Annotated in this window: 45 protein-coding genes (1 of these 45 running past the window's edge); 27 read left to right on the top strand and 18 right to left on the bottom strand. The window is 58.6% G+C overall.

The window, feature by feature from the left end:
- A protein-coding gene (locus VK574_RS06755) for a rhodanese-like domain-containing protein (RefSeq protein ID WP_472799066.1) crosses the window boundary here: on the top strand, nt 1–357 show its 3' portion. The gene continues 111 nt to the left of window position 1, outside the view; only the last 357 of its 468 coding nucleotides appear in the window; its start codon lies beyond the left edge, outside the window; it ends in the stop codon at nt 355–357.
- Between the two features lie 285 nt (nt 358–642).
- Nucleotides 643–2,121 carry an MFS transporter gene (locus VK574_RS06750; protein ID WP_472799065.1) on the top strand — a complete coding sequence of 493 codons (1,479 nt, stop codon included), beginning with the start codon at nt 643–645 and terminating at the stop codon, nt 2,119–2,121.
- A gap of 300 nt (nt 2,122–2,421) precedes the next feature.
- Here VK574_RS06750 and VK574_RS06745 read toward each other — a convergent pair whose 3' ends face one another.
- Nucleotides 2,422–4,620: an alpha-galactosidase D gene (locus VK574_RS06745; RefSeq protein WP_472799064.1), complete on the bottom strand. Its 2,199-nt coding sequence runs from the start codon at nt 4,618–4,620 to the stop codon at nt 2,422–2,424.
- A gap of 283 nt (nt 4,621–4,903) precedes the next feature.
- Between VK574_RS06745 and VK574_RS06740 the strand changes: the two genes are divergently transcribed.
- The 3 genes from VK574_RS06740 to VK574_RS06730 all read left to right on the top strand — a co-directional run bounded on the left by VK574_RS06740 (nt 4,904) and on the right by VK574_RS06730 (nt 10,975).
- A complete protein-coding gene (locus tag VK574_RS06740) occupies nt 4,904–8,272 on the top strand; it encodes a DUF5107 domain-containing protein (RefSeq protein WP_472799063.1) in 3,369 nt (1,122 codons plus the stop codon).
- Nucleotides 8,269–9,720, top strand: a complete 1,452-nt coding sequence (locus tag VK574_RS06735; RefSeq protein WP_472799062.1) for a sugar porter family MFS transporter — start codon at nt 8,269–8,271, stop codon at nt 9,718–9,720. Before VK574_RS06740 ends, VK574_RS06735 begins: the two co-directional genes overlap by 4 nt.
- Nucleotides 9,721–9,883: 163 nt before the next feature.
- Nucleotides 9,884–10,975: a LacI family DNA-binding transcriptional regulator gene (locus tag VK574_RS06730; RefSeq protein WP_472799061.1), complete on the top strand. Its 1,092-nt coding sequence runs from the start codon at nt 9,884–9,886 to the stop codon at nt 10,973–10,975.
- Here VK574_RS06730 and VK574_RS06725 read toward each other — a convergent pair.
- Both VK574_RS06725 and VK574_RS06720 read right to left on the bottom strand, forming a co-directional pair.
- Nucleotides 10,972–12,975, bottom strand: a complete 2,004-nt coding sequence (locus VK574_RS06725) for a glycoside hydrolase family 97 protein (RefSeq protein ID WP_472799060.1) — start codon at nt 12,973–12,975, stop codon at nt 10,972–10,974. The genes VK574_RS06730 and VK574_RS06725 overlap by 4 nt on opposite strands.
- Nucleotides 12,976–13,081: 106 nt before the next feature.
- Complete coding sequence (locus tag VK574_RS06720; RefSeq protein WP_472799059.1) at nt 13,082–16,681, bottom strand: TonB-dependent receptor; 3,600 nt, start codon at nt 16,679–16,681, stop codon at nt 13,082–13,084.
- Between the two features lie 785 nt (nt 16,682–17,466).
- On the opposite strand from VK574_RS06720, the gene VK574_RS06715 reads away from it, so the two are divergent.
- The 4 genes from VK574_RS06715 (at nt 17,467) to VK574_RS06700 (ending at nt 23,948) form a co-directional block, all read left to right on the top strand.
- Nucleotides 17,467–19,893 carry a glycoside hydrolase family 95 protein gene (locus VK574_RS06715; RefSeq protein WP_472799058.1) on the top strand — a complete coding sequence of 809 codons (2,427 nt, stop codon included), beginning with the start codon at nt 17,467–17,469 and terminating at the stop codon, nt 19,891–19,893.
- A gap of 16 nt (nt 19,894–19,909) precedes the next feature.
- The gene (locus tag VK574_RS06710) at nt 19,910–20,569 is read left to right on the top strand and encodes an SGNH/GDSL hydrolase family protein (protein ID WP_472799057.1); all 660 of its coding nucleotides are present in this window, start codon (nt 19,910–19,912) and stop codon (nt 20,567–20,569) included.
- 269 nt (nt 20,570–20,838) lie between these two features.
- A complete protein-coding gene (locus VK574_RS06705; RefSeq protein ID WP_472799056.1) occupies nt 20,839–22,503 on the top strand; it encodes a lipase maturation factor family protein in 1,665 nt (554 codons plus the stop codon).
- Between the two features lie 17 nt (nt 22,504–22,520).
- A complete protein-coding gene (locus VK574_RS06700; RefSeq protein WP_472799055.1) occupies nt 22,521–23,948 on the top strand; it encodes a phytoene desaturase family protein in 1,428 nt (475 codons plus the stop codon).
- Nucleotides 23,949–24,017: 69 nt separating this feature from the next.
- On the opposite strand, the gene VK574_RS06695 is transcribed toward VK574_RS06700, so the two are convergent.
- Nucleotides 24,018–26,930 carry a CIA30 family protein gene (locus tag VK574_RS06695; RefSeq protein ID WP_472799054.1) on the bottom strand — a complete coding sequence of 971 codons (2,913 nt, stop codon included), beginning with the start codon at nt 26,928–26,930 and terminating at the stop codon, nt 24,018–24,020.
- 244 nt (nt 26,931–27,174) lie between these two features.
- Between VK574_RS06695 and VK574_RS06690 the strand changes: the two genes are divergently transcribed.
- From VK574_RS06690 to VK574_RS06665, 6 genes are all read left to right on the top strand, one after another.
- Complete coding sequence (locus VK574_RS06690; protein ID WP_472799053.1) at nt 27,175–28,125, top strand: diacylglycerol/lipid kinase family protein; 951 nt, start codon at nt 27,175–27,177, stop codon at nt 28,123–28,125.
- 67 nt (nt 28,126–28,192) lie between these two features.
- Nucleotides 28,193–29,146 (top strand): alpha/beta hydrolase, encoded by a 954-nt coding sequence (locus VK574_RS06685; RefSeq protein ID WP_472799052.1) that lies wholly within the window; start codon nt 28,193–28,195, stop codon nt 29,144–29,146.
- 10 nt (nt 29,147–29,156) lie between these two features.
- Nucleotides 29,157–29,636: a MogA/MoaB family molybdenum cofactor biosynthesis protein gene (locus tag VK574_RS06680; RefSeq protein ID WP_472799051.1), complete on the top strand. Its 480-nt coding sequence runs from the start codon at nt 29,157–29,159 to the stop codon at nt 29,634–29,636.
- Between the two features lie 256 nt (nt 29,637–29,892).
- Nucleotides 29,893–30,939, top strand: a complete 1,047-nt coding sequence (locus tag VK574_RS06675; RefSeq protein ID WP_472799050.1) for a LacI family DNA-binding transcriptional regulator — start codon at nt 29,893–29,895, stop codon at nt 30,937–30,939.
- A 150-nt stretch (nt 30,940–31,089) separates the two neighbouring features.
- Nucleotides 31,090–32,085 (top strand): protein-methionine-sulfoxide reductase catalytic subunit MsrP, encoded by a 996-nt coding sequence (gene msrP, locus VK574_RS06670; RefSeq protein ID WP_472799049.1) that lies wholly within the window; start codon nt 31,090–31,092, stop codon nt 32,083–32,085.
- Nucleotides 32,086–32,248: 163 nt separating this feature from the next.
- The gene (locus tag VK574_RS06665; protein WP_472799048.1) at nt 32,249–32,869 is read left to right on the top strand and encodes a protein-methionine-sulfoxide reductase heme-binding subunit MsrQ; all 621 of its coding nucleotides are present in this window, start codon (nt 32,249–32,251) and stop codon (nt 32,867–32,869) included.
- Between the two features lie 21 nt (nt 32,870–32,890).
- On the opposite strand, the gene VK574_RS06660 is transcribed toward VK574_RS06665, so the two are convergent.
- The gene (locus tag VK574_RS06660) at nt 32,891–33,532 is read right to left on the bottom strand and encodes a ribonuclease HII (RefSeq protein WP_472799047.1); all 642 of its coding nucleotides are present in this window, start codon (nt 33,530–33,532) and stop codon (nt 32,891–32,893) included.
- Nucleotides 33,533–33,655: 123 nt separating this feature from the next.
- Here VK574_RS06660 and VK574_RS06655 point away from each other — a divergent pair, with 123 nt between their 5' ends.
- Nucleotides 33,656–33,841, top strand: a complete 186-nt coding sequence (locus VK574_RS06655) for a hypothetical protein (protein ID WP_472799046.1) — start codon at nt 33,656–33,658, stop codon at nt 33,839–33,841.
- 104 nt (nt 33,842–33,945) lie between these two features.
- Here VK574_RS06655 and rplS read toward each other — a convergent pair whose 3' ends face one another.
- Nucleotides 33,946–34,311: a 50S ribosomal protein L19 gene (gene rplS / locus VK574_RS06650; protein WP_472799045.1), complete on the bottom strand. Its 366-nt coding sequence runs from the start codon at nt 34,309–34,311 to the stop codon at nt 33,946–33,948.
- 87 nt (nt 34,312–34,398) lie between these two features.
- Here rplS and VK574_RS06645 point away from each other — a divergent pair, with 87 nt between their 5' ends.
- Nucleotides 34,399–34,869 (top strand): hypothetical protein, encoded by a 471-nt coding sequence (locus VK574_RS06645; RefSeq protein WP_472799044.1) that lies wholly within the window; start codon nt 34,399–34,401, stop codon nt 34,867–34,869.
- A gap of 29 nt (nt 34,870–34,898) precedes the next feature.
- On the opposite strand, the gene VK574_RS06640 is transcribed toward VK574_RS06645, so the two are convergent.
- The 3 genes from VK574_RS06640 to VK574_RS06630 all read right to left on the bottom strand — a co-directional run bounded on the left by VK574_RS06640 (nt 34,899) and on the right by VK574_RS06630 (nt 37,329).
- Entirely contained in the window at nt 34,899–35,465 is a 567-nt protein-coding gene (locus VK574_RS06640) for a methyltransferase family protein (protein WP_472799043.1), read from the bottom strand.
- Between the two features lie 5 nt (nt 35,466–35,470).
- The gene (gene trmD, locus VK574_RS06635; protein WP_472799042.1) at nt 35,471–36,355 is read right to left on the bottom strand and encodes a tRNA (guanosine(37)-N1)-methyltransferase TrmD; all 885 of its coding nucleotides are present in this window, start codon (nt 36,353–36,355) and stop codon (nt 35,471–35,473) included.
- 77 nt (nt 36,356–36,432) lie between these two features.
- The gene (locus tag VK574_RS06630) at nt 36,433–37,329 is read right to left on the bottom strand and encodes a GntR family transcriptional regulator (RefSeq protein WP_472799041.1); all 897 of its coding nucleotides are present in this window, start codon (nt 37,327–37,329) and stop codon (nt 36,433–36,435) included.
- Nucleotides 37,330–37,669: 340 nt separating this feature from the next.
- Between VK574_RS06630 and VK574_RS06625 the strand changes: the two genes are divergently transcribed.
- From VK574_RS06625 to VK574_RS06615, 3 genes are read left to right on the top strand one after another with little or no spacing between them, the layout of a single operon-like run.
- The gene (locus VK574_RS06625) at nt 37,670–38,899 is read left to right on the top strand and encodes a DUF2157 domain-containing protein (protein ID WP_472799040.1); all 1,230 of its coding nucleotides are present in this window, start codon (nt 37,670–37,672) and stop codon (nt 38,897–38,899) included.
- A complete protein-coding gene (locus tag VK574_RS06620; RefSeq protein ID WP_472799039.1) occupies nt 38,896–39,477 on the top strand; it encodes a hypothetical protein in 582 nt (193 codons plus the stop codon). Before VK574_RS06625 ends, VK574_RS06620 begins: the two co-directional genes overlap by 4 nt.
- A gap of 33 nt (nt 39,478–39,510) precedes the next feature.
- The gene (locus VK574_RS06615; RefSeq protein ID WP_472799038.1) at nt 39,511–39,915 is read left to right on the top strand and encodes a hypothetical protein; all 405 of its coding nucleotides are present in this window, start codon (nt 39,511–39,513) and stop codon (nt 39,913–39,915) included.
- Between the two features lie 37 nt (nt 39,916–39,952).
- Here VK574_RS06615 and rimM read toward each other — a convergent pair whose 3' ends face one another.
- The 3 genes from rimM to rpsP form a co-directional block, all read right to left on the bottom strand.
- Nucleotides 39,953–40,534 carry a ribosome maturation factor RimM gene (gene rimM / locus VK574_RS06610; RefSeq protein WP_472799037.1) on the bottom strand — a complete coding sequence of 194 codons (582 nt, stop codon included), beginning with the start codon at nt 40,532–40,534 and terminating at the stop codon, nt 39,953–39,955.
- 44 nt (nt 40,535–40,578) lie between these two features.
- The gene (locus tag VK574_RS06605; RefSeq protein WP_472799036.1) at nt 40,579–40,848 is read right to left on the bottom strand and encodes a KH domain-containing protein; all 270 of its coding nucleotides are present in this window, start codon (nt 40,846–40,848) and stop codon (nt 40,579–40,581) included.
- Nucleotides 40,849–41,013: 165 nt separating this feature from the next.
- Complete coding sequence (gene rpsP / locus VK574_RS06600; RefSeq protein ID WP_472799035.1) at nt 41,014–41,268, bottom strand: 30S ribosomal protein S16; 255 nt, start codon at nt 41,266–41,268, stop codon at nt 41,014–41,016.
- A 372-nt stretch (nt 41,269–41,640) separates the two neighbouring features.
- Between rpsP and VK574_RS06595 the strand changes: the two genes are divergently transcribed.
- A complete protein-coding gene (locus tag VK574_RS06595) occupies nt 41,641–42,102 on the top strand; it encodes a DUF695 domain-containing protein (protein ID WP_472799034.1) in 462 nt (153 codons plus the stop codon).
- A gap of 37 nt (nt 42,103–42,139) precedes the next feature.
- Complete coding sequence (locus VK574_RS06590) at nt 42,140–42,763, top strand: phosphatase PAP2 family protein (RefSeq protein ID WP_472799033.1); 624 nt, start codon at nt 42,140–42,142, stop codon at nt 42,761–42,763.
- Between the two features lie 129 nt (nt 42,764–42,892).
- Here VK574_RS06590 and VK574_RS06585 read toward each other — a convergent pair whose 3' ends face one another.
- The 3 genes from VK574_RS06585 to VK574_RS06575 all read right to left on the bottom strand — a co-directional run bounded on the left by VK574_RS06585 (nt 42,893) and on the right by VK574_RS06575 (nt 44,921).
- The gene (locus tag VK574_RS06585) at nt 42,893–43,630 is read right to left on the bottom strand and encodes a c-type cytochrome (RefSeq protein ID WP_472799032.1); all 738 of its coding nucleotides are present in this window, start codon (nt 43,628–43,630) and stop codon (nt 42,893–42,895) included.
- A gap of 136 nt (nt 43,631–43,766) precedes the next feature.
- The gene (locus tag VK574_RS06580; RefSeq protein WP_472799031.1) at nt 43,767–44,003 is read right to left on the bottom strand and encodes a response regulator; all 237 of its coding nucleotides are present in this window, start codon (nt 44,001–44,003) and stop codon (nt 43,767–43,769) included.
- Nucleotides 44,004–44,075: 72 nt separating this feature from the next.
- Nucleotides 44,076–44,921, bottom strand: a complete 846-nt coding sequence (locus VK574_RS06575; protein WP_472799030.1) for an alpha/beta hydrolase — start codon at nt 44,919–44,921, stop codon at nt 44,076–44,078.
- A 154-nt stretch (nt 44,922–45,075) separates the two neighbouring features.
- On the opposite strand from VK574_RS06575, the gene VK574_RS06570 reads away from it, so the two are divergent.
- The 3 genes from VK574_RS06570 (at nt 45,076) to VK574_RS06560 (ending at nt 49,095) form a co-directional block, all read left to right on the top strand.
- Nucleotides 45,076–45,786 (top strand): esterase family protein, encoded by a 711-nt coding sequence (locus VK574_RS06570; RefSeq protein WP_472799029.1) that lies wholly within the window; start codon nt 45,076–45,078, stop codon nt 45,784–45,786.
- Nucleotides 45,787–45,988: 202 nt separating this feature from the next.
- Complete coding sequence (locus VK574_RS06565) at nt 45,989–46,471, top strand: DinB family protein (RefSeq protein ID WP_472799028.1); 483 nt, start codon at nt 45,989–45,991, stop codon at nt 46,469–46,471.
- Between the two features lie 359 nt (nt 46,472–46,830).
- Nucleotides 46,831–49,095: a hypothetical protein gene (locus tag VK574_RS06560; protein WP_472799027.1), complete on the top strand. Its 2,265-nt coding sequence runs from the start codon at nt 46,831–46,833 to the stop codon at nt 49,093–49,095.
- A 439-nt stretch (nt 49,096–49,534) separates the two neighbouring features.
- On the opposite strand, the gene VK574_RS06555 is transcribed toward VK574_RS06560, so the two are convergent.
- Both VK574_RS06555 and VK574_RS06550 read right to left on the bottom strand, forming a co-directional pair.
- Nucleotides 49,535–50,155, bottom strand: a complete 621-nt coding sequence (locus VK574_RS06555) for a cytidylate kinase-like family protein (protein ID WP_472799026.1) — start codon at nt 50,153–50,155, stop codon at nt 49,535–49,537.
- 291 nt (nt 50,156–50,446) lie between these two features.
- On the bottom strand, nt 50,447–54,010 hold the full coding sequence (locus VK574_RS06550; protein WP_472799025.1) for a TonB-dependent receptor: 3,564 nt from the start codon (nt 54,008–54,010) through the stop codon (nt 50,447–50,449).
- A 202-nt stretch (nt 54,011–54,212) separates the two neighbouring features.
- Between VK574_RS06550 and VK574_RS06545 the strand changes: the two genes are divergently transcribed.
- Nucleotides 54,213–55,262: an ATP-grasp domain-containing protein gene (locus VK574_RS06545; protein WP_472799024.1), complete on the top strand. Its 1,050-nt coding sequence runs from the start codon at nt 54,213–54,215 to the stop codon at nt 55,260–55,262.
- 162 nt (nt 55,263–55,424) lie between these two features.
- On the opposite strand, the gene VK574_RS06540 is transcribed toward VK574_RS06545, so the two are convergent.
- Complete coding sequence (locus VK574_RS06540) at nt 55,425–55,793, bottom strand: VOC family protein (RefSeq protein WP_472799023.1); 369 nt, start codon at nt 55,791–55,793, stop codon at nt 55,425–55,427.
- Between the two features lie 304 nt (nt 55,794–56,097).
- Here VK574_RS06540 and VK574_RS06535 point away from each other — a divergent pair, with 304 nt between their 5' ends.
- Nucleotides 56,098–57,549 carry an SHOCT domain-containing protein gene (locus VK574_RS06535; protein ID WP_472799022.1) on the top strand — a complete coding sequence of 484 codons (1,452 nt, stop codon included), beginning with the start codon at nt 56,098–56,100 and terminating at the stop codon, nt 57,547–57,549.
- Nucleotides 57,550–57,671: the final 122 nt, after the last annotated feature.

Raw genomic sequence — 57,671 nt, 5'->3', positions numbered from 1 at the left:
CTGCATGCGCTAATGGCTTCCAAACAAGAAGTGCTGGTTATTGATGTTCGTCAGCCTCTCGATTTGCTGGGCGATTCTGTCATCATCCCGGGCGCACAGTGGCTTGCGCCTGAGGATGTGCGCGCAAATCCATCGCTGCTCCCGAAAGAAAGCGACCTCGTCGTCTATTGCACTTGCCCGAGTGACAGGACCAGCCGCATCATCTTGCGTCGAGCTCTCGCCATGGGATTTTTGCGAATCAAATTTCTGAAGGGCGGTCTCGACGGCTGGAGAACGAAGGGTTTTCCTGTCGAACCGTACACGAAGCCCTTTCACCTCGACTCGGGTAGCAGCAATCACTTGGCAGCCGCGCGTTAGTGGATTCTCTAAGACATGGATAATAGGCTTTCAGCGGAGTTTGCGACCAACGATTGACGGCTTGCCGCAGCGAAGAGTGTCGATCGCATAGCCTTTTCATGCAACCCCCGTCGCAAGTGACGCACCTATCTCACTGGAATTGCAATATTCGTTCTGCGAGGCCGCGCATAAGCATGGAAGATCAGGATTGAACAGCGATTGATGATGCCAATCAAATCTCCGTGTGAGGAACTGGCAGCGGGCGTCGCTCCGGGCGCAGCACAGCCATGCAGAGGGCCCTGGGTCTTGATTGCGACTATTCTTGCCTCCAGCATGGCATTCATTGACGGGACAGTCGTCAACGTTGCACTCCCCGCTTTGCAGAATGCTCTTCATGCATCGGTGACGAACATCCAATGGGTGGTCGAGTCCTACGCCCTTCTGCTCGCATCACTCCTGCTCTTGGGCGGTTCTCTTGGCGATCTCTATGGTCGCCGCAGAGTCTTCCTCTCCGGCGTCCTCCTGTTCGCAATTGGATCGTCCTGGTGCGGCCTCGCCACCTCAATCACTTCCCTCATCGTCGCTCGCGGACTTCAGGGAATTGGAGCGGCGTTCCTCATTCCGGGTAGCTTGGCCATTATCAGCGCTTCTTATACAGAGGGCGAGCGCGGGCGGGCCATTGGCACCTGGTCTGCCTTTACAGCGATCACTGCCGCGATCGGGCCGGTCCTGGGCGGATGGTTGGTGGAGAACGCGTCGTGGCGTTGGGTCTTCTTCATCAATCTTCCTCTCGCGATCATCGTAATCCTGCTCTCGCTGTGGCGGGTCCCGGACAGCCGTGACGAGGCAGCAAGCAAGAGTCTCGATTGGCAGGGCGCCACGCTCGCTACTTTTGGCCTGGGGGCGATCACCTATGCTCTTATCGATGGTTCGGCCACGGCGTCAGGACGCGAAGCAGTTGTCTGGGGCTTAGGCCTGGCCGGCGTGGGCACGCTGCTTGCCTTCCTTATCGTGGAATCACATTCGCCAGCCCCGATGGTCTCTTTGCATCTCTTCCGGTCCAGAGACTTTTCGGGGGCCAACCTGCTCACGTTCCTGCTCTACGCGCCTCTCAGCGGCATCTTATTCTTCTTTCCCCTTGATCTCATTCAAGTCCAGCATTACTCGGCAACGCAGGCTGGAGCCGCGTTGCTTCCGTTGATCCTTTTGATCTTCGTACTCTCCCGCTGGTCGGGAAGCCTGGTGGCTCGGTATGGCGCGAGACTGCCGCTCACCGTTGGATCACTCGTCGCGGCGTCAGGCTTTGCGCTCTTTTTGAGGCCCGGGATCGGGGGCCCGTACTGGAACACCTTCTTCCCGGCGGTGGCTGTTCTGGGAATCGGCATGGCGATCTGCGTGGCGCCGCTTACGACGGCAGTGATGGAATCGGTACCTTCCAGGGAGGCCGGTGTTGCCTCTGGAGTCAATAACGCTGTGTCGCGAATCGCCGGACTGTTGGCCATCGCAGTCTTTGGTCTCGTCCTTTCAGCCGGCTTCAACCGTACGCTGAGCCGCAGCCTCGGACAGATGCAGCTCTCTCCCTCTGTACGCCAAACTGTCGAAATGCAGCGATCGAAACTAGCGGGCGCCCAAATCAACGACTTGCTCGTAACGCACGCCGTCGACGAGGCCTTCGTATCGGGATACCGCGACGTGATTTGGATCTCCATCGGACTGGCTCTTTTGAGCGCATTAAGTGCTCAGATAATCCAATCGAAGAAACACACCGCGAGCGTCAACAATTGAGCGTGCAACCGAGCAGTTGCTCTTAAGGTCGGTTGATGCGAATAGCCAAAGCGCGTTTTGAGACGATGAATTCTGGAAGCGCGCATTGAATTGAAGGCGCCAACCGAAAGGTGCAGTCGGCCGCAGCTGAATCGCGGGCTTACAACTCATCGCGGATCAACAGTAACAGAGCCCCGGACTATCAATAACGCTTTCCCTTCTAGTCCTCCCACGAACCCGTTCCGTCTCAGGTCATAGCTGTCGGATCCTGGGCGGCGTAATGAAAGCGGAACGACGCGCTTAGCGATCCTCGCGCGGTCCTCAGAATGCTGGGGCTACCACTATCCGATCGAGATCGGGAGAAAACCCGGACGGATTTCCGAAACTGATGGTGTTTGTACCGGCGTGAAGTTGAACCTTCAGTACAGTGGGAACAGGATCGCTGAAGGTGCTCCCATTGAGGTCGAGTTCCGTTTCTGGAGCGCCATTGATGCTCATGAAGTAAGATCGCGGACCGCTGGTCTGGTAGTCGATCTCGAGCTGGTAGGTGCCGTTCGCCGGTACGGTGACGTTGGAAAAGGTCACGGAATTGCCTGCGCCTCCGCCAATATTGCCCGCCTTGCCCAAGCCCGACGAGTAGTTGCTGAACTCGCCGACTACTGTGCCGCTGAGCGTGGCGACCTCCGCTTCATAGGTCATCGAATTCGGGGTAGGGAAGTCTCCATTGCCGCGAATGACAATGCGGTCGAGATCGGGCGGATAGCTCACCGGGCTACCGAACTCGATGGAGTTGATTCCTTTTTCAAGATGGACAGGCACGGTTGTGGAGGCGGGCAGGAAGAAGCTTCCGCCGCCGCAGTTGAGCGTCTGATAGGCGCCTCCATTTACGCGATAAATGTAGGATCGCAGCCCCTGTGTCATGGAGTCGACCTGCATAAGGTATTCGCCAGCCCTGGACACGGAGACGTTGTTGAATGTGACGTTGTTGCCGGCGCCGATCCCCAGACCGCCAACCTTCTCTCCACCCGAACATGCGGCACAGTTGGCAATCACCGCGGAGCCGCCGAGGATGGCAGACTCGCCCTCGTAGCTTGTTGACGGCGAGGTAGCCGGACGGCCGACTCCGCGGACCTGAATGAGCTCAGAGGCGTGCGCACCGAGCGCAGTGGAGAAGCTCCCGGAAGATGGCCCGAGATCGCGGTGAGTCCATAAATCGCGCACGCTAACGGCATTGGCGAATCCCAGCAGACTCCAGGGAATGCGCGCCCGGGTGGTGGTTGCGTTCATGTTGAAGATACCGACAACGTAACTGCCGTTGCCGAGATTGCTGACCCAGACTTCAAGGTCGCCATCCAGGACCTGCCGTGCAGGATTCCCTGAGCGTGCCACCGCAAGCACTTCATCGTTGGTGACTAGCTGTTTGCCAAAGGCGTCGATCTTCTGCAGATCGCCGCCGAGAGTGAGAGGTGCGTTGGCAAGGGCCCATAGCGACAGCGCCGATTGCTTTTCTTCGTTACTGAGACCGTCGAGGGCACCGTCGGCGATGTCGAGTGAGTCCAGATCGTTCCATCCCACAGCAGGGCCGGAGGCTGCTTCCCAGCCGGGCAGATCGCGGAAACGCTCGTAGATACGTGGCCAGTCCGTGAGCGTGCCGCAGCCGCCTTCGCACTCCACATCCTGATCGATGCGGCGCGCGTTTGCGTATTGCTGCCAGACACCGAGGTAGTCCTGGTCGAGCGCCCAGGAGACGGTGAGCCAGATGGGGCGACCGCTCACAGCGATCGCTTTCGACCATGCGGCCACATCCAGGCGGTTGTCGATGGAAAGGTCGTAACTGTCTGAGCCGGGAGTGACGCCGTCAAGCTTGATCTGGTCAATGCCCCATGAAGCGAAGAGCGCCACCACGGAATTCATGTATTCCTGGGCTCCTGGTTTGGTGAAGTCGATTTTGTAATGGTATGGAGAAGTGCCGGGGGCGCCAAATGCGTTTCCGGCGGTGTAAGGAACTGTCAGGATGTCCTGGATGTGATACGGAGTACCGAGGATAGGCGAGTTGGCCACCACGGCCGGATATTCAACACCGGGAATCCAGTAGATGCCGGCCTTCTGCCCATTTTGGTGAATGTGATCGACCAATGCCTTGATATCGGGGAAGGTGGAGGTGTTCGGAATGGGCCGGCCACTGGTGTCGAAGGTGCCCTGCCAGCCGGAGTCAATGTTGATGTACTCAAATCCGTGAGCCTGGAGGCCGGAGGCGGCGAGGGCATCGGATTCTGCCGCAACGTTGGCCTGGCTGAGGAAGCCCGAATTGACGGTCTGTTCGCTGAAGGTGCTCCAGCCAGAGTAGGGACGTTCGCCGACTCCGTTGACCTGAGCTGGTGCTGTGGCAACTGCGAGCAGAAGGGCGAGGGCGCCGGCTGCGGAGACCACGCTTCGGAGCGCAAAGATGCGGAGAGCGAGTATTCTTGCACGAACAGCGTGCAACCAGAGACTGCAGTACGAGAGTGCAGGGTGGGTCATCGGTTTCTCCAGGCAGGGGATTGGGTCGAGCTGGATCAGAAAGCGGTAACGTTCACGCAATCCGACGAAATAACGGCACTTTACGGCTGCTCAAGAAGAGTTGTCAAGCATTGCCTGGAACTGCTTTCAGAATCAACCGCGCTGCGGCGGCTACTATGCCTGCCGATTTGGAGGAAGCGCCGCTGGATTCGGTGGCCGCCGGTGGTTAGGGAGAAAATCCTGTTGCCAAGTTTCAAGGATTAGCGTTAACGTTAACGAGATACACGATTGCTCGATACTTGCCATGCCCAGTGAAACCGTGAATCTGCGCGCCACAGAGACCTCCCGGCTGGTCCTTCCTGATCCGCCTGCCGGTGAGACTGCCGCCGTGAAGGCATGGGAGCAGTCGGTGGTGATGAGGTCTTATCTTCCGGATGAACCCGATCCCAATCCGTTGTTTCTAGAAAAGCGCGTCTACCAGGGGAGCAACGGCAAGGTTTACCCGCTGCCGGTCATCGATCGCATTGCCACCGTGCCGCGCGAGCACGCCTGGCAGGCCGTCCATTTGGAGAACGAGTTTCTGCGCCTGATGATCCTTCCCGAGATCGGCGGACGGATTCATGTCGGCTTCGACAAGAGGAACGGATATGACTTCTTTTATCGCCAGAACGTGATCAAGCCGGCGTTGGTGGGACTCGCCGGTCCATGGATCTCAGGCGGGGTCGAGTTCAACTGGCCGCAGCATCACCGACCAGCGACGTTTCTTCCGGTCGATATCGCCATCGAGCGCGAGGAAGACGGTTCTGTCACGGTGTGGTGCAGCGATCATGATCCGATCTCCCGAATGAAGGGAATGCACGGCGTCTGTCTGCGGCCGGGCTGCGCATACCTTGAACTAAAGGTCCGCCTCTACAACCGTACCTGGGACACGCAGACATTTCTCTGGTGGGCGAACGCGGCAACGCGCGTGCATGAGCACTATCAATCGTTCTTTCCCCGCGACGTGCGCTACGTTGCCGATCATGCGAAGCGGGCGGTGACGGAATTTCCCTGCAGCCTCGGCACGTATTACGGAATTGCTTACGGAGAGCGCGCGAGGGACGGAGTTCCCTTGGGGGAGATGCCGAGGAAATTCGTGCCGGATGGCTCCTATCCTGCGAACGACTTGAGCTGGTACGCGAATATTCCTGTGCCGACCAGTTACATGATCGTGAATTCGCGCGGCGACTTTTTCGGTGGCTACGACCATGCCGCACGCGCAGGCGTAGTGCATGTCGCGGACCATCACATCGCACCGGGCAAGAAACAATGGACATGGGGCAACCACGAATTCGGATATGCGTGGGATCGCAGCCTGACCGACCACGATGGGCCCTATATCGAGTTGATGGCGGGCGTGTATACAGACAACCAGCCGGACTTTTCCTTTCTCGCGCCGGGAGAGACAAAGAGCTTTAGCCAGTTCTGGTATCCGATCGGTGGAATGGGAGTACCCGACATTGCGAACGTGCACACGGCGATGCGCGTTGCATGGGAAAGCGGCGAGGCGCGAGTCCACATCCAGGTAACGCACGCTATCGCCGGAGCCATGCTGCGGCTCAGCTCGCCGGGAGATGATCCGGCCGTGTGGCACGGGAACCTGCTGCCGGACCACGCCGAGGTGATTGCCTTGCCGCTGGCAGGCTCTGGGCAGGAGTGGATCCTGGAACTCGAAGCGGAGGGCGAGGTTCTACTGAGATATGCGCCGGACGAGATCCGGTCAGCTCCCGCTCCGGTCGAGGCCACCGAGCCTCCGGACCCGGAGGAGATCGATTCGACAGACGAACTCTACCTGACCGGACTCCACCTCGAGCAATATCGTCACGCCACCCGTTCGCCTGAGCCCTACTGGCGCGAAGCGATGCGGCGCGATCCAATGGACAGCCGCGTCAACAATGCGCTGGGCAGGATGCATCTCCGCCGCGGCGAGCTGGGGTTGGCGGAGAACTGTTTTCGCGTGGCGATTGCACGACTGACTGCGCGTAATCCGAACCCGTACGACAGCGAAGCGTATTACAACCTCGGCATGACGCTGTTGTTCCAGGACCGTGCTGATGAGGCCTACGATGCGTTCTACAAGGCAACCTGGTCTGCCGCATGGCGCGGACCCGGCTATCACCGCCTTGCCGAAATCGATCTGCGTCATGGCCGCCTTGCGGCAGCGCTCGAACACGTCTTGCGTTCGCTGCGAGCCGATTCAGAGAACTCGAATGCGCGGAATCTCAAGGTTGTAATTCTGCGGCGGCTGGGCCGCATGGACGAGGCGAACGCGGAGCTCGACGCAATGCTGTGTCTGGATCCGCTGGATGCCTGGAGCCGATTTCTCAGCAGCGGCGATGCTCCCGCAGATGCCGGCCGGCGCCTCGACCTTGCCTATGACTGCATCCGCGCCGGGCTCCTCGACGACGCGGAGACGATTCTAGCGGCCGGCGCAACGGCGATGGAGCTTTATACGCGCGCATTTCCCACGAGTCACCACGAAAAGGAAGGCCAGCCGAGCGCAGCTGCAGCGGCTGCGAAGGCGAGTGCAACCTACGTATTTCCGAGCCGCCTTGAAGAGATGGTGGCGCTCGAGCGAGCGATCGCGGCGTACCCGAACGACCCACGTGCGCCGTACTATCTCGGCAATCTTCTATATGATCGGCAGCGTCACCGCGACGCGATTGCGCAGTGGGAGCGCGCTGTCAGCCTGGACCCAAAGTTCCCGACCGCGTGGCGGAATCTCGGCATTGCTTACTTCAACGTGGAACACGATAGGCAGAAGGCGCGGCAGGCTTTTCATCATGCGCGGATATGTTCTCCGGACGATGCGCGCATCTTGTATGAGGAAGACCAACTTCGTAAGCGGCTGGGCGACGATCCGCTGGACCGGCTCGCCGGCCTGGAGGCGCATCGTGCATTGGTTGCCCGCCGCGATGATCTCAGAGTGGAGCTTACTGCGCTTTATAACCAGGTGGGCAGGCCGACTGAGGCAATTGCGCTGTTGCTCTCGCGGCAGTTTCAGCCGTGGGAAGGTGGAGAGGGGCTGGTCCTCGGGGAATATGTGCGGGCGCAGCTGCAACTGGGACGGGAGTTGCTGAAGGCCGGCGATTTCCGTGGTGCGATTCGCTGCATCGAAGCCGCGGATCATCCGCCGCAGAGCCTGAACGAGGCCCGTCATCTGTTGACGAACAGCAGCAATATCCAGTTCTGGCTGGGCGAAGCCTGGGCAGCGGCCGAGGATGCTGCTCGCGCAAGGACGCACTGGGAGAGAGCAGTCCGCCAGCGCGGCGACTTCCAGCAGATGCAGGTGAGAGGCGTTTCCGAAATGACCTACTGGAGCGCGATGGCGATGCGCCGACTGGGGCGCGAAGCCGAAGCAGAGTCGCTGTTCGGTGAGATCCTCAACTACGCGGAGGAACTCGAGAAGCGGCCGCCGAAGATCGACTACTTTGCAACCTCGCTGCCGACGATGTTGCTGTTTGACGAGGATCTCGCAAAGCGCCAGCACATCACGGCCACATTTCTACGCGCGCAGGCGCTGCTCGGCCTGGGACGCGGTGCGGAAGCGCGAGCGGCGCTCGAAGAGGTCCGTAGGCTCGATCGATCTCATATGGGCGCGCAGGATCTTCTGGAAGACGACGCTGCTTTGTGAGTGGACAAACACCCGTGCTTGTTTCCATCGCTTCGAGCGAAGATAAAAACCCGCTGCATTCCTCGCGCGCTTCCGGTTATGTCTGGGGCATCGCCGTTGTTGCGGCACTAGGCGGCCTGCTGTTCGGCTACGACTGGGTCGTGATTGGCGGCGCGCGCCAGTTCTTTGAAGTTTATTTCCATTTGCAGAGTGCTTCGGCGATCGGCTGGGCCAACAGCTGCGCCCTGGTGGGATGCTTCGTGGGATCCCTTGCCGCCGGAGCCCTGGGAAGCCGCTATGGACGCAAGCCGGTGCTGCTTGTATCCGCGGTGCTGTTCGCAGTTTCATCGATTTTTACCGGATGGGCGTTTTCGTTCACAGCGTTCATCCTCTGGCGCATCGTCGGTGGCATTGCAATCGGCCTCAGCTCGAATATCTCTCCGCTATATATCGCCGAGGTGAGCCCAGCTGCGCAACGCGGACGACTTGTGAGTCTGAATCAGTTCGCCGTCGTGGTTGGCATTCTACTGGCACAGATCGTGAACTGGCGGATCGCCGCGCCGGTGCCGGAGCACATTTCGCCTGAGGCTCTGGTTGCATCTTGGAATGTTCAGACGGGATGGCGATGGATGTTCACGGCGGTGGCCCTGCCTGCACTGATCTTTCTCGTTGCCTCATTCGCAATTCCGGAAAGCCCGCGATGGCTCTTCGTACGCGGACGCATCGACGAGGCGACAAAGGTGCTGAAGCGGATCGGCGGCAGCGGGGCTTATGCAGCGGCTGAAATTGAGGCGATCGCAGGCAGTCTGCGCGCCGAGCAGGCACAGCCAGCCGAACGGCGCGGAACCCTGAGTCGAGGCGCGCGCAAGGTTCTGCTCATTGGCATTGTGCTCGCGGTGTTGCAGCAATGGAGCGGCATCAACATCCTGTTCAACTATGCGGAAGAGGTGTACCGCTCTGCCGGGCTGGGTGCGAACCAGATCATGCTGGATATCGTGATTACTGGCACGATCAACCTTCTTTTTACGCTCGTCGCCATGGCCATCGTGGACCGGTGGGGCAGGCGTCCGCTCATGTTGGCGGGCTGCGCCGGGATCGGTATTTCGCATCTGCTGGCCGGTTTTTTCTATCGCGCCGGAACACATGACATACCGGTACTGGTGCTGACGCTGTGCGCGATAGCATGCTACGCAATGACCCTGGCGCCGCTGACCTGGGTGCTGATCTCGGAGATCTTTCCGAATCGGATACGTTCGTTTGGCGTTTCGGTTACGGTTTCCGCGCTCTGGATCTCCTCGTTTGCTCTGACGTACTCTTACCCGTTCATCGTTCGCTCCCTGAGCAGCGCCGGGAGTTTCTTCCTTTATGGAACGATCTGCCTTGCGGGCGGAGTGTTTGTCTTTCTGTTTGTGCCGGAAACCAAGGGGCGCACCCTCGAAGAGATCGAAGAACAGACCACGCGGGAGTGATCGTCTGCACGAGGCCAGCGCGACATTCTCAATCGGGAGTACACGGTTAATGCGCGGGTACGTTAACGACGATACTTACACATTCGTTCCGTCGGCGGTCAAAATCTGCTCATTTTCTCGTGTGCGCCGATGCGATATGCGAAACTGTTGAGCGAAGCCCACGATGAAATCGACGAAGAAAAGCGGTAAGGCAGCTGGCATCCGCGAGATCGCTAATGCCCTTGGAACATCGATCGGCACGGTGGATCGCGCACTTCATGGACGCAGCGGCGTGAGCGCGCGTACCAAGGCACGCGTGCTGCGCATGGCAGAGCAATTAGGATACAAGCCGAATATCGCTGCCAGATCTCTCAAGCTGAATCGCAGCCTCCGCATTGCGGCAGTGCTTCCGCGCGAGATTGCCGCCTTCTTCGATCCGCTGCGCCAAGGGATCCAGGCGGCCGCCGACGAGGTGGCGGGGCTGCAATTCACGCTCGATTTCATCGAATATCCGCGCCTGGGCTCAGGCGATCTTGCCGCCCTGGAGAGCGCGGCGACGAAGAAATATGACGGGATCCTCTTTACACCCGGCCGTCCGCGCGAGCTGGCCGCGGTATTCCGGCGGATCGTCGCGCAGGGTACTCCCATGCTCTGCGTCGCCAGCGATGCACCGGATAGCGGGCGCATTGCCGCCGTGACGGTCGATGCGTATACCAGCGGAGCGCTTGCGGCCGAGCTGCTTTCCCACAAGCTGCAGACTCCGTCGCGTGTCGCCACCATCACCGGCGAACTCGCGACCTTCGATCACGCGGAGAAGCTTCGGGGGTTCGCGGCGGGCCTGGCGATGCTGGCTCCGCATCTGACTCTTCTGCCGGTTGTCGAATCGCATGAGAGCCCGGAAGACGCCTATCGCCAGAGCATGGCGCTGCTGAAGGCAAAGACGCGACCGGACGCAGTCTACATCAGCACTGCCAACAGCCTTCCCGTGTTGCGCGCGCTTGAAGAGCTAAAGCTGCTCGGTCGGGTCCAGGTGATTACCACCGATCTCTATCCCGAGCTGATTCCGCTGCTGGAGTCCGGCAAGGTGCTGGCTACCCTTTATCAGCGGCCGGAGGCGCAAGGCAAGACAGCTTTCGAAACGCTCATCGGCCACTTGATGGACAAAGACAAGCCAGTGAAGACGCACCGTTTTGCACCGCATATTATTCTGCGCAGCAATCTGCCGCTCTTTGCCAGCCGGCTCGCCAACCCGGCCGCCGGCTTAGATATACGCTAGCGAGCGGGCAGAAAGCGAATGGCACATCCGCCGCCACTGGCAAGCGTTAGCGTGAGCACTTCGCTGCTCCGCACGGTCCGCCGGCGAATGGTGACGTGCTTTGGATTCTGCGTTGCATCGGGGGCATCCTCGTAGATCTCGGCCGTGTACGTGCCCGTGCCAAGAAATCCGAGCGGGACGTGCAGCTCACGTGCGCTCCAATTCGTAAGGCTGCCGAGATACCATTCAGCTCCATGGCGGCGCGCGATAGTGACGAATTCGCCCGGCTCGCCGTTGAGCACACGGGTCGCATCCCATGCCGTCGGAACATCCCGAATGAACTGGAAGCTAGGCTGGTTGGCATAGGCCGACGGCACGTCCGAGACCATGGCCAGCGGCTCTTCAAATACGACATAGAGCGCAAGTTGCTGAGCGCGGGTGCCCATCACCATGGGATTCTTGTCGCGCGCGACGAAGTCTTCCGGGGTCACATTATCGAAACCTCCGGGGGTGTAGTCCATGGGTCCGCTGAGCATGCGGGTGAATGGGAAAGTGGTGCGGTTGATTGGGCCGTCGCGGCGCCCGGCCTTGTTGTTTTCGAGCCCGAGTACTGCTTCGTAATCGAGAACGTTGGGGTAAGTGCGCTGGATTCCCCAAGGCTGTGTGGCGCCATGGAAGTCGACCAGGAGATGGTGTTCGGCCGCGAGCCGAGCCACGTCGTAGTACCACTGGATCCCCTGCTGATCGTTGCGAAGAACGAAGTCGATCTTCACGCCCGCAACGCCCCACATCTCATAGAGAGAGAAGGCCTCGTGCATCTGCTTCGCGACCGCCTTCGAGTAGAGCCAGATCCAGATCTTGACATTTTTTTTGGCCGCGTATTGCACCAACTCCGGAACGTCGACATTTCCGCGCATTTTCGTGATGTCGTTGCCCGACCATCCCGCGTCGAGCATCATGTAGGGAAAGCCGGACTCGGCAGCAAAGTCGACGTAGTATTCCATGTTTTTGGTGGTGTATGCGGACTGGCCGTCAGGGCCGAGGTCGCCGTCCCACCAGTTCCAGGAAGCCTTGCCCGGATGAATCCAGCTCGTGTCGGTGAGGCGATTTGGAGGATTGAGGTCGGTGATGAGATTAGACTCGATGAGTTCACCGGGATTGTCACCCAGCAGGATCACGCGCCATGCGCTGTCGTGCGGAAGGCTTGCATCCACCGCGGGTCCGTTGCCCTCGACCGGCGGAGAAATCCTGCTGACGATGTAGTGCCCGGTCCAGTTGCCGGTGGGATTCTCGAGATACATGGCGGCATTGCCTTCGAGATTCGCTTCACCCACGGCAGCCCAGGCCAGCCCCGGCATGTGCATCAGCATGGGCGCGCCATTGAGGATGTGGCTGGCTACGCCGCCCTGGTTGCTGAGTGCGCTCAACACCTGGGGCACGTATTCGCTCTCATACCCGCTCTGGTAGTTGGGCAGGCGCAATGCCCAGGCCGAGGCGTCCATCACGGGACGAAATTGAGTGTCTTCCTGCGAAAGCTGATAGCGCGAGAGCGCAGCTTGCTGAGGGACGCGATAACGGAACGCCACGCCGCTGTTGTAGGCCCTCGCCTCGATGTCGAACCTGCGGCCGGGGGCGGCGCCTTCAGTCGCCTGGATGGTGAGGCTGTTGTAGGCGTCATACACGGTGGAAGCTTTGCCGGCGAGGAGCTTGTAATCATCGATACCGGAGGCGGCGACGCTGCCGGCGATGTGAACTGCCGCGCCGAGCGGAGGTTGATTGAGGAGCTCCAGCCGCAGAGCGGAGTCTTCGAATACCTGTTTGCCATGGAATGAAATCGAATAAACGAGTTGGCCGTCTTGGCCGGCAGGCTGTCCGGAGGTAAGGTGCACTGAAAAATGTAGTGTGATCCGTTGATCGGGAGAACTCAACTCAAGCGGACCCGGCTGGGCGTCGGCGACCAGGCAGCAGCAGAATCCAAGCGCGGAAACAAGGCTCAATACGGAAGACTTCCAAGGCAACATGCTGTTCTCCGGATATCCATGATAGGCGCCGCTTTGTGCATCGGCGAAGACAGACGGAAACGGCTTCTCCCACTGAGAAGCCGTTTCGCGCGGTGTTGTTTCACGGTTAGAAGACGTATTTCAATGCGAGTTGGAAGAAACGCGCATCGGGTGTGTTGTTCTGGAAGAACTTGGTCCCGGAGATGAGACCGCCAGTTGCATTCATTGAGCCGTTCGGCGTGCCCAGGGTTGGGTGGTTGAAGACGTTGAAACCATCGGCGCGGAACTGCAGATTCTGTTCGTGCCAGATAGGAAAGCTTTTGAACAGCGACATGTTGACCTGGTAGTAGCCGGGACCGTAGACATTGTTCTGTGGGCTGCCGAGTAGCGCAATCGCCGTTGCCTTATCGGTCACTGGCGCCTGGAACGTGACCGGAACTCCGTCTGGATTCACCGATCCGACGGGATGGGTTGCATCCGAGATCATCTCGCCGGGCAGAGGATTGCGGAACGCGCAGGGATTGATGTAATTCAACTTGGTCTTGACCTGCGTGGGGCAGGTCGAGAGGCTTGGATTGCTCGGATCAGGCGTGCCGCCCGAACCATACGGGTCATGCACTGGGAAGGCGCGGGCACCTCCTCCCGAGGCAGTGCTGATGTTGGGACTGACGGTGAACGGGGTGCCGGTTTGCGCCGCGTAGGTCAGACTCGACGACCAGCCGCCGGCAATCTCATCGAGCCAGCGAGGCGAACTGCTGAGAAAGGCGCGTCCCCGACCGAAAGGCAGCTCATAGTTTCCATTGATCGTGAACCGATTGCGAACGTCGAAGACCGAGTTGGTCAGTTCATCGATGTAAGGAATCAGCGCGGGCTGACGATTGCCGATGGCAGTGAACAGACCGCCTGCATCGCTGGCATCATCCAGAGCATGCGACCAGGTGTAAGTGGTGAGAAAACTGAGGCCATGCGAATAGCGCTTCTCCAGCTTGGTCTGGAGCGAATTGTAAGTGCTCACGCCGGCGAAATGAATCTCTCCAATTCCGCCCAAGTCGGGGAACGGATTAAACGGATTCGTGTTCGTTCCCGGTCTCCACAGACCAGGCGCCGTGTTCGGAGCTCCGTAGAGTTCGAGGTGACGCGACAGATTTCCCACATAGGTCATGGTGAAGGCCAGGTTGGGCGTGATCTGCTGCTGCAGCCCGAGGCTGAACGTCATGGTATACGGCGGCTTGATGTTGGGATCGATGGAGTGAAAACCAGGCTGAGAGACAAAGGTCTGCAACTGTCCGTTGTCGGTGGCAGGCAGCAGACCGGCCTGCAATGTAACGCCTTGCGCGGCAACTGAGGGGCAATTGCCCTGTACGCATGTGGGTGCAAAGAAACTCGCCTGGTTCGAATACGGGAAGTTCGCGCCCAGGTTGCCATTGCCTTCCGACTGCAAGCCACCATAGAAGATTCCGAAACCGGCACGAACAACCGTATCTTTGTAGGGAGAATAGGCGAAGCCAATGCGGGGAGCGAAATCGGCTTTCTGTGAGGTCACCAGGCGATCGTTGTCGACAAACTCTACGGTGACGTTGTCCTTCGCGAGCAAGTTCAAGAAGGGTGCGCCGAGACTGATGTTGCGCTGGCTCTTGGGAAACTGAAGAACGCCCGAGCCCGCGCCGATCGTCAGCGGGCCATTGACAACGAAGTTCGACTGCTGTCCGCTGTTTTCCTTGTAGGGCTGGAAGTAGTCGTAGCGCACGCCCAGGTTCAGGGTCAGCTTCCGGTTCAGCCGCCAGTCATCCTGCACGTACCCCGCGTCGTACCACTGCGCGTCGTTGACATTCGGTGAGACGGAGATGGCCGCGTAGTTTTCCTGATCCACCAGCATGTCGGCAACGGCGGAGCCGGTGTTGGAGACGCCGACCAGGCCTGTGAACTGCCCGTCCCAGTGATACTGCCCGAGGTCCGCAGGCGCGTAGATGTAATAGAAGCGGATGGCCTGGAAGGATGCGCCAAACTTGAACGAATGGTTTCCCCAGATCTTCGTCAAGTTGTCGAGGATCTGATAGACGTTCTGCGATTCACGGCTGATGCCGGTGGAGCCCCACTGCTGGATGGTGCCGTTGACATAGCCCGAAGGGAGACCGAACTGCCCCGGCTTCAGGTTGGACGGTTGCGGCCCAAGCCCCAGGGAAGAATTGAGCGCGGGATTGAAGGCATTGGGCTGCTGGAAGTTGAAGACGCCCCAGTTGTAGCCGAATCGAAGCTCGTTGGTGAGCGTCGGAGTGAAGACGTGAGTCTCGCTTCCCATGAAGTTCATGGCTAGGTTGGTGTCATACTGACCGCCATAACCGCTGCCGTCGAGGGTCGGGCCGAGGGGCAGGCCATTCGTCTTGATCTCATGCAGGTAACTGTAGCGCGCGTAGCTCTGGTCCTTCTGGCTTATGTTCCAGTCGAGGCGCTGATCCCACTGGACGGTGTTATCGGTACTGCCGAGGTTGACCAGGTAGTTGTTGTAGAGTTTGCCTCCGTTCGCGTTTGGAGCGGGATACAAGTTGAGGATGTTCTGCGCGACGGCGTTGATCTGGTTGGGGCAGAAGACATTCTGCTGCCCGTTGCAGACCAGGGGCTGTGTGGGGTCGGCTGTGTTCGGCTGGTAGAGCTGAGTAGGCGCTCCCACGCCAGTGAGGTTGCCGTTCAGAAGCTCAGAGAAATCGCCCTGCCGTTCCAATGCCGATGGAACGTTGATCAATGTGGGGTTGCTGATTGAGATGCGATTGACTTCCATGTCGCCGAAGTAGAAGAGTTTGTTCTTCCAGATGGGGAAGCCGAGCGTGGCGCCGAACTGGTTCTGATGGTAGGGAGGTACCTGTGCATCCGGGCCGGCATTCCAGTTGATTGCATCAAGATTGGTATTGCGCACGTATTCCCAGGCATCGCCGTGGATCTGGTTGGTCCCTGACTTGATGTTGGCCTGCAGGACGGCTCCAGCCGAGTGTCCGAACTCGGCGCTGAAGTTGCTCGTCTGGAGGCTGAACTCGGAGAGAGCATCGGGCGGGGGCCGCATGATGTAGCTGGAGCCGTTGAGAAAATCCACAAGATTGGTGTTGTTGTCGACGCCGTCGAGGATGAAATTATTCTGCTCGGCGCGCTGGCCGTTGGCCACAAAGTCGCCCGTCCCCGAGCCGCGCGTGTTCCCGAACGGTGGCGCGACGCCGTTAGTCAACTGGGCAATGTAGACCCAGTTGCGTCCATTGAGAGGCGTATCGTTGATCTCTTTCGTGCTGATCACCTGGCCAACGGCGGCATCCTGGGTTTGGAGGACAGGCGCCTCGGAGGTGACTCTTACCGTCTGGCTGACGGAGCCGGCGGGCAGCATGAAACCCACGTTGAGGCGCTGCTGAATGTCGAGATGCAGGTTTTCGCGGGTCACTGTCTGGAATCCCGTCGAGGAAGCGGAAACGGTATAGTTTCCGATCTTCAATGGGGAAAAGACAAACACGCCGCTGCCGTTTGAGGTCGTCTTGAGAGTGAGGCCGGTGTCGTTGTTGGTGACGGTGACCTGTGCGTTGGGAATCAAAGCGCCGGAGGAGTCCTGCACGATACCCGTGATGGATCCCTGGTCGGTTTGCGCAGAGCAGGATGCGGCGAGCAGCAGCATCAGCAGTGCCAAGCCAGTCGCCAGGAAGGTTGAAATTGTTCGCGTCGAAGTAGCCGGCCTCAAATGTATTCTCGCCATTGTTTTGTGTCTCCAGGCATTGGACGCGGGGACGCGCCGAGCCGTCTCAATTAAGCTTCATATCGCTTGCGTTCACGTAGGTCGAAACAGGGGAACGTGTACGTTACCGGAAAAACGGTAATCTCATCGATTGAGAGTTGTCAAGAAACAAATATCGCACCATTCCCTAACGTCGTGCGGTCTCTGTTGTGCGATTGATTGAAAGGGGATGGGAATACCGGCCCGCCGCGGAGATGCAATCCGGGCCGCCGACTCACTGTAGCTGAGATGGAAGGGCGCCGCATTGCGATATCAACCGGGTTCAAGGAAATGACCACGCGGGGGCCGGATCCTGCCCCGCAAAACTGCCCGCGGGAGCGATAAAGGCCAGTGAAAACTATCCAGAGGCCCCTCCTTCACGAGAAGAGACCGAATCGTCATCGTTCGCACATTTTTAGATTCCAAGTAAAATCTGCAAATTTGGATTTGCAGTTCTACTCCTCCATGCAATATTTAATGTGTACGTTACCGATTCCGAAGACGATCCACTGCCGACGAAGGGAATTATTCGATTGTCCATTTTTAGTACGGGCTCTCTTGAACCACCCGACGCTTAACAATCCCAAACAACAACGGAAAAGTTCCGACAGCTCAAATGGCGGCCAAATCTATGGGCCGAAGTTTTTCCAGAACAATGGCCAAAGTGGCCGAATCAACACAGGTCTGCACGCTGGAGCAGATTCTTCGTTGGGTTTCCTGAAAACCGGACAGAGATCAAAACGTTGTTACTTGAAGTAGGAGATCCCGTGCGTGCAAGCAGACGTAATTTCATCCGAGGCGCGGTGGCTACTGGAGCCCTTTCGCGACTTGGGTTCTCACAACGACACTCTCGCACCCTGCGCGAGGAACTGTGGTACAGCAAGCCCGCCGAACGATGGCTCGAGGCACTTCCCGTCGGGAATGGTCGTCTCGGTGGAATGATATTTGGGGGCATCCAAACAGAGCGGATCGCGCTTTCCGAGTCTACAGCCTGGTCTGGAGCCCCCGCGACGGGCGAATTGAATCCGAATGCTCTTCCTCACCTCAACGAAATTCGTCAGGTATTCTTCTCCGGCAAATACGACGAGGCGCAGGCTCTCTGTGGCAAATATCTCCCGGGGCGTGCGAAGAACTTTGGAACGAACCTTCCACTTCCAGAGTTACAGCTCAAGTTCGAAGCCCCGGGTAGCGCGACCAATTATCGACGATCGCTCAGCCTGAATGAAGCCATTGCCCGCATAGACTTCACCAGCGGCGGAGCGCGTTTCACACGGGAAATCCTGGCGTCGCATGTCGATCAAGTCCTTGCAATTCGTCTCTCGTGCAATGAATCGGGGCGGATCGCATTTCGCATGGATTTCAGCAAAGGTATTCTGCCTTCGACGGTTGAAACCAGCGCAAACGACACACTTATTGCAAATGCAAATGCATGGGAGCAATTGCATAGCACAGGGAATGACGGTGTGGCCCTGCAGATTCGCGCGCAGGTTGTTACCGAAGGCGGATCCGTGACGGCCTCGAATGGTGCCATCGAAGTGCGCGCAGCGAATACGGCAACTGTGCTGGTCGCAGTCGCAACAAATTACGGAGGAGCCGATCCTGGTCTACGATCCCAACAGACATTGAAGACTGTCGCACGCAAAGACTTCGCGGAACTGCGCTGCTCTCATGTCGCGGATTATCAACCGCTCTATTTGCGCACTTCCATTGATCTCGGGGAGAGCAGCCCGGCAGCACGGCAGCAACCCACCGATAGCAGGCGCCGGGCATTGGGCGAAGGAGCGGACGATCCCGAATTGCTGGCGCTCTTTTTTCAGTACGGCCGATATCTCACGATCGCAGGCTCCCGCGCCGACTCGCCCCTCCCGCTTGCGTTGCAGGGCATTTGGAATGATGGCCTGGCCAGCAGTATGGGATGGACCGACGACTTTCACCTCGACATCAATACCCAGCAGAACTACTGGCCTGCCGAAGTGTGCAACCTTGGGGAGTGTCAGATTCCGCTTTTTCGTTTGATCGAGCTCATGCGAGAAAAAGGCCGTGCGACAGCGAAGGAAATGTATGGCGCTTCGGGGTGGGTCACCCATACCGTGACGAACCCGTGGGGATTCACCGCTCCGGGAAGCCCTGGCTGGGGCATCTTTGTGACTGCTGGCATCTGGATTGCTCTGCAGATGTGGGATCACTGGACGTTCAACGGCGATCGCGAATTCCTGCGGACGAAGGCCTATCCCGTGCTGCGCGAAGCCGCTGAGTTCTTCCTATCCTATATGGTGCCGGAGGCGACACACGGATGGCTCGTCACCGGTCCATCCGATTCTCCCGAGAACTGGTACATCACCCCTTCAGGCGGTCGCGCATCGGAGTCAATGGGTCCCACCTGCGATCGCGTCTTTGTGCATGCGCTGTATACGATGTGCATCGAAGCTTCGAAGACGTTGGCACTCGATGTCGAATTTCGCCAGCAGCTTGAGAGTGCTCGCGCAAAGTTGCCACCCTTTCAGATTGGCCGGCATGGACAGTTGCAGGAGTGGTTGGAAGACTTTGAGGATGGCGAACCGAATCATCGCCACACCTCACACCTGGTTTCGCTTTATCCGGAAAATCAAATCTCTCCGCGCACCACGCCCGAACTGGCCCGCGCCGCAGAAGTCACAATCGCGCGAAGAATGAATGCGCCACACTGGGAGCAGAGCGAATGGGGTCGCGCCAACCTGGTCGCGTACTACGCGAGACTGCTGAAGGGCGATGATGCACACAAGTATCTCGTTAGCCTCCTCGCCAAGGCTGCTGACGACAATCTGCTTACTTTTTCAAGTGGGGGCATCGCGGGTGCAACACAGAATATCTTTGCAATTGACGGAAACACCGCCGGCGCCGCCGGAATCGCCGAGATGCTGTTGCAATCTCAGAACGGGGAGATTGAGCTTCTGCCGGCGCTTCCATCGGCATGGCCCACCGGCTCAGTTCACGGACTTTGCGCGCGTGGTGGATTCGTTCTCGACATTGCTTGGGAAAATGGCAGACTCCTCACTGCCTCGATCCGCGCAAAAAATGCGAACCCAGCCTCAGTTCGCTACGCGGGCCGCTTCGCAACCCTCAATCTTCAAGCAGGGCAGACAATTCAACTGCGGCACGATGACTTTAAAAAGAAGGGATTGATAGGACGGGTAAATGTCTCTCAACTCATCTAAAGGGATCTTTGCAAAATTGCTTCTTTTGGTCGGTGCCTTTCCCCTGATGGCCCAGAAGCCCATGTCCATCCCGGAAGAGATCGAATGGACCTGGGAGGTGCGGCCAGCGCATCCCGAACGTCACCTGCCGAATGTCCTGCTTCTCGGTGACTCCATCTCGCGCAACTACTTTCCGCAGGCGACAAAAGACCTTGATGGTGTTGCGAATGTCTATCTCATGGCCTCGTCGACCTCGGTGGGTGACCCTCGCCTGCCGCATCAGATTGCGGAGTTTGCTGCGATGGAGGGCGTGCGGTTCAGTGTCGTCCATTTCAACAATGGGATGCATGGATGGGGCTATACCGAAGAACAGTACAAGGCTGCATTCCCGCAGTTCCTGCGTGCGATACGTGCTCTTGTGGACGAGCACGGGGAATTGATCTGGGCCAACACCACTCCCGTTCGTCCGGACGCGACTAATGGTGCAACAAATCCCCGGATCGACGAACGGAATGCAATAGCTCTTTCACTGGTCAAATCCGCCGGAATTACAATTGACGATCAGCACGCGCTGATGTTGCAGCATGGCGAGCTGTACGAGGATTCTATCCATTTCAATTCAGCAGGAGCGAGCATCCAGGGGGATCAAGCTGCGTTTGGAATTCGATCGGCGCTACGCAACACTGGTCTTCAATAGCGATTTGTGTTCAGTTTGTCTATGAGGCGGAATCAGAGCCCTTGAAATCCGTGGCGGAAACCAGGCGTCGAGCAGCAGATCCAAGTTCCAGTGCCATCAGTTTAAAGCTGAGGTGGCTTGCGATTCCGAAACGACCTTTTCTGCCGAGAGCCGGTCTGGGGTGTTGAACCACTTTTTGACGACGCGATATGGATATAGAGGGCGGCCCCATTCCGCGCCGGGAGCCATCCCATGACACCAGTCCAGCAAACTCGATAAGCTGCTTGCATATGGCGGAGCGCAGCCCCAGCTATTGGCTTCACTGGTTATTTGACTCCCGCGCTGGCGCGACCGGCAAGCTGGTGGCGCGCTGGATCTTTCTGCGCGCAATGGCGGCCATCTACTTCTCTGCGTTCTATTCGCTTCTGTTTCAGATCAAGGGAATGATCGGGCCTGACGGCATTATGCCGGCGCGCGATTACCTCGCCGCAGTGGCCCAGCAATTTCCTTCGACAAAGTTCTGGTACGCGCCCACGCTGTTCTGGCTTTCCTCAAGTTCGCACGCACTGATGCTTGTAACGTGGATCGGCCTTGCAGCATCGATCGTTGCGTTTGTGAATCTGGGGCCGCGGCTTAGCTTCTTGCTTTGTTTTGTCTGCTTTCTTTCGTTTGTTACGGCGGCGAGCGAATTCTCCAATTATCAGTCGGACGGCATGCTGCTCGAGGCTGGATTTATCGCGCTATTTTTTGCGCCTCAAGGTCTTTTACCCGGGCTTGGCACAGCCACGCCGCCTTCGCGAGCCAGCTTGTTCCTTTTGCAATGGGAGTGGTTTCGCATTTACTTCGAATCCGGCATGGTCAAGCTGGTCAGTGGCGATCGCCAGTGGCGGACGCTGACCGCGATGGACGAGTACTACCAGAACGGTCCGCTGCCCACCTGGATCGGCTGGTATGTCCAGCATTTTCCACACTGGTTCCAGGCCGCAAGCGCAGCCGGCACGCTGGTGCTTGAACTTGGAATTGTGTGGATGCTGTTCTTGCCCCGTCGCGTGCGCATTATCTGCTTCTTCATCGTCACGCCGTGGGAAGTTGGTGTGATTCTGACGGCGAACTACACGTTCCTGAATTACCTCGTTCTGTCACTCGGATTCCTGCTTCTGGATGACAAATTCCTTCAACGTATCGTACCGTCGCGCTTTCGAAGTGCAATTGGTGAGGGCCTTGAACCTTCAAGTGCGAAGAAAGCGCCGGACGATCCGGAGTCGGCCGACGATGAAACTGAAGGAGCGAACGATCGCAGCACGCACGGTCGGATTTCGCGTACACTCAGCGGCCATTTCAGTGCGATGCGGCTTGCCATCGCCGCGGTGATGCTTACGTGGATCTTCTATGACACAACCGCGGAGATGATCGAAATCCCCGTCCGCACTCTGCCGCTGCCCACCCTGCCCATCGAGGCGCTCGAGCATCTTCGCATCGCCAACCAGTATGGGCTGTTCGCAGTGATGACCAACGGGCGATATGAGATCGAATTCCAGGGTTCAAATGACGGCGAGAACTGGACTCCGTATCCATTCCGCAACAAGCCGCAGGCGTTGAACGAGGCTCCGCGCATCTACGCGCCGTATCAGCCGCGCTTCGACTGGAACCTGTGGTTCGCGTCCCTTGGCGACTGGCGGCAGGATGACATGGTGCCGCTCACTGAGGAGCGGCTCCTCGAGAACGACAAGAATGTTCTCGCGCTTTTCCGAAGCAATCCGTTTGCCCAGGCGCCACCTCGCTACGTACGCGCCGTTCTTTGGCAATACTGGTTCACCACGCGCGAAGAAAAACGCACAACAGGAAATTGGTGGCGAAGACAACTCTTAGGACTCTACGCTCCCGTCCTGACCCGGGCGCCGGACGGCCGGTCCGCTGTGGTCCAATGGCCTGATGAACTTCCCGCGCATAACTGATCTGGGAGAATGAAGGAATGAGGCGTGCCTATGTCATCGGATCCGGCCCCAACGGTCTATCGGCCGCGATCGTGCTGGCCCAGGCCGGCATTGACGTCGAGGTCTTCGAAGCAGAAGCTGTGGCAGGCGGCGCAGCCCGTACGCTGCCGTTGACGCTGCCCGGGTTCCTGCACGATTTCGGTTCGGCGGTGCATCCCATGGGAGCGGGATCGCCCTTCTTCAACACACTTCTTCTTGCCGAATACGGACTCAACTGGATTCATGGTGACGCGCCACTCGCCCATCCCCTCGACGACGGGACCGCTGTGATGCTGGAGCGCGATCTCGCCGATCAGGACAGGGAATTCGGGTCGGACGCCCAAGCCTGGCGCAGCCTGGTGATGCCTTTGGTCGATCACTGGGACCGGTTTGCCGAGGAGTCTCTCGGCCCAGTGCTTCGCATTCCGCGCCATCCTTTTTTTATGGCGCGCTTCGGCACATCGGCGTTTCAGCCTGCCAGGCGCATTGCGATGCATCGCTTTACGCAGCCGCGTACGCGGGCTCTTTTCGCCGGGCTGGCGGCACATTCCTTTCTCAGCCTCGACGATGCTCTCAGCTCTGCCGTTGCGCTCGTGCTCGGGGCTGCAGCGCACAAGGTTGGATGGCCCGTCCCGCAGCAGGGATCGCAAAGCATCACCAACGCGCTCATCGGTCATCTGCAGACTCTCGGCGGCAAGGTCTATACCTCGTGCCGTGTCGGCCCGGAAATATTTCACAAGTTGAACGCGCCGCCGGTCGCAATGCTGTTTGACACCTCGCCGCGGCAGCTTGTCGGCATCGCGGGCGATTGCCTCACAAACGGTTTCCGCAGCCTGATGGAACGCTTCAAACCGGGACCGGGCGTCTTCAAAATTGACTACGCTCTTTCGCAGCCGGTGCCATGGCGTGCGGCCGAGTGCAAACGTGCCATCACCGTTCATCTCGGGGGCACCCTGGAAGAGATTGCAGAGGCGGAGGACGCGGTATTGAAGGGCCAGCATCCGGAACGGCCTTTTGTGCTCACAGCGCAGCCATCGCTCTTCGACCCCAGCCGCGCGCCGCAGGGGCAACAAACGTTCTGGGCCTATTGCCACGTGCCCAACGGGTCGACGGTTGATATAGCGGATCGCCTCGAAGCCCAGGTCGAGCGTTTTGCGCCCGGCTTTCGCGACTGCGTACTGGCCCGGACTGTCTCGAATCCGGCGACGCTCGAGCGCATGAATGCGAACCTGCTGGGCGGTGACATCAGCGGCGGAGCGATGACGATGAAGCAGTTTCTGCTGCGCCCCTCTGCGCTGACCTACGAAACCAGCGCGCCGAATCTGTTCCTGTGTTCTTCCTCCACGCCGCCGGGTGGCGGAGTCCACGGCATGTGCGGTTTTCGTGCTGCCAAGGTTGCAATCCGCAGAATGCGATTCCAACAATAGCGTCGCCATTCTTTGTCCTGCTACACACCGTTTCAGCCTGCGCGCTTTGACTCGAATCCGCGGTGGCTCCTATTTGATCTCCACTTCGTCGATCACGAACTGAAACTTGCCCGGCTCCTGGACGCGAATGAATCCAATCCCGCTGATGTCGCTTCCATCGGTCTCAAACGTTGAAAACGGAAACGTGTATTGCTTCCACTCCGGACCTGCCGCAAAGGATGTCATTGCCGGCGCTTCGCCACTCTGGCCGCTGCGCGTCTCGGTCAGCACGATCAGCGTATAGGTCTTGCCGTCTCCCTTCGCCCAGAAGCTGATGCTGCTTTTCTTTGACAGGTTCACGGGCTTCATCGGCGCAGATCCTGGCGAAAAGAGCGCTCCGGCAAAGATGAACGGTCCTCCAGCAACCAATTCGCCGCTAACCTGCATGGAGCTCTTCGTTCCCGCCGCGCCAGGCTCAATCACGTCGAGTTTCGAATTTGATTTTCCCCCATTCATCGTGTCGCTCGCCGGAATCCACATGCCATACGTGGCGGCCACTTTGCCTCCATCGAAATTGCTCACCATGTTGTTCTCTGAGCCAGCAGGGACCGACGCCATTGCCACCGGTTTTCCAGTCTCTCCAGCGGTTCCCGTGACGGTTAGCTTAACGGTTGTGGTTTTGTCGGAACTTGGTCCCACCATCATGTCGAATACACCGGGTTCCACCACGCGATGCATATCAATGTTCAGGATCGACAGCGTCTCCGGTGTCACTGTGAAGGTCACGGTACGCTTTTCCCCCGGCTTCAGCGTGATGCGCTCGAACCCCTTCAACTGCATCACTGGTTGCGTGACCGAAGCCACGCGCTGATGAATGTAGAACTGCGGAACCTCATCCCCTTCGCGCGTGCCGGTGTTGGTAACGTCCACGCTCACCTTCGCCGTACCCGCCTGCATAATCTGCTGCGGTTCAACCTTCAAGTTGTCGAACTTGAACGTGGTATAGCTCAGACCGAAGCCGAAGGGAAACAGCGGATGCCGCGTCGAGAATTCGTAGCCGCGATTCGCTGAGGGCTTGTGGTTGTAATAGTCCGGCAGCGCGCCCACCGTATGCGGAAATGTGATCGGCAATTTTCCGCCGGGATTCGCATCGCCGAAAAGCACGTCGGCCGCCGCTGTGCCGCCCTCTTCGCCAAGGTAAAATCCTTCGAGAATTGCCGGAACATGCTCGGCGATGTAGTTGACCGACAACGGCCTGCCGTTCAGCAGCAGCACGACCACCGGCTTGCCTGTTTCCACCACGGCCTTCACCAAGTCGTTCTGCGCGCCGAGCAAGTCGAGTGAGTCGCGATCGCCCAGGTGATTCTCAGCCCACGCTTCACGATTGGTGCTCTCGTTTTCGCCGACCACGAGAATCGAAACATCGGCCTTTTTTGCCGCATCCACCGCCGCCTGAATCGAAGCGGTCTGCGTCTTCGGGTCGACGAGCTGCACGTCGTTTGCCGACCAGCCTCGGAAACCCTGCGGCGCAGTGGTGATCTTGCAACCTTCCGCGTACAGCACCTTCACCTTATCGCCAACCTTGGCCTTGATACCGTCAAGCACGCTCACTCCGTAGCCGGGGTCGCGGCTATATCCGCCCAGGTGAACATCGGCGGCATTCGGTCCGATGACGGCGATTGACTTCAGCTTCGTCATGTCGAGTGGCAGCAGATTCTTTTCATTTTTCAGCAGGACAATCACCTTGCGCGCAGCTTCTGCAGCCAGCTTCTTGTGCTCGGGGCTGTTATTCACCTTCTCGGCGTAATCGGGCTCGACATAAGGATTGTCGAATAGTCCAAGTCGGAATTTGGTTGCCAGCACGCGCGCGACCGCACGGTCCACTTCGCTCTCGGGTACCAGGCCTTGCTTTACCTGCTCTACCAGCGTGCTGTAGACGGTGCCTTCCGATAAGTCGTAATCGATTCCCGCAGCAAGCCCCTGCCGCGCGGCGTCTGCCAGGTTGAATGCCACGTGATGTGTGTTCACGAGCATTTGCAGCCCATCGCCGTCCGAAGCCAGATAGCCGTCGAACCCCCACTCCTGGCGCAATACCTTATCAAGCAGCCAGTGATTGATGTGGTTGGGCACGCCATCAATCTCGTTATATGAGGCCATCACGCTACCCACATGCGCCTCCTGCACTGCCGCCTGGAAGGGAACGAGGTAGGTCTCGCGAATCACGCGCTCTGAAATATTGCCCGGCGCGGTGTTGGTTCCGCCCTCGGGCACGCCATGTACAGCGAAGTGCTTTGCGGTGGCCAGTACATGATGGCGATCAATCCCATACGTGTCGCCCTGCAGGCCCTCAATGGCCGCGACGCCTATGCGCGAAATCAGGTAGGGGTCCTCGCCATAGCCTTCTTCCGTCCTGCCCCAGCGTGGGTCGTGTGCCATGTCCAGCACCGGCGAGAAGACCTGTCCCGCGCCGCGCGAACCGGCCTCATCACCAACAGCCGTGAACACCCGTTTCACCAGCGCCGGATCGAAAGTGGCTGCCAGCCCCAGTGCCTGCGGAAAGCTCGTGCTGCCGTATTCCATGTAACCGTGCAGAGCTTCACCGAGAAACATTGCCGGAATCCCCAACCGTGTCTTCTCGCGCAGGTAGCGCTGCACGCCATTGCGAAGGATCGCAGCTTGGCGCGGAGTGAACTTCACCTCCGCCCCCCACTCGGCCGAAAGCGTCTGGCGAGCCGTTTCCGCGGTGAACGTTCCGGTGGGATCGATGACCTCGATCTTCGATTCCCAGCCGCCGGTAAGTTGATAGACCTTTTCTTCAAGTGTCATCCGCGGCACCAGGTCGGCGACGCGGTCGGCGATCGGCAGCCTGGCGTCTTTATAGCGCGGCGTATCCGTCGAGGAGGCAGACTTTTCCTGCGCGCCTGCGCCCAACGTGAAGACAACCAGTCCAAACAACAGGCTCGAAAGCGGCATCTTTGAAGAATTGCGCACGTGAAGAGTCATGGTTTTTGCAGGTTCCCTGGATCCTTTCCGGATATACGGCGAAACATTCTAACTGACCTACGCACCTCATGTATGTGCGGTTCAATCTATCGCCAAAACAACGAAAGCTGGGACTCCTCCGCAGCCCTTGATGGGCCAGGATCGTATCCGTTCCGGTTCGCATCCAAGCTGGAGGAATGAAAGCCGCCGTCTATAGAATGAAACCATCGATAAAGGTGACCTCAAACGAGGCTAGAAAGCATCCATGCGCCGTGTCGCGCTAATTTACAACCCCGCTTCAGGTCAGCATTCGGCAGGCCGCGCCTCCCAGGTCGAGAATGTGATCGCGGTGCTGCGCAAAGCTGATATTGAAGCCGAAGGACTCGAAACACATGCGCCGGGCAGCGGGAAATCCCTCGCGCTTGCCGCCGTGCGGCAGGGCTACGAAGCAGTGCTGGCTTGCGGCGGCGACGGCACAGTGCATGAAGCGCTTCAGGCGCTTGTCGGGACGAAGGTCGCGCTCGGTGTCATTCCGCTCGGGACGGCGAATGCACTGGCGCAGAACCTCGGACTTGGCCGAGACCCCGTGAAGGCCGTGCGGGCTCTCCTCAAAGCCGAGCCGATCGAGGTCCCAGTCGGCCGGATCTTCTTTCAGGAAAACAATGGCGCGCAGGGTTGGCGATACTTTACGGTCGCGGCTGGAATCGGTGCAGATGCGCTGCTGATGTCGAGTATGGACCCGGGAATGAAGCGGCGCCTGGGATATGCGCTCTACATGATTGAGGCCTTCAAAATCTGGGTGTCTCATCCGTTTCCGCTCTTCGACGCATCTTTCTCCATCAACGGCAAGCGCGAGCCTCGTGTCGAACAGGTCTCGCAACTTCTCGCCATACGCATTCGGTCCTTCGGCGGAGCGCTAGGGGTGTTCGCTCCCGGCGCCACCCTGCACAAGAGAGATCTGAGCCTGGTTGCTTTCAAGACGCGCAGCCGGCTGCAATATCTTCGCTTTCTCCTTGCAACGATCGTAGGCCGCCAGACCTTTTCCCGGACCATCGAACTCCTCGACGCCGACTCCGTCGAATGCCGTTCCGCGAATGGTTCTAAGTCGAAGGTATTTGTGGAAGCTGACGGCGAGGTGCTGGGCTCTTTGCCGGCGCGTATCGAAGTCGCGCGGGAAACGTTGATGCTCCTCGTTCCTCCCGGCGCTCAACCGTAGAAAATTTGCAGATTCGTTCCCCCTCCTGCAATCATCGCTGCGACGCCTTATCATCAGGAGTTTCGGTATGAAACGATCTGCTCTCATTGTCTGTGCCGCCATTGTTACGTCAGCCGCTTGCACCGTCGCACAAAAACCCGCGTGGCAGCCTGCTCCCGGACACATCACTCTGCCGCTCTGGCCCAACGGTGCACTCGGCGCGACCCCAAACCCGCCGGCTGAAATCGACACCACCAAGCCCACGGACAACCTGATCGCCGGCAAGCCCTTGGTTCGCCTGGGCAACGTCTCCAATCCGACCCTGACGCTTTATGCGCCAAAGGGTGGCGCAACGCGACCGGCGGTCGTCGTCTTTCCTGGAGGCGGCTACCAGATCCTAGCCATCGATCTCGAAGGCACCGAAGTCTGCGATTGGCTCAACTCCATCAAGGTCGCCTGCGTCCTGGTCAAGTATCGCGTGCCCAACACCGGGCCCTATCCCAAATCCGTTGCAGCCTTGCAGGACGCCCAGCGCTCTCTCAGCATGGTTCGCCGGCACGCCGCCGAGTGGCACATCGACCCCGATCGCATTGGCGTTCTCGGCTTCTCCGCTGGAGCGCACCTCGCAGCCGCGCTCAGCACTCATTTCGACAAACGCCTCTACGATCCCATCGACTCTGCCGATCAGCTTAGTTGCCGACCTGACTTCGCATTCGTCATCTATCCCGGTTACCTGGCGAACGCCGCCGAGCACATGGCTCCGAATGCTGACATCAACCCCACTGACAAGACGCCACCCACTTTCATCGTGCAAGCCGAAAATGACCCCGTGCATGTCGAGAATGCGACGGCCTACTTTCTGCAGTTGAAGGCCGCCAAGGTTCCCGCCGAGCTGCACATCTACGCAGAAGGGGGACATGGATACGGGCTGCGCCGTACCGAGCTGCCCGTGACCACTTGGCCGGATACAGCCAAAATCTGGCTGCAGACGATCAAAATGCTCCCGCATAGATTGGGCGGTACACGTGGGGCAGGGAATTAGGATCATCCCAATGCTCTTCTGCGTACTCACCGTTTCCGATCGTTGCTCGCAGGGGTTGATGACCGATACCGCAGGCCCGGCCGTTGCGGAGTTGCTGCGTCAGCACTGGCCTCCTGCACAGGTTGAAACCGCGCTCGTTCCCGACGACGAAGAAAAAATCGCGGCACAGCTCAAAGACTGGAGTGAACACGGAGCGACGCTGATCCTCACGGCGGGCGGCACCGGCATGAGCCCTCGCGATCGCACCCCCGAAGCCACGCTCCGCGTCCTCGATCGCCTGGCTCCCGGACTGAGCGAAGCAATACGGTCCCGCGGCGCGGAGAGCAATCCCTTTTCCTGGCTCTCGCGCGGCGTTGCCGGTTTGCGCGGCTCGACATTGATCGTCAACCTGCCCGGCAGTAAGCGCGGTGCTGAAGAGAGCCTTGTTTCCATTCTGATGCTGCTGCGCCACGCTCTTGAGGTGGCCGAGGGAGGCCAAAGCCATCCCTAACCAGCCATGGCATTTTGAGATTGGAAACGTTTTCCTGACTAGAGCCGATTTTGATTCAGCGTCTTGCGCAATCCGACCGTAGCTTCATACCGAGTCGACTCATTGGATTCAGCATGTTCTCGCCCAATTCGAGGCGCAAATTTTTGCGGAAATCCTCTCGTGTAACACCAGAAAATACTCTAAAATCGGCTTACCTGTGGGCGGTCCAAGGAAAAATCCGAACCGGCTTCGTCAAGCCAATGCCAGCATTCGCGATGTGGCGAAGCGTGCCGGTGTCTCCATCGCCACGGTTTCCCGTGCGGTCAATGGTATCTCTACGGTCGCGCCTGAGCTGGCAGAGCGCGTGTGGAGCGCAATCAAGGAAGTGGGCTACGTGCCCAATACCCAGGCCCGCGCGCTCGTCTCGGGCCGAAGCCGCCTCCTCGGCCTCGTCGTCTCTGAGATCACCAACCCATTTTTCCCCGAACTGGTGCAGGAGTTCGAGAATCTAGCCGTCGAGCAAGGCTACGAGGTCTTCATAGGCTCTACAAACTACGAAGCCGCTCGCACCGAGGCCCTCGTCCGCCGCATGCTGCAGCGCAGCGTTGACGGTGTCGCCATTATGACCTTCGGCATTGAGGAGGAACTGATCCAGAGGCTTGTCGAGCGTGCGTTTCCTGTAGTGTTCGTCGATGCGGGACCCGATCTGCCGAATATTCGTGTTCTCAAGATCAACTATGGGGAGGGGATTCGCGAGGCCGTACAGCACCTCGCTGCGCTCGGGCATCGCCGGATTGCTTTCGTCAGCGGTCCTCTACGGATGCGTTCCGCAACGGCGCGACGCGACGCTTTTCTTGCCGCCATGGCCGAGCTTGGACTTCAGGTCCCGCCTGAACACCAGGTCGAAGGCACGCACACCATGGAAGGCGGCATCAGGGCCAGCGAATCTCTGCTGGCGCTCGGCGAGCTTCCCACGGGCATCGTGTGCTCCAACGACATGACCGCCATTGGCGTGCTGCACGGTCTGTATCGCTCAAAGAGCGCTGTGCCGCAAGATGTCTCCGTTGTGGGATTTGACGATATTCATCTTGCGCAGTTCATGCTGCCGCCGCTCACCACGGTACAGATGTCGTGCAAGCATCTTGCCGCGGCCGCCGTGCAGGCTCTGCGTGCCGGCATCGAGCCCGATCATCCTCAGGCGCAGCAACGGGAGTGGCACATTTCCACGCAGCTCGTGGTGCGCCAATCCACCGCCTTTCCGCGGGGCAGCCTTCCCGCCCTGGCCAGGACAAAGCCCGCCTCACGTCGCGGCGCCTCGAAATAGCAACGCCTGCCGGCTCCATGCTGAATGACGTTAAAGGCAACTTCCGTGCAATTTTGATGGTCTCGAAGCGCCGGGCATGTTTGTTGTAACCCGAATGCAGTCGATGTTGTCTAATAAATGCGGCGATCCGTTCCCCGCTCGAGGTCATTCATGTTGATACGCAAGCCCTCCGACATTCCCGCATCGGAGATTACTTCTCCGGAAGGTTATACGCAGTTCCGCAGCCGCCGCCGCTTTTTGCGCAATGCCATTGCCGGCGGGGCAGCCGCAGGTGCGGCCATTGCCGGCGCTGATCGGCTGGCGGATCTCTTCGCGCCTCGCACCCACGCGCTGGCCGACGAAACCAAGCTGCAAACCGTCAAAAGTCCACTCACCACGACTGGGGAGCAGCTCACCAGCCTTCAGGACATCACGCACTACAACAATTACTACGAATTTGGCGTGCAGAAAAATGAGCCCGCCGAAAATGCCGGCGGTCTGCCCACCCGTCCCTGGACCGTGAAAGTGGACGGCAAGGTGAAACAACCAAAAACCTTCGACATTGAGGCCCTGCTGAAACTGCGTCCCCTCGAAGACCGCGTCTATCGCCATCGCTGTGTCGAAGCCTGGAGCATGGTCATTCCCTGGGTCGGCTACTCTCTTTCTGAATTCATCAAGCAATGCGATCCGCTGCCCAGTGCAAAATTTGTTCAGTTTCTCTCGTACTATGACAAGCACGTCGAGAAGTGGACCTCTGAATCGAATATCAACTGGCCCTACACCGAGGCGCTCCGCATGGACGAAGCCATGCACCCGCTCACACTGCTCACCTTCGGTCTGTACGGCCAGGTGTTGCCAAACCAGGATGGTGCGCCGATCCGCATCGTAGTGCCATGGAAATACGGTTTCAAATCGGCGAAGTCGATCGTCACCGTGCGCTTTCTCGACAAGATGCCGCCGACCACATGGAACGAGCTGGCTTCGAACGAATACGGCTTCTACTCCAACGTCAACCCCAACCACGACCATCCGCGCTGGAGCCAGAAGACCGAGCGCCGTATCGGCCTGCCGTTCTACGCCCAGCGCCGTACTACCCTCATGTTCAACGGCTATGGCGAGCAGGTCGCGTCACTCTATAACGGCATGGATCTAAACAGGAATTTTTAGCGGAGTTAGCGGCGCTTCGCGCCCGTTGGCGGTCCTTCGCATCGTTAGCGGACTTAGGAACGGCGTGGAGCTAACTCCGCTATCACGCGCACAGCGCGGCTAACCACGCTAACGTGCGAAGCACGCTAACCCCGCGAACGGTGCAAAGCACAGCTGGACACTCATGAATCGCAAGACCCTCATCACGCTCAAGACGCTCACGTGGATCGCGTGCCTCTCACCCTTCGCGCTGCTCGCCTACGAAGCCGTCACCAACACGCTTGGTCCCGATCCCACATCCACCATCGCACTCACCACCGGCTACAACGCGCTCTTGATGCTCATCCTTTCACTGGCCGTCACGCCGCTGCGCTTGCTCTCGTCACGCCTCTCGTGGCTCATCAAGTTTCGTCGCCTGCTTGGACTCTTCGCGTTTTTCTACGCGTCGATCCACCTGGCGACCTACGTCGCTCTCTACCTGAATTTCGACATGAGCATCTTCAAGACCGACATTACCAAGCGTCGATTCATCATCGCTGGCTTCCTTGCATATTCGTTGCTGGTGCCGCTTGCGGCTACTTCCACCACGTGGTCCATTCGCAAGCTCGGCGGCAAGCGCTGGAACCGCCTGCACAAGCTCGTTTACTTGGCAGCTATCTGTGGAATCATCCACTACTGGTGGCAGGTCAAACCCGGTGTGCTCAGCCCGATGAATCTCACCATCACGCTCGTCGTGCTGTTTCTCGCGCGGCCGGTGCTTACATTCCTCCAGAAGCGCAGGACCCAGCGCGCAGTCTCGGTGTAAAGAATTCAGCGGTTGGCAAATTCACTGAATGATCTCGGGCAGGCCTTCAAAGTTGAGCACCGTCTGAGCCACGGGGCTCCAGTTCTTCCGATGCAGCGGCGTTGGGCCCAGCCTCTCCAGCGCAGTCATGTGCTCGCGCGAACAGTACCCCTTATGCTTCGCCAGCCCGTATCCCGGATAGAGCGCGTCCAGATCGACAAGCAGCCGGTCGCGATACACCTTGGCCAGCACGCTTGCGGCGGCGATCGAGTAGCTGGTTCCATCGCCGTGGATCACCGACTGTTGCGGGCAAGCCCACTCGATCGTGTCGCAACCATCAATCATCAAATAATCTGGCTGGATCGTAAGCTGCTCCACGGCAATGCGCATGGCCAGCAGGGAAGCCCTGCGAATGTTGATCCGATCGATCGTCTCCACATCCACCGCGGCGATCGCAAATGCCAGCGCCTTGGCGCGAACCACAACGTCAAGTTCGTTGCGTTTGTTTTCGCAAAGCTGCTTTGAATCGTTTAACCCCGTCAGCCGGCAGCCCAACGGCAGAATCACCGCGGCCGCAACCACCGGCCCGAACATTGGCCCGCGGCCCACTTCGTCACAACCGGCGATCCGTAGAAAGCCACATTGGGTCGCAGCCCTCTCCAGTTTCCATCCGCATGCCGCCATGACCTCAGTATAAGAAGGACGGACCATGGTCGACAGGTGGATGCCTGCGGAAAACTCGTTCTGTATTCGACGAATAAACCAGTACGCCAGCCCGCGTACGCATCCAAACGCTCAGGAGATCCAATGACTGAGAAGACGAAGCCAACGCATACCCAACCCGGCGGACTGCAGGAAACGAACCACAACGCTGACGACGGAGTAGTCAATGACTCCCTCGGCACCGTCAACATCGCCGACTCGACCGGCCTGGATGAGACCAAGGAAACCGGCGACGCCAAGCGCCAGAACAAACAGACGCATGAAGACTGACGAACAGCTCCTTTGATCGCCCGTAAGGGCGGACCATCCGTTTCGGGATGCAAACGAAAACCCCGGCCGAAGCCGGGGTTTATCTTGCTTTGAAAAGCAGATCGCTACGCCTTGGCGGTAGCGCGCTCCACTTCCTTCAAGCGGGCTGCCTTACCGCGCAGTCCACGGATGTAGAAGAGCTTCGAGCGCCGCACCTTGTAACTGCGGATCTTCTCCACCTTGTCAACAACCTTGGAGTTGAACGGGAAGATGCGCTCCACGCCCTGTCCAAAGCTCATCTTGCGGACGGTAAAGGTACCCTGCGGTCCCTTGTTGATGGCGATCACGAGGCCTTCAAAAGCCTGCAAACGTTCCTTATCGCCTTCTTTAATCTTGACTTGCACGCGAACCTGGTCGCCGGGCACGAATGGTGGGAGATCGGTGCGCTTCAGCTTGTCGGCCAGGCGCTGCATTACTGGATGGATAGACATAGCTACTTCCTGCTGATGGACTCAGAACCTTGATTTTAACAGAGAAGCGGCCCAAACGCCTAGTCCGGCTCCTGTATATTGCCCGATATGAACGACGAACACGAACTTCTCCGCCACACCGTCGCCAGCCTGGCCTACCGCGCCACCCGTGCTCTCGACGGAGCACCCGACACATTCGCCAATTTCGATGGTTGCGGCCGCCAGCCCATTCAGATCCTGGCTCACATGGGCGATCTGTTCGATTGGGCGCTCAGCGCGGTGCAGGGAAGCGAGCGCTGGCACAACTCCACCCCGCTTCCATGGCTTCAGGAGAAAGCACGCTTCTTCGCCACCCTTGAGGCCTTCGACGATTACCTCGCGTCAGATCAACCGCTCCATGCCGCCGCTGAACCGCTCTTCCAGGGGCCGATTGCCGACGCACTCACCCACGTCGGGCAGATCGCGATGATGCGCCGGTTAGCCGGCTCGCCAACCTGTGGCGAAAACTTCTTTGTCGCCACTATCGCAGCCGGCAAGGTTGGCGCTGATCAGCCGCCCGCTTCCCAGCCATTCCGATAACTCCATAAGCTTCGCGCAGCCTTCCCCATTCAGCGCAAAAGTGGCAGGTAGGCCGGAGTGGACTTCTTGTATCGCGCAAATTCCTCGCCGAATCGTGCTTCAAGAAGCTTCTCTTCTGCGCGCACGCGAATCTCGGTTCCAATCACGAAAAAGACCACGCCCGCAACGAGTAGCGGCCACCAGGTCTTCGCAAACCCAGTCGCCAGCAACATGCCGAACATTGACGCGTAAATCGGATTCCTCAGCCATCGATAAGGTCCAGTCGTAATCAGCTTGTGATCTTCGCTCAAGGCAGCTTCAAACCGCCACTGCTTGTCGAGGTGACGCGCCGCCATCCACACCAGCGCTACCGAAGGCGGCCCCAGAATCATCGAAGCAATCAACGACGCGGCAGACTTCTCAAATCCCACCGGCCGCACAAAGGCCCAGATGCAGGCATATCCCAGCATCACAAGGACGATTCCCCATCGCGACGCCGGCGCACTGACGTTCTTCTTCGCCCCTTGTGCGCGGTTCCGCGGTCGCACAAAGGCTAGAGACCACGCGATCCAGCAAACGCCGAACTCCACCCACGCGGCAATTTGTAATGTGTTCATGAATCTCACTCTCCGTGGTTGCGAATGGCATCCAGTATCCGGCGGTCCTCTTCACTCAGCGATGCCCCCTCCAGCAGGTCCGGCCGGTTCTTGAGCGTCTTGCGCAATTGCTGCTCGCGCCGCCATTTTCGAATTTGCAGATGGTCGCCGTTCATCAGCACCTCAGGCGCACGCAGTCCGCCAAACTCCGCCGGCCGCGTGTAGTGCGGATAATCGAGCAGCCCCCCGGATCCATGCTGCGAACGCGGCACGCCTTCCTCGTCCGTAGTGATCTCCGCATCGGCTACACCAAAGCTTTCAAACTCGCCCGACGCTTCGTTGCCCAGCACACCCGGCACCAGCCGCATCACGGTATCTACCACGACGGCAGCCGCCAGTTCGCCGCCGCTCAATACGTAATCGCCGATCGAAAGCTCCATGTCGCAATAGAGTTCGTTGATGCGCTCATCCACGCCTTCGTAGCGGCCGCAAATCAGCACTACGCGCTCCATCTTAGCCAGATCGCGCGCCACTGCCTGCGTAAACGGCCTTCCCTGCGCCGAAAGCAAAATCACCCGTGTGCCGGCCTCGGACGTGGGTGCCCCATCCTTGCGACGCATTTCAGGCGCAAGGGTGGGAGACAGAGAATTTGGGAGAAACGAGGGATGGGCACTCTTGTTGCCAATGCCCAGCGCGCCGAGTGCCTCCGCCAGCGGTTCTGCCTTCAGCACCATCCCCTCGCCCCCGCCAAACGGCCGATCATCCACGGTGCGATGCCGATCGTGCGTAAACGTACGCAAATCGTGCAAGCCAATGCCCACCAGTCCCTCAGCCTGCGCCCGCCGCACAATCCCGTGCTCGAAGATGCCGGCAAAGAACGCGGGAAATATCGTGATGATCTCAAACCGCATAGTCGTTACTCACGATCATAGAGCCGGATTATGGCATGGGAAGTGGCCAGACGAGATCTGGATACCCCGCATGGCAATCAACGTGGGCCGTGAGACGACGCAAGATGCTCGAGACAAGCGGTGGCGATAAGCCGGTAATGAACCTTGCGTCGAGAACGGACCCTGGAGACAGTAACCGTGTCACAGAACACTAAATCGAGGGTGTCGAGGTTTACCGGTTCATCTTTCATCACCAGAATCTCGTTGAAAGTATGCTTTCTTCCCATCGCCGGGGCCAGGAGGCCTTTGGCTGTCCGCAGCAAGCTCTCGCTCACCGATACCACGGCCACAATGGACGGATTCTTGAGCTTCCGAATCAGGTCAACATGTTCGGCGGCCTGGGAATAAACCAGGCCGATCGTCGGCCGGCTTTGCGGAACGTGCTTCTTCAGATCGTCTAGAAGGTGATTCGCGGCCAACACCTGGGCGCCGATGGCCAGGCTTGGGTCGCTCGCAAAATCTTCGGGAGAGCAGCTCTCGACCTGCAGACCAAGGCCGTCGACAACTTCTTGCCGAATAATCTCACGCAGACCAGGCTCCCGCTCCACAACAAGAAAATGGTCAGGGGGCTGAGCCATCAGGCGCTCGAGTACTTTCTGTCTCAGCGCCTGCAGGGAGTAGCCCATCTCCCTGGCGCGCTCGATGCTCTCGTTGATCAATTCATCGAGGGTGTGGGGCTTCGGCAGGGGTGCGCCGGCATTCGCTCCAACGACCAGCTGAGTGCCGCGCCGACGAGTAACCCAGCCCCGACCCACGAGTTGCTGATATGCCTCGCTCACCGTGTTGTGGTGCACCTTGCTTTGCCTCGCCAGCGCACGCACACTGGGCAATGCTTCGCCCGCACGAAGTTGGCCCGTTGTAATCAGGAACACAATTTGCTCGGCAATCTGTTGCCGCAGCGGGACATCACTGTTCTTGCTCAGCGCGATTTGCATTGGTTCTCTCCACGCACGCCAATACGCGGCAACTGTGACAGCGACCGAAACCATCACATGCCTGCTGGCTCATGCCGCACCTTCTGCCTATTCTCAGGCAAGCAGAGGGTTCGCGATCCACGGAGGCAAGATGATTCCCGTTCTCACTATTGTCGCTGCCACATGCGTTCGTCATTGTCGAGCAAGCTCTTCCGGGCGCGACTTGCCGCGAGCACCTGGCTGGTATGGTCGCGCAGCCTTCCTGCTATCCGTCGATTTCTGTATCACTCGCCAGTTCCGGTCAATGACTCCTGCGTCTACTCAACCGCCTGTTGCTGTGCTCTAATATTGGCCAACTTCCATGACTGAATATGATTCGTTGCTAAAACGCTGGCAATCTGCCGGCCTACTCGATGCGGAGGCTGCAACCCGCATCCGTGTCTGGGAGTCCGCACAGACGTCCACCGCCGGTCTCGCCGCGCCCGACGCCCGAAAAGAAGCGCGAGCCGAAGGAATGGCCTGGCAGGGCCGCGTCGCGCTGATCCTGGGCGGCATTCTGCTGGCCAGCGGCGTCATCCTCTTCGTTTCCGCGCACTGGGACCAACTTGGCAGGGGCATGCGCTACCTGCTGGTCATGGCAATGGTCACCGTCTTTCACCTCGGCGGGGCGGTCAGCCGCGAAAAGTACAAGGGCCTGTCGACCACACTGCACGCGGTCGGCACTATTTTGACTGGCGGAGCCATTGCGCTTGTCGGCCAGATCTTCAACATTCAGGAACACTGGCCGGCCGCTGTCCTCATGTGGGCCATCGCCGCGCTCCTCGGCTGGATTCTCCTCCGCGACCAGGCCCAGCAGACGCTCACGCTGCTTCTGTTTCCCACATGGCTCATGTGCGAATGGAGCAATGCCGCAGAGAACCACATCGGCCAGGAACCTTACATTGGCCGCATGCTGTTTGTCTGGGCCATCCTCTATCTCACACTGTTCATCGGGACAGATCGGCGCGTCGTTCGCGGCATTCTTTTTGCCGTCTCCGCCATCGCCGCCGTTACCAGCATCTTCTTCCTGCTCGAAGGCTGGCACTCCTGGTATGGAATGCAGTCCTACCCGCCATTCCACACACGCTTCTGGGGATGGGTCGACATCGCCGCCATCCCACTTCTCTTTTCGCTTTTCCGTTTACGTAAGAGCTTGATCCCCGTGCTCGGCGCCACTGCCTTCGTCATTGCGCTGCCGTGGTGCAACCGATTGTTCGTCGAGCATTTCGACAATGGAAATACCCATACTTCCTGGACCCGCACTGAGCCAAACCTTGCCGCGCATGCGCTCGTCGCAGCCTTCTGCGTCTTCCTCATCTGGTGGGGGGTGAGAGAGGCGAGTCGCGGACTAGTGAACCTCGGCACCGTTTTCTTCGGCGCTACCGTCACATGGTTCTACTTCAGCGATCTCTTCGACAAGATGGGCCGCTCGCTCGGTCTCATCGGACTCGGCGTGCTCTTCCTTGCCGGCGGTTGGGCGCTTGAGAAGACCCGCCGCGGACTGCTTGCACACATGTCGCAGCCGCCCGCTTCTCTCGGGGAGGTGCGATGAAATTCTCCAAGGCGTCGATCGCCCTTCTGATCCTGCAATTGATGATCGTCTCGACGATTGCGGCCAAGTACCTTTACGAACGCGTCACCTGTCCCCGCGTTTGGACGCGAACCGCCGCCTACGATCCTCAACTCGTGATGCGCGGCCGCTACCTCAGTCTGCAACTCTCCGTTGATGGATGCGGCAGTACGCTACCCTCGGCAAAAAACGCAGAATTCCCGCGCAACATCAATGGCGTTCCCGGCGGAGAAACATTCTCGATCCGCTCCGCGAATACTGTCTGGTTCCAGGCGAAACTCGCCGTCAGGGATCACAAGCTCATCGCCATGCGCGTTCCCGAGTCCGACACATCCACGCCGACACAGACCGTCGCAGCCTGGCCCGGCGCACCCTGCGATCAGTTGAATCTCTCCAATCCCGTCGATTTCTACATTCCCGACAACGCCACCGATCCCACCAGGCTCAAGCCTGGCCAGCAACTCTGGATCGAAGTGACCCTGCCGCCCAAAGGCCCGCCCCGCCCGATCCAACTGGCGCTCAAGGACAACGGCAAATGGGAGCCGTTGGCGTTTCAATAACGCACTTTTTCGAACTACTGGAGGCCGCTAGTGGTGAGTCGTGATTTCGGTTTCATCGTTGTCTCGATGTTCACGGCTCTGCTGGCGGTCGGTTGCGGAATTCCATTCGCGATCATCGCGTTGGTACAAATGGCGTCTCGACCGGAAGGAGCCAAGCCAAGTGCGATTCTCAGCTTCGCTGCAACGATCCCGCTCAATGCTGCGGCTGTTCTCAGCTTTGCGTGGCTTCCGAAGGATCTCGCAAACCGAATGATTCTTGGCGTGAACGGATACGATCTCGTACTTTCATTGCTTCTGTTCACTAGCTTCGTTCTGTGGCTGATCACCCTGGGACTACTTTACGGATACGCGGGTGGAGGCAAGCGTGCCGTGAAATCGGGCTCAATTGGCCTGCTCTCCCTGTACGCGCTCGGCTGTATCGGCAGGTTCGCTAGCTGATTCCTCGGGGAGCATGGAATGCAGCCAGGCTGATGCGCTAGCTCGGCTCTTGCCGATTCAACTCCACCAGCCCCTCAGGCAACGCCATCTCCACGCGTTTCGCTTCCACATCCACGCACCGCAGATAGTCCTTTGCATAGGGAATGAGAATCTCATCGGAAGAGGACTTCCCCCGCACAACCAGAATCGGCACCGGCCCTGCGCTTCGATCCACATCCTCAATCTCGCCTACTGTGACGGGTTCAATCCGGGCCACATCCACCAGCACGCACCCGATCAGGTCTCCGATATACATTTCGTCCGCAGACAGCGCCGCCCGCTCGTCCAGCGGAATCGCCACGACCAGCCCAGCCAGTTCTTCTGCCGCCGAAATCGAATCTACACCTACGAAATGCAGCACCACGCCGCCCTTGTGCAGCCAGTGATGCAGCAGCTCCACCTCGCGCGGATTCGCATCTGCGGCGGCATCTTGCGCAGAGGCACCACCACTGAGCAGCCACAACCGTCGCCGCTCCGTAAATTTTTCAGGAAAATCGGTGAGAACTTCGGCGAAAACCTCGCCCTTGCGGCCTTGGCTGCGCTTGATGCGCGCCAGCCACACCCATCCCGTCGGGGCCATTAATTGCGCCCGAAGCGATGCCCGGCCCGAAAGGGTTTGGCCATCTACTCTTCGTCATCCTCTTCCAGGATGTCGAGCGTGTAGCGATGGTGCAGCTTCATGCTGACGGCTCCCAGAATGGTCCGAACTGAACGGGCTGTGCGTCCCTGCTTCCCAATAACCTTGCCGACGTCGCCCGGCGCCACGCGCAGCTTGAGAACGGTGTTTTCGTCCCGCTGTACGGACAGCACTTCTACTGCTTCCGGTTCGTCTACCAAGGCCCGCGCGATTTCGCGGACCAGCTCATCTACTGCCACCATGTCAACTTGGGTCATGAACTTGCCTCTGACCGTAAACATCCAAGGAGAAGCGACTTGGATCGGTGCGCAGATAGTATCAGCACACCCCTCGTCAAGTCAGTAACGTGTATCCAGGAAGTAGGTAACCTTGTGTGCGCGATCCTGAAAGATCTCGCACACAATCACCGCGAGCGAAAGGGATTACGCGACCGCAGGCTCCGCTACCTTGGCCGGGTTCTTCTCGACCAGTTTGGCCACGATAGGCGTCAGTTGCGCGCCCACCCCGCGCCAGTAGGCGATGCGGTCGTGCTTCAGGTCAACTGAAGCCGGGCTGGTACGTGGATTGTAGGTGCCGACAACCTCGATCGACCGGCCATTGCGGGCACGATCCTTCTCGATCACAACGACACGATAATAGGGCTGCTTGGGGGCGCCAACACGCGCCAAACGAATCATCACCACGGGGTTACAAGTCCTTTCAATTCCGGTGCTCTGTTGCGGTCTTTTGAGAAGTCTCCCGGCCCCGGCTGAATCGCCCGGCCAGTACCACCCGGAATTCCCGCTGGGGTCGACCGGGGTGCCCTCGGACCGATCTCCGTCCGCGGGGTGAAAGACACAACACCTAAGTATCGCCGATAGTTGCCGTTTCAGGCAAGCTATTCATCGGGCTCGGGCAAGCCGTTCCATCTTCCGCGACACGCAGTTTTATTGAACCGCTTGCTGCCAAAGTTGCAGATGAATTCCCGGTTGGCCCCTGTCTAAAGTCGTTCATTCAAGGCATACTTATTGCGAACTTCACATCTATCCTTCAACAGGAGCCAAAAAGGCATGTGGCCATTTTCCACGAAAGAGCCCCTCAGCCCTGACAAATTGCCCGTCCCCGATGCATGGACGCAACGCAAAGGGCAGGATCTCATCGGAAAACCGATGTTAGTCCGCGTTCACAGCGGCTACAGCAACTTCAAAGGCGTCACCGGGTACGGTCATTACGTCGCCATCGCCGTGCCAATGGTCGACACCACCCGCGACGGTTTCCCCAACCCCGGCGAAACCGAAATCCTCAAGCGGGTCGAAAACGACATCCGCGAAGTCTTCGAGCCCAATCGGGAATCGATCTTTGTCGCCACCACCACCATTCCCGGCATCCGCGAATACATTCTTTACACCCGCAATCCCGATGGCGCTCAGCGGAAATTCGACAACGATCTGCTCGCGCGCGTCTTCAGTCACAAAGTACATATCAAAATCGAGCCCGACAAGAACTGGGCCCGGTACAGCAAGCTTCTATAGCCAGTCGCATACTCATAACTATGGGACTAAAGCAACAATGGGCCTGAGTCAGGCGAGCAGACCCACCCTGCTGTCACGTCTGAGCACGCCGCTCGTCGTCGGCCTGGGCTGCGCCGTCATCTTCCTGGTATTGTTTGCGATGCTGGCGGAGGAGATGCTCGAAGGAGACACGCGCCAGTTCGACGACACCGTTCGCCTGTTTGTGCACGCACATTCGTCCACCGAACTCACTACGATCATGCGGTTCCTGTCCGTGATCGGCTCTCCGCTGGTCGTCACCCTGACCGCAATCGCAGCGTGCATTGCACTATGGATTGTCGGCCATCCCCGCCGTGCGATTCTGATCGCAATTACCGTCGGCGGAGGGAGCCTGCTGATGTGGGTTTTGAAAATTGGCTTCCGTCGTGCCCGCCCTGTGCCTTTCTTTGATACCCGGCTTCCAGCGTCCTACAGCTTCCCCAGCGGGCACGCGATGCTCTCGTTCTGCCTCTGTCTTACTGCCGCGGCTCTGTTTTCGGTAAATCAGAGGAGCCGATTGGCTCGTGTGGCAATCTGGGTCTTCTGGGTGGGTCTTTCTGGGGCAATCGGCTACTCGCGGATCTACCTGGGCGTTCATTACCCAAGCGACGTACTCGCCGGGTATCTCGGTGCGCTCGTCTGATCACTCGCAGTAGGAAGCGCATACCAGAAGTGGCGTAAGGCTCCTCCCGGTAGCGCAACACCTGGCCCGAGCAAGTAAACCACTCAACGGCAGCCGCTCATAAAAGCCGGGAGCCTGTTCCGGATGTGCCTAATTCGTAGTCCCCTTGGGGGACGAAAGTGCGTCGATTTGCTGTTTCGCCCAGGTGTCGTCGGGATGCAACGCAACCACTTTACGGAAATCTTCGATAGCCTTGTCTGTTTCCCCATTTGCCTGGTGCGACATCGCCAGCACATGGAATGCCCAAACCGACTGCGGGTTGTTGGCGGCGAAATTCATCTCCATGACGGCCACGGCCTCCTTGGTCTTGTGCTTGGCTAAAAGGGATTCCGCAAGCTGATTCAATGGTGTCTCGCTGAAATCGTAGGCGCCGGTTCCGTAATACTGGCCCCGCAAATCGTGATAGAGCTTCACACCCGCATCGATTCCTTGCGTGTCAATGGAATCGGAAAGCACAGCGTTCAGAGTGCGCGGCTGGGTAATCCCATGATGACAAGTGACACACTCAACGTGCGCGGGCGATGTCGTTTCAATTTTTCCCACGTAGTCATGGTTGATCGTCGCCACCATCTGCAGCATGATGCGCGCCGTCTTCTTGTTCTGCTTGTCATCCGATGCGAAATCGATCGTCTTATCTGTCTTTTCCATGTGACAGTAAGGACAACGCACATTGAGAGCGAAGGCAAACCGCCGCATCGTCGATTGGAGATCAGCCTTCGAGATGTCTTTGGGCAATACCTGCAGGTTTGTAAACTTGTCCGGAATTTGCGCACTGGCAGGAATGACAAACAACAGAGATACTGCGAGACCGAGCCGGCTCAATTGCATGACCGCATCTCCCCCTCAAGCGGAGTTTCCCATTTGATCCGCAAGGATTGAGCCAGTCTATATCTCACTCCTCGATTAATGGCGGAAAATTCTGGCCTGGCCGCGGGAGCGACCACTCGGCTTGAGCCGAGGCGCCTCACTCACCTTCAGTTATTCGCTGGATGAGCTTTAGCGGATGTACGGGCTTGGCAATGAGTTCAAATTGATATCCCTGCAGCCGGCCTTCCTCGAGTATTTCGAAGATGCCCGCCTGTCCTGACAACAATAGGATCGCGGCCTTCGGGTAGTTCTTCCTGACTGCGATTGCAAGCTCCACGCCCTTCGTGCGGGGCATGAGCACGTCGGTCAATATCCAGTCCGGATAAATTTGCACCTGAACGTTGACTAGATGCACAGTCCGCGCGGCAAGTCTTCTCTCTCCTACTTCCGCGCCTCATCATTAGCATTAAGCTTTAGGAAACAGGAACCTCAGCATCGGCCTCACGCGCTCCGCCCAACTCGCTTCATCGTGCGTGCCGCCATGCACCTTCTCAAAGTGCATCGATTCGCCGGGACGCCAGCCATTCGCCTTCAGCCTTCGCGCCAGGTGCTCCACGTCGCGCAGTGTCCGCTGCCCCTCGCGATCGCCCACGTCAAGCCACACCCGCGGACGCGCCCACATTTGAGGAGCATGCTCATTCAAATAGCCCAGGATGCTCTTGTGATTCCACCACACGCTCGGTGACAGGATTGCCAGCTTGCCAAATACCTGCGGATGCCGCAGCCCGAGATACAGCGTCACCAATCCGCCCAACGATGACCCGCCGATCCCGATATTTTCACGATCTTGTCGCACCCGGTATTGGCTTGCGATCCACGGCATCAACTCTCGCGTCACGAGATCGCCATACTTGTCGGCTTCACCGCCGCCCATTTGCCAGTTGTATTCATGCGTATACTCGGCCAGCCTGCGGTCGCCGGTGTTATAGATTCCCACAATCACCAGCGGCTCCACTTCGCCCGCTTCGATTGCCTCATCGGCATGCTCGCGCACCATCCATGTGCGACCCTTCACAAACGAAGTCCGCCCGTCGAAAAGGTTTTGTCCGTCGTTGAGGTAGAGCACCGGATAGCTCCGTTGCGTCTGTTCTTCATATCCAGGCGGGAGATAAACGATTACATCGCGTTCGTCAGGTAGGTAATTGCTTTTGAAGGCTTTATGTAGGCGCAATCGCGGATGCGGCGGCGCTGTTTCGATCTCAGCCAGCACGCCCTCGCTCGCGTCCCCATTTGCATGATGTTCAACGTTCAATCCGCCGTATTCCTCATGTCGAGGGTTTAGCGCCCTCGCGCACATTCAGTCCTTGGTCCCGACTCCCTCAATCCCTTGATCCCTGCTTTTCCCTGTTACAGTATCAGGAAACCTGCGCTTCTCAAATCGCCCGTCCCAGGAGCAACAGCCCTCAATGAACCGCGAGTACCACAAGTGGTATTCCAGCCGCCTCGGTCGCGACATGGAACTGCTCGTCTTCGGCCACGCTGGATTGCCCGTCATGGTCTTTCCCACCTCCGGCGGCAGCTTCTACGAGTTCGAAGACCGCGGCATGATCGGTGCCGTCGCGGGACGTGTGGAGCATGGAGACCTGCAATTCTTCTGCGTCGACTCTGTCGACATGGAGAGCTGGTACAACCGCAACGTTGCTCCGCGTTGGCGCATCGCCCGCCACGTGCAATACGAGGACTACCTTATTCACGAAGTCGTGCCATTGATCCGCAAGAAGAATTGGGACTCCCATCTCGTTTCACTCGGCTGCAGTTTCGGCGGCTACCACGCCACCAACATCGCCCTGCGCCACCCTGACATCTTTACCGGTCTGCTCACCATGTCCGGCGCTTTCGACCTTTTCAAATTTCTTGGCGGCTACTACGATCAGGATTGCTACTTCAACCTTCCCACGCACTATCTGCCCAATCTCGCTGATCCATGGTTCTTTGACCATTACCGCCACAACACCTACATCCTCGCCACCGGATGGGACGACCAGTGTCTCGGCGAGAATCAAAACCTCGACCGCATCATGAACTCAAAGGGGATCCCCCACAAGCTCTATACATGGAATACTTATAACTCCCATGATTGGCCCACTTGGCAGCACATGATTCAGGAATATCTTTAAAGTTCGCAGTCGCGTTTAGACTTCGAGAGCAGAGCAGCAAGTGGAAAGAGGCATCACAGCCGTATCCGAATCGTCAATTGCCCACTCGCCCCGCCGAACGTACAACTGTACTCGGATGGCCGAGTTTCATCCCTCTTCTGTCGCCCACGGCTCAACTGTGAACTCAGAACTTAGAACTACGAACTTCCAAGGACTCTCCCCAATGACCGAACTCAATCCATACGCCAAGTTTCTCGACGGCCGCCCTCTTGAGGCCATCCTCGCTGCTACCTCGCACGAGATCGCCAACAAGCTCCAGATGATCGGTCCGGAAAAATCCAGCGAACCTTCCGCTCCGGGGAAGTGGTCGCCGGCCGAAATCGTCTGCCACCTGGCTGACTGCGAGATCGCCTTCGCCTTTCGCCTCCGCCAGACCCTCGCAGAAGACCACCACGTCCTGCAGCCCTTTGACCAGGATAAGTGGGCTGCTCCCTACGCCGGCATCGCCGCCAGAGATGCACTGGCTGCTTTCACCGCCATTCGAAATTGGAACCTCAAGTTGATTGCAAAATCCCTGCCCGGCTCCACCGCCAAGCCCGTCACTCATCCCGAGCGCGGCGCCATGACCTTCCAAACCATCGTCGAAACCATGGCAGGCCACGACCTCAACCACCTCACTCAACTCCACCGCATCGCCACGAACTAGTGCATGTCCCCGAAGCTCACGACCAAAAGTTAGCGGTGTCATTCTCAGCGAACGGGTCCCCGAACGCATGAGGGGCCCCACAGAGAGATAGCGCTGTGGGGTGGGTTCGGGGGCGGTGAGCGAAGAATCCGCTTTTCGCAATTCCGACATCTATGGTTTTAGCCGCTGCGGTATGTTTTCGGTGCCGACCCGCAATCAAGTCTTTTTCCCTGCAAGTTCCTCTCCGCGTCCCGTTCCAAGAACGATTGCGCTCTTCGTGGGAACCTTTTGGGGCTTCCCGGGGTCCAACGCAATAGCGTTCTTGTCGTCTCCATTTGATGTGTGCCGGGTCTGCGCGCGTGCGCAGCTTAGGAGGATCGATGCGTCTCTGGGTCACCGCACTTTGCCTTGCCACTCTCCCTCAAATCCTCGTCGCCCAGTCCAGCCCGGGCACAACTGCAAAACCTAAGCCTCCCGCGCCGCAGGCGCATTCCGATTCGCCTCAGATGGCGCCGAAGGCGCAGCTGGCTTCACCGCAGGTGGCGGCGAAAGATCTGCCCGTCCGCAAGGTCGTGCTCTACAAGAACGGCGTGGGTTACTTCGAGCACGCTGGCACCGTCAGCGGCAATCAGCGAGTCACCATCGACTTTACTTCGCCGCAACTGAACGACGTCCTGCAATCGCTAACCGTGCTCGATGAAGGCGGCGGCCGCATTGCCGGCGTCAACTACAACTCCACCACACCGCTTGCCGAACAGCTCAAAACGCTTTCCCTGGGAATGACCGAAGACCCCACGTCGACCGAGCTCTTCGGCGCACTCCGCGGACAGAAGGTCGAAGTGACAGGCGGACCTTCTTCAGGTCTGGGGGGCGGCACCATCTCCGGCCGCCTCATGTCCATTGAGACGCGCACCGAAAAAACCGGATCCGATGAGAACGCCAAAACCATTGACAAGTTTTACCTCACCATCATCGCCGGCTCAGGCGCCGTGCGCGTCATCGAGTTGACGCCCACGCTCAGCGTGCGCCCAACCGATCCCAGCCTTCAGGGCGAACTCGATCGCTATCTTGAGCTGCTCTCTTCCACCCACTCCACCGGCCTGCGGCACCTCACGCTCGACGCCGTCGGCCAGGGCCAGCGCGAGCTTCGCGTCAGCTACATCAGCGAAGTGCCGGTATGGAAGGTCACCTACCGCATGGTCTTTCCGCGAGAAGCCGACGGCAAAACGACCCTGCAGGGCTGGGCCGTCGTCGACAACACGGTGGGAGCCGACTGGGACAACGTGCAGCTTTCGCTCGTTGCCGGTGCACCGCAAAGCTTCATCCAGCCAATTTCGCAGCCGCTCTACACCCCCCGCCCCGAGATTCCCATCTCCACCGATGCGCAGACCACGCCGCAAACCCACGAAGCAGCCGAGATGCTGAATGACGCTCTCGTGGCTCCGTCGTCTCCCCAAATGCAAGCCTCCGCCCCACGAAAGGATCTGCGCCAGGAACTGAAAGGGGGATACCAAGCCAACGCGCTCGGTTCGGTCTCGCAGTCAGTTGCTGTCAACGCCGAAAACATGGCCATCGGCGGTCCTGTCGGTGTTGGAGGCGCCAGAATGGGCTTCGTAGCCGGCGGCGTTTACCGCCCCAGCGACGCCATCGCTGAAGGCGACGTCTCCACCAACGCCTTCGACGATTTCTTTCAGTACTCGCTCACCCAGCCCGTTACCATCCACAAAAATGAGTCAGCGATGGTGCCGATCCTCCAGCAGGAGTTGCCTGCCGAGCACGTCACGCTCTGGAGCCGCAACGAGCCGCGCCCGCTTCGTGCCGTCTGGCTCGAAAACAAATCAAAGCTCACACTAGATGCGGGCAGTTTCTCCATCTTCGAGAGCGGCGAGTTCGCAGGCGAAGGTTTGCTCGATTCCATTCATCCCGGCGAGCGCCGCCTGCTCTCCTATGCCGCAGACCAGGCCATGCGCGTCAAGATCACTGACCAGCAATCCCAGCGCACATTACATCATCTCCAGGTTCACAAGGGCCTCATCGTCGAGCGCTACATGGATGTTGCATCCATCACCTACTCTGCTACGAACTCTGCCGATGAGGACCGCGCGGTACTGCTTGAACACCCCCGCCGCACCAACGGTTGGTCGCTTGACGAAGGCCTGAAGCCCGCTGAGGCCACGCCCGATACCTACCGATTCAAGGTCGCCGTCAAAGCGCATGCGACTGAAAAACTCGAAGTCCGTGAGCACGGACCCGAGTTCACAACCGTAACGATCAATCCCAACCAGAACACCAATGCTTATCTGATCGACCTGGTCAAGCGCGTGCCCAACGCCGAATCTGAACTCAAGCCCATCATCGACGCACAGGCCAAGCTCGCCGACCTCGATCAGGCCATCGCCGACGCGAAGAAGCAGGAAGAAACCGCCGCCGCCGATGAAGCCCGCGACCGCGACAACCTTACCGCGCTAAAGGGAAACGATGCGGCTCGCCGTTTTGTCGACGAGCTCAACCACGCCGAAGACCTGCTGCAGTCTACGCGCAAGCACACCGCCGACCTCGATCAGCAAAAGGCCGCGGCCGTTGAGAATCTCCGTACGCAGATCAACGCCCTCAACTACGACTGGGACGTCACTCCAAAGAACTGAGACTTCTGCAAACTTGAGTTGGAGGCATCGCGTCAATTCCGGCCTTGGAGTGGCCCTGAGCCTTTCCTGAGAGGCTTCGAAGGCTCTCGATTCTGAGACTTGGGGTACTTCCAGTCGAATGGAGCGGCCCGGAGTGCGATGAGAAACCTCGCCCGGTGCTAACATCAAGGTATGAGCAATGAATGGACTAAGTTCAACCCGAGAAACCCAGATACGCATCCCAGAGATAACTCGCGAGTGGAAATAAAGCACGCGGATGGATCACAGTTCTCAGGGGGGTTTCTGCAAGGCCACTTTCTTCAAGGTGGAGTTATCTCAGCGAGCGGCGTTGGCCAGACCATGCACTGGCGCTATGTGCAATAGATCCAGCCGATTCATGGCGTAGATCCTTGAATTCAGTTCGGTGCGTAGTGAGCCGGCGAAATGCCGACAGCTTGACTCAAGCCACTCTCCCCATCGCGAATTCAATCACTCGCGCCGTCCGCTCCTCATCCTCACCCGACGAGATCATGAGATCGTACAGGTGCGGATTGTGCCATTCCTTCCCAAAGCGCAACTTGAGATAGTGCGCACGCCCGGCATCCACTTCGCGAATTCGCTGCTCGATATGTGCCCCCGGTTCCAGTCGCGTCCGTAACCGTTGAATTCGCACCCTCAACGGCGCGTACACAAACACGTGAAACACATCGGCCCTCGGCTGCAGAATGCATTGCGCCCCACGGCCAACGATAACGCAATTACCGGCTACGTATGCTCGGTCGATGATCTGCCGGGTCAGCTGGGTCATCACGTCCTCGTCAAAGCATCTTTCCTGCTGCAGAGCCACACCCGCCGCCAGGGCCGCGCCGCGCAGCGCTTGCCGGTTGAGCCGGCGCAGCCAACCGTCAACATGCTCGTCCAGGCGGCTCACCACCCTCGCGTCCACATGTGCCGCGCAGGCAATCTCGTCGATCAGTGCGGCATCCAGCAGCTTCCAGTTCAGCCGCTGAGCAATCGACTGCGCAATCCTTCCGCCGCCGCTTCCAAACTCCCGCGATACCGTCAACAATCGGAAATCCATCCCGTGCCTCCCCCTCCCGCTGACGCCACCAAGCTACGCCCGGCAATCGTTCCCGGCAGTGATACGCCTCACTGCCGTGGCACACTTTGGGCGGATGAACAAGGAACGATTTAGATGGAAAACAAAATCCGGCTTTAGACCAAAGGTCTTATTCGTAACGGAGCGCCTCCGCCGGCTCGACGCGCGTTGCCCGCCTTGCGGGGACAAAGGAAGCCGCTAGCGCAACGAGCACAAAAGGGGTCGGGCTGCAATCCTCAGCCCGACCCCCCAAGTTCAGCAGCAAGATTCGAATCAGTAAATAACCTTCAGCGCAAACTGGAATATCCGCGGTTCAAATGTGCTCGTAATCTGTCCGCCGCCCGTAGGGTTTCCGGTAACGGTCGAAACCGGAACCGAGCCGCCCATGCCCGCAGTCGCAGTAGTCGTACCCTGCGATCCGCTGATCGTGCCCGGCAGATACAGGTTCGTATGGTTGAACAGGTTGTAGATCTCCGTGCGGAATTCCATTTTCAGCCGATCTCCAGGCAGATTGAATTTCTTGTTTAAATCGAGATCTGATTCATAAAACGCTGGCGTACGCCCAGGATTGCGCGGCGCATTGCCGAACGGACTTAGTACATTCCCCGCCGCGTCCTTGATCGGTGGCAATTCGAATGCGGAGAAGTTGATGTAATTCACATACCCCGAATTCGCAGCGCGCGACGAGCGTCCCTGCGTCACCTTCGTGCCCGGCACAAAATCCGGCCGATACTCGTTGGCGCCGCGGTACGTTGCCGAAATCTGCAGTGACACCTGCTGCGCCGAGTTTGGCGAGTAGGTGATGTTGAACGGCGTTCCTGCCTGCATCGTGTTCACGCCGCTGATCTGCCAGCCACCCAGGATGCTGTCCGTCAATCCATTCGCGTTGGCGAGAAAGTGACGACCGCGGCCAAATGGCAGTTCGTACACCAGGCTCGTTACATTCGCGACGGGCAGGTTGTAGTCGGACTGGCCATAGTCCGCCTTCAGGTTGTTGCCATCCTGCGGAGAAGGCGTATTCCCCTCCAGCGAAGCCGAAGCATTGTCCAGCGAGTGCTCCCACGTGAACGAGTTCAGCAGCGTCAGTCCCGCAACAAAGCGCTGCTCATACCGCACCTGCAGCGCGTTGTAGTTGGAGTAGAACTCATTCAGCCCTTCTGTAATATCGCTGGGCCAGCCGGCAAACGGCCGCGCAAACCCGAGCGCGGGATTCTTTTGATTGCCATTGAGGAAGCCTTGCAGTTTCAGTCCGTGGTTGCCCACGTACGCAACGTCGAGCAACGTATTCTTCGCCAACTCCTGCTGCATGTCGAAGAAGTAGTTCTCGACGTAGCTATCGCGCGTGTTCTTCGGAACCCATGTGATGTTGTCCGTAGCCGGGTTGAATGACGTCACGAGTCCCGACGGATATCCCTGGTCAGCCGTTACATAGCAGCTCGGCGTCGTTGAGCCCGTAGGAATAATCTGCGCCGGAAGCGGCGAGCTGCAGTGGTTCGTGGTGCTCGGCTTGATCTGCGTGACTGCAGCAAATTGCGCCTGCGGTGCGTTGATCCCCAGAATGTTCCCGGAGCCTGCACGTGTGTAATGCACATACCCTGTTCCGAAGCCACCCCGTACCGCGGTCTTTGGCGACAGCGCATAGGCAAATCCCATGCGCGGCGACCAATCCGCCAGGTCAGGATTGACGAGCGTGCTGCCATACACTCCACTCGAATGCACCGGTGTGATTCCGTTGCCGGCAACCGCTCCAGGCGTAATGGTGAGCACAGTCTGCGAAACAGGATCGAAATTCGAAATGTTGTTCTTCCACTCCGAGTAAGGCGAACCGTACTCCCAGCGCACGCCCAGGTTCAGCGTCAAATTCGGCGTCACTTTCCAGTCGTCCTGCGCGTATGCGCTGTCGAGGGTCTGGCGCAGATGCACCACAAAGTAGTTCGCCAGCTGGTAGCTCGTGGTTGTGCCGAACAGAAAGTCCGCCCAATATGTATCCGTGACGGGTGCCGTAGGAGCAGCGCCCCCGCTTGCATTTGTCGCGCACAGCGGTGAAATTGCCGCGTCGCACAAACTGTAGCCACTTCCATACGTGAACGATCCATACAGCGGATTGTTGTCGTTGACCGCCATCCAGATGTGCTCGTACTCGTATCCGAATTTCAGCGAGTGCTTGCCCTTCACCCATGTGAAGTTGAGCTTGGGATCGAGCAGCGCAGGATTCTGCCACTGCGGATTGGTGCTCTGCCGCCCGAAGCCCGTAAAGCCGCTGATCCCCACCGAAGGCAGTCCGCCAGCAACGATCCCGTTCGCCGGCAACCCCGGAATCGTGAAGTCGTTCTGCCCGATCGACAGCGTGTACTTTCCGGCCTTGGTCCGCGAAAGCCCAAGCCGGGCATCCATGACTTTGTTGCTGCCGAACGTATGCGTGTAACCCAGCGCCACCTGCTGGTCCAGCACGCGGATCGTCCCATTCGTCTGTCCATCCAGCGGCAGGGGAATCGTCGGATAATTCACACCCGTTTCCTTGCGATCGCTCACGCGCAGGAACCACGAGCTTCGAGCGTTCTGCTGGTAATCGAGGCGCAGATCGCCCTTGTCCGAGTTGTCAGTAAAAGGAATTTGCGCCGAATAGTCATTCGAATTCAGTCCCGTCGAACTCACCCCCGCCTGTGGCAACTGCGCCGCGAACTTCTGAAAGTATCCGAGGATCTGCGCCGACAGTGGATTGATGGCGCCCGAAGGAATCGCCGTGCCCGCCGGATAAACGGTGCCCGTAACGGGATTCTGTACCGGAACCACCAGAATTCCATTCAGTTCATTCTGCGTGGGCAGCGTCAGTACATACAGTGGCCGCAGCGTCTGCCGGAATCCCTCGTAATCCAGAAAGAAGAACAGCTTGTTCGAGACAATCGGTCCACCAAAATTCATCCCGAACTGATTGCGATTGAAGGTAGGCTTCTTGAACGGCACGGTCGTTCCCGTGTTGCTCACCACGCTCGGCTTGAAGAATCCCGCGGCATTCAGATCGGTATTGCGAATGAACTCGTAGAGAGTTCCATGAAAACTGTTCGTGCCGCCCGCCGATGCCACGTTGACTGTCGCACCTGACGACCGCCCATACTCCGCACTTTCGTTATTCGTCACCACGTTGAACTGTGCAACAGAATCCGGCGCAATCGCGATGATCTGGTTATCGAATCCCTGGTTGCTCTCGCCGTACGCGTTGTTGTCCATGCCGTCGAGCAGGTAGTTGTTGAACATACTGCGCTGCCCGTTAACGTTGTACGCGCCTTCGCGCACCAGGCTGCTGATCGAACTCGTCGTCGCCGCCGTGGGCGCCTGCCGCGAACCAGTCACCAATGCCAATAGGTCAGAGAAGTTGCGACTCACCAGCGGCAGAGCCTCCGTCTGGTACCCAGAAATCGTCTGTCCGCGCTCGCTCGTATCTGTCTCCACCTGCAGCGCCACGTCGCTTACTTCGACCGTGGTTGCATTCGCCTGGCCCACCTTCAGCGTCAAGTCGATGCGTGATCTGCCGCCCACCACAATCGAAATATTTGTCGCTTCTGCCGGCGCAAATCCCGGAGCCTCTGCCATGACACCGTAGGTGCCCACGCGCAAAGACGGTACCTCGTAATCGCCCGAGGCATTCGTCGTCACTTTCGTCGCGATGCCGGTATTCACGTTGGTCACGGTGACGGTGGCATTCGCTACCAGTGCTCCTGTTGCATCGTGAATGGTGCCGATCAGGCCCCCATTCTCATATTGCGCCTTGGCTGTTATGCCAGAAAGTGCAACCAATAGGCCAACCAAAAGAAGAAACTTGAAGGGGAACTTTCTCATGATGCGCCGAGCCTACCGGGCCACTGTCACCAAACCATGAATCCAACATGAACGGCGTATGAATTGGAGAAGCGCATGATGAAAGAAAAGAATTTTCCACGCCCGGTCCCGCGCGCTCGCCTATCCCCGCCTGTCCATATCGCTGCCGTACACTGTTCACAACGTTTGGAGTTTTAGGCATCCCGCTCGGAGGGTCAACGGCATGAAAAAGATCGGCGTCCTGTTCGGCATGGAAAACAGTTTTCCCGGCGCGCTGGTAGAGCACATCAACGCCCGCAATATTTCAGGCCTCCACGCCGAGTTTGTCGAAACCGGCGCCGTCCTCCTCGACAAGGCCGCGCCTTACGCCGTCATCGTCGATCGCATCTCCCACGACATCCCCTTCTATCGGGCCTATCTGAAGCATGCCGCGCTCAACGGCACCATCATCATCAACAATCCCTTCTGGTGGTCAGCTGACGACAAGTTTTTCAACTACTCCCTCGCCGCCAAACTCGGCGTCGCTGTTCCGCCTACCGTCATTCTGCCCCACAAGAAACATCCCGAAGGCACCACCGACCGCTCCATGCGCAATCTCGAGTACCCCCTCAACTGGGATTCGGTATTTGCGTACATCGGAGAGCATGGTTTCATGAAGCCCGTCGACGGCGGCGGTTGGCGCGACGTCTACCACATCCACAATCGCCCGGAGTTCTTCGCCGCCTACGATCAGTCGCGCGATCTCTGCATGCTCTACCAGAAAGCTGTCGAGTTCAACGAGTACTTCCGCTGCTACGTTGTCGGCCAGAACAAAGTCCGCATCATGCCTTATGACCCGCGCAAGCCGCACCATGAACGCTACGTGCAGAACCCGCCCGCCTACGACCCCGCGCTCCTGGCGCGCGTCGAGAAGGACGCGCTTATCCTCTGCCGTGCCCTCGGCTACGATCTCAACACCGTCGAGTTCGCTGTCGAAAATGGCATCCCTTACGCCATCGACTTCATGAACCCCGCTCCCGATGCCGACCTCCATTCGGTAGGCCAGGCCAACTTCGACTGGATCATCCGCGAGGTAGCTGATATGGCCATCGCCAAATCCGCAAACGCCCCTGCGCCACCAGAAGAACTTCGCTGGGCCACCTTCCTCTCCGGCTCTTCCGCCGCAACCCCCGCAAAGAAGCCCGCAAAGAAGTCCTCCGCAAATAAATCCGCGCCAAAGAAATCAGCAAAAAACAAGGCTTTGGAATCGCCTGCTGGAACGGCCTCCGCATAATCCCGGCGACCCGTCGCTCAACTCACAAAACGGTGTCATTCCGACCGAGTCGCCGAGGCGACGATTGGAGAAACCTGCAGTTGCTTTTCACTTGCACTGGCTGAAATCGTGAGTATGCGTCACCAGGATAGGTCAACCGCCGGTGGTCATACCGGCTTCCGTCTATAAGTTCGATCCGAACGCCAGCAACCGCCCATCGCAATCCTTCACCACAAACTCGCGCGAGCCCCACGGCGTATCGGCAAGCCCCCGCGTGAACTCCACGCCTTTCGCTGCGAACTCCACATACAGCGCGTCCGCATTCTCAACAGAAACGTACGCGTCCAGCAGCTCGTCGGCATATTTGTCCGGATTGGCGGTCGGCGCCTCCGCGCAACGGAAGTGAATCGCATGCTCCTCGCGTGCCACGATGGCGTAAGCCGGCGGATCCAGCCACGTCCCCACACAATCAAAGCCCAGTTTGTCTTTGTAAAACGCGAGCGTCTGGGGAATATCTGTAGTGAAGAACTGAGGCGCGATCCTACGAATCATGTGCCAAGTCTATCGCAGTCCATTCCCATTCCTGAACCACCACCAAGGCGGATCAATTCCCGATAACTCATGCGGATAGTTCGTGGTTGATTCGCCCGCTGGACTTTAGACCTCACCGCCTGAAATAGGCCCTGCCACGGCTTTCACCCCATGCCGGCCCCCCATCCGACGCATTTCTCCTCTGGACAGCGCGTACCAGATAGAGTCATGATCTGAAACACTTCCCCAACCTTGAAGCAGGTGAATCCTTCCCCGGGAAGATTCCATGGGTCACGACTGACTAGATTGCTGCGAGGGAATCCCTATGAAACGCAAAGTTGTGCTCATTACGGTCATTGCAATCGGCGCTGTCCTGCTTGTGTTCGCGTCTGATAACCCCGGCCGGCATGCCTCCACTTCAAATACGGTTGCGGCCCCCTCCACAACCATGAGTGAAGAGCCCGCGGCATCGGATCCGGCCATGCCTGAAGCGACCCCAGAGGATTTGCTTGGGAACTCCGCCGCGGTCGATCCGGAGAATTCTGATCAGCAACAACCCGGGGGATCGCTCGATGAGAAACTGGCTGCGTTGAAGGAATTGCGCGACTCAGGCGCAATCCCCGAAGACGAATACCAGGCAAAAGTCAGCGCCCTGCAGGCAGGATCCTCGGCGCCGGCTCCGATGCCGGAGAACGGCGCTACGCGCACCGTGCAAATCGATGATCCTCAGTTGCAAATGCGAGCGGCAACTTTGCAGATCCCTGCCGATTGGAGATTCGGCGGTGCAGTCGTTCGTACCGGCGGGTGTCACGGCAACGGTGCACAGGTTGTGTACAGCATGCAGAGTCCCGACGGCCTCTTTGCAATCCAGGTATTTCCCAGCTTCGCTTGGAGGAACACCGGCCAACCTTCGCAGCCAAAGAATCTTTCGCCGCGTATTATCGCGATGAACCCACCACCGCGGAATCCCTGCGAAGCACTCGACATCGAAACCCCCGATGCGTTTCTCGAACACGTCATTTTGCCCAATCTGCGTCCCTTCGCCAGGGTAACGAATATTGGTCCGTTTACAGAGTCCGGGCTGGAGGTAATCCGTCAGCGCCTGCAACAGCTGGAGCAAAACTCTGCGCAGCAGCAAGACAGATATCGACAGGCGGGTTTCCCCGCGGGAAATCATCCCGACCAGCACATCCTCAGCGGCGCGATCGCCTATGTTCACTACAACCTCAATGGACATGAAGTCGAAGAGATTGTGCAGACTGCGGTGCACTGTGCGGCAACCTGGATGCCCGGCGGCATGGTTGCTACCCCTTCTGTAAATGTGAACTGCAATTCCTGGCCGTTGGTGGTGATGCGCGCTCCCCGCGGAACTCTGATGCAAAACATCCAACGCCTCGTCGCCATCAAGCAAACCTACCAGGTGGACCCGACCTGGGATTACGTCATGGTCCAGCTTATCCAGCAAATGGGGCAGCGGATGCTTGAGATTTCCAATGCCAACTTTCAAGCATTGATGCAGAGTTCGCAAGCTGCGGCAATCGCCCGCACCGCACAGCACCAGGCTTTCATGGAACTGCAAGATAGCAATTTCCAAAACAGCCAGGTTCGGATAGCTGCCCAACGGCGCGCCATGGACGAATCTGCTCATAACACTGTTCTCTATGCGCTTGACCAGCACGCATTTGTCGATAAGGGAACCGGCACAGAGTACGACGTCACGAATCAGGTCGACCACTTGTACCTCGGTTCCAATGGCACTCTAGTGGCCTGTCCTTGAGTAAACGTTACTAGTTGGGTTGGCATCTAAGATGTCATGCCGATCAATGAGGTAGTGCTGAGCGAAGAGCAGCGTGTGGAGTTGAGCACCATTGCACAATCCCGTTCTCTGCCCGCTGGTTA

The organism is Occallatibacter sp., assembly GCF_035317045.1.
In the GTDB taxonomy this organism is placed as follows: domain Bacteria; phylum Acidobacteriota; class Terriglobia; order Terriglobales; family Acidobacteriaceae; genus Telmatobacter.
The sequence above is the reverse complement of the archived record's forward strand: the minus strand, read 5'-3'. Positions and strand labels throughout refer to the sequence as shown.

What these genes read in the sequence shown, in the direction of transcription:
- VK574_RS06745 (WP_472799064.1), bottom strand. Translation starts at nt 4,620, where the DNA reads ATGACCCACCCTGCACTCTCGTACTGCAGTCTCTGGTTGCACGCTGTT.
- VK574_RS06740 (WP_472799063.1), top strand. Translation starts at nt 4,904, where the DNA reads ATGCCCAGTGAAACCGTGAATCTGCGCGCCACAGAGACCTCCCGGCTG.
- VK574_RS06730 (WP_472799061.1), top strand. Translation starts at nt 9,884, where the DNA reads ATGAAATCGACGAAGAAAAGCGGTAAGGCAGCTGGCATCCGCGAGATC.
- VK574_RS06725 (WP_472799060.1), bottom strand. Translation starts at nt 12,975, where the DNA reads ATGTTGCCTTGGAAGTCTTCCGTATTGAGCCTTGTTTCCGCGCTTGGA.
- VK574_RS06720 (WP_472799059.1), bottom strand. Translation starts at nt 16,681, where the DNA reads ATGGCGAGAATACATTTGAGGCCGGCTACTTCGACGCGAACAATTTCA.
- VK574_RS06705 (WP_472799056.1), top strand. Translation starts at nt 20,839, where the DNA reads ATGGCGGAGCGCAGCCCCAGCTATTGGCTTCACTGGTTATTTGACTCC.
- VK574_RS06700 (WP_472799055.1), top strand. Translation starts at nt 22,521, where the DNA reads ATGAGGCGTGCCTATGTCATCGGATCCGGCCCCAACGGTCTATCGGCC.
- VK574_RS06695 (WP_472799054.1), bottom strand. Translation starts at nt 26,930, where the DNA reads ATGACTCTTCACGTGCGCAATTCTTCAAAGATGCCGCTTTCGAGCCTG.
- VK574_RS06690 (WP_472799053.1), top strand. Translation starts at nt 27,175, where the DNA reads ATGCGCCGTGTCGCGCTAATTTACAACCCCGCTTCAGGTCAGCATTCG.
- VK574_RS06685 (WP_472799052.1), top strand. Translation starts at nt 28,193, where the DNA reads ATGAAACGATCTGCTCTCATTGTCTGTGCCGCCATTGTTACGTCAGCC.
- VK574_RS06680 (WP_472799051.1), top strand. Translation starts at nt 29,157, where the DNA reads ATGCTCTTCTGCGTACTCACCGTTTCCGATCGTTGCTCGCAGGGGTTG.
- msrP (WP_472799049.1), top strand. Translation starts at nt 31,090, where the DNA reads ATGTTGATACGCAAGCCCTCCGACATTCCCGCATCGGAGATTACTTCT.
- VK574_RS06665 (WP_472799048.1), top strand. Translation starts at nt 32,249, where the DNA reads ATGAATCGCAAGACCCTCATCACGCTCAAGACGCTCACGTGGATCGCG.
- VK574_RS06660 (WP_472799047.1), bottom strand. Translation starts at nt 33,532, where the DNA reads ATGGCGGCATGCGGATGGAAACTGGAGAGGGCTGCGACCCAATGTGGC.
- VK574_RS06655 (WP_472799046.1), top strand. Translation starts at nt 33,656, where the DNA reads ATGACTGAGAAGACGAAGCCAACGCATACCCAACCCGGCGGACTGCAG.
- rplS (WP_472799045.1), bottom strand. Translation starts at nt 34,311, where the DNA reads ATGTCTATCCATCCAGTAATGCAGCGCCTGGCCGACAAGCTGAAGCGC.
- VK574_RS06645 (WP_472799044.1), top strand. Translation starts at nt 34,399, where the DNA reads ATGAACGACGAACACGAACTTCTCCGCCACACCGTCGCCAGCCTGGCC.
- VK574_RS06640 (WP_472799043.1), bottom strand. Translation starts at nt 35,465, where the DNA reads ATGAACACATTACAAATTGCCGCGTGGGTGGAGTTCGGCGTTTGCTGG.
- trmD (WP_472799042.1), bottom strand. Translation starts at nt 36,355, where the DNA reads ATGCGGTTTGAGATCATCACGATATTTCCCGCGTTCTTTGCCGGCATC.
- VK574_RS06630 (WP_472799041.1), bottom strand. Translation starts at nt 37,329, where the DNA reads ATGCAAATCGCGCTGAGCAAGAACAGTGATGTCCCGCTGCGGCAACAG.
- VK574_RS06625 (WP_472799040.1), top strand. Translation starts at nt 37,670, where the DNA reads ATGACTGAATATGATTCGTTGCTAAAACGCTGGCAATCTGCCGGCCTA.
- VK574_RS06620 (WP_472799039.1), top strand. Translation starts at nt 38,896, where the DNA reads ATGAAATTCTCCAAGGCGTCGATCGCCCTTCTGATCCTGCAATTGATG.
- rimM (WP_472799037.1), bottom strand. Translation starts at nt 40,534, where the DNA reads ATGGCCCCGACGGGATGGGTGTGGCTGGCGCGCATCAAGCGCAGCCAA.
- VK574_RS06605 (WP_472799036.1), bottom strand. Translation starts at nt 40,848, where the DNA reads ATGACCCAAGTTGACATGGTGGCAGTAGATGAGCTGGTCCGCGAAATC.
- rpsP (WP_472799035.1), bottom strand. Translation starts at nt 41,268, where the DNA reads ATGATTCGTTTGGCGCGTGTTGGCGCCCCCAAGCAGCCCTATTATCGT.
- VK574_RS06595 (WP_472799034.1), top strand. Translation starts at nt 41,641, where the DNA reads ATGTGGCCATTTTCCACGAAAGAGCCCCTCAGCCCTGACAAATTGCCC.
- VK574_RS06590 (WP_472799033.1), top strand. Translation starts at nt 42,140, where the DNA reads ATGGGCCTGAGTCAGGCGAGCAGACCCACCCTGCTGTCACGTCTGAGC.
- VK574_RS06585 (WP_472799032.1), bottom strand. Translation starts at nt 43,630, where the DNA reads ATGCAATTGAGCCGGCTCGGTCTCGCAGTATCTCTGTTGTTTGTCATT.
- VK574_RS06570 (WP_472799029.1), top strand. Translation starts at nt 45,076, where the DNA reads ATGAACCGCGAGTACCACAAGTGGTATTCCAGCCGCCTCGGTCGCGAC.
- VK574_RS06565 (WP_472799028.1), top strand. Translation starts at nt 45,989, where the DNA reads ATGACCGAACTCAATCCATACGCCAAGTTTCTCGACGGCCGCCCTCTT.
- VK574_RS06560 (WP_472799027.1), top strand. Translation starts at nt 46,831, where the DNA reads ATGCGTCTCTGGGTCACCGCACTTTGCCTTGCCACTCTCCCTCAAATC.
- VK574_RS06555 (WP_472799026.1), bottom strand. Translation starts at nt 50,155, where the DNA reads ATGGATTTCCGATTGTTGACGGTATCGCGGGAGTTTGGAAGCGGCGGC.
- VK574_RS06550 (WP_472799025.1), bottom strand. Translation starts at nt 54,010, where the DNA reads ATGAGAAAGTTCCCCTTCAAGTTTCTTCTTTTGGTTGGCCTATTGGTT.
- VK574_RS06545 (WP_472799024.1), top strand. Translation starts at nt 54,213, where the DNA reads ATGAAAAAGATCGGCGTCCTGTTCGGCATGGAAAACAGTTTTCCCGGC.
- VK574_RS06540 (WP_472799023.1), bottom strand. Translation starts at nt 55,793, where the DNA reads ATGATTCGTAGGATCGCGCCTCAGTTCTTCACTACAGATATTCCCCAG.
- VK574_RS06535 (WP_472799022.1), top strand. Translation starts at nt 56,098, where the DNA reads ATGAAACGCAAAGTTGTGCTCATTACGGTCATTGCAATCGGCGCTGTC.